Consider the following 49609-nt stretch of genomic DNA (forward strand, 5'->3'; position numbering starts at 1 on the left):
GTCCTGGTCGGGACCATCCCCGCGGGCGCGGGGAGCAGAGCATGTCGGCCATGGCCTGCGGGTCCTGGTCGGGACCATCCCCGCGGGCGCGGGGAGCAGAGCATGTCGGCCATGGCCTGCGGGTCCTGGTCGGGACCATCCCCGCGGGCGCGGGGAGCAGTCCATGCGCTGCACGGTGACCTCGGCGATGAGGGGACCATCCCCGCGGGCGCGGGGAGCAGTGCGCCGTGTCGCTGGAGCAGCTCATGCCCGTGGGACCATCCCCGCGGGCGCGGGGAGCAGAACGGTCGCGCCTCCGGTGCCAGCGATCAGCCGGGACCATCCCCGCGGGCGCGGGGAGCAGCCGGACCCCGAAGCCGTCGGCCGAACCTTGTCGGGACCATCCCCGCGGGCGCGGGGAGCAGCCCGGTGACGTACAGGAACACCAGCCGCCGCAGGGACCATCCCCGCGGGCGCGGGGAGCAGGTGCTGCCGATCATCCGGATTCCGCGTGATGAGGGACCATCCCCGCGGGCGCGGGGAGCAGCACCGATGTGAACGTGTGGGCGCTGCCCTCGGGGGACCATCCCCGCGGGCGCGGGGAGCAGCCGACCGGCTCGCGATCAACGGTGACGGCTCGGGACCATCCCCGCGGGCGCGGGGAGCAGGCTGATCGCCGAGCTGGTGATGGTGAACGAGGGGGACCATCCCCGCGGGCGCGGGGAGCAGGTCTGCTCGGGCGTCGGGGTCTGGGCGGGCAGGGGACCATCCCCGCGGGCGCGGGGAGCAGCCAAGAAGGAGTTCGGCGGAATCGCCAAGGAAGGGACCATCCCCGCGGGCGCGGGGAGCAGACTCGGCGACCTGCGGATTTCCCCGCCTGGAGCACAGGAATCTAGCACTTTCAAGGAAAGCGACAAATTGGATGAATGACACCATACTCCAATCATCCGCGCTAGATCGACTTCGAATAGACGATTCCGAGCGACGTTAAGCCCTCGCTGCGGCACAGCCGATCGGATGCGCCACCGACCTCTGTCTGCAGCAGTTGGTATCCGGCACCGTGCTCCTGGCCCCAGTGCATCGCGGCCCGCCACAGGGCGCGGCCGTAGCCACGGCCGCGGTGCTCGGGCAGTACGCCGAAATACTGGGGCATGAGCTGGCGGGCGCCGACGGCGTCCGGCCGGATCTCCATCGGGCCGATGGCGCCCGCCACGCGGCCCTCGTGGACGGCGAAGAGGACCGGGCCCACGGCTCCGGCGAGCATCTGCCGGTGCAGGAACGCGAACCCGTCGGCGGCCATCTGCGCGGCGAAGGCCGTGAAGCCGGCGCGCACCGGACCGGGGCAGTCGTCGAAGGGCAGCACCGTGCCGGGCTCGGGTTCGGGGCTCGGCATGCTGGTGAAGTCCTTGAGCTGCACGCGCGTCCCAGCCCCGTCACAGCCCGCGTGCTCCGGGCCGAGGAAGGCCACCACGCGGGCCTTGGCCGCGTCGTGGCGGGCGCACAACTGGGCGGCCAGCTCCCCGGCCACCATCGGGGAGTCCGGCTCGACGCCGTAGACGTGGACCTTCACGGTGCCCTTGCCGCGCCGCACCAGCGTGGGGACCAGGGTCTCCCCCGGCCGGTGCGCGATGTCCTCGGCGAGCACGGTCTCATCCTTGACGTCCGACCAGCGCACGTCCTTGTCATACCGCAGGAACCGCCTCTGCTGCTCGGCCGCGCGGAGCACGTCCGCGAACAGGTCCTCGGTCAGCACCGAGGGATGGACGGGGCCCAGCGTCGGCACGTACGGCACCGTCAGTACAGGCCGCAGTCATTCCCAGCGGAAGAGCATGGGTCGCACCTTACTTCTCGGGGGCAGGAGGCGCGGGCCCGGCAGCCTCACCGCTGCCGGGCCCGTCCCCATGTCCGGCCATCACACCGTGGCGGCCACGGGTGCGTCGACCAGGGCCGTGCCCAGCAGGATCGCCAGGTCCGCCGCTGACGGACGCCGGTAGTCAGGCTGGGACATCACGTGACTGAGCACGTGCTGGGCGGCAGGCCACGCCGTCGCCGGCCGGACCGGGATCCCGCGGGCGGCGATCGCGTGCCGCAGTCCTGCGGCGTCCAGGGCGCGCGGGTCGACGTCGGCCTCCTCGTAGGAGAGCGGCCACTCGTCGGCGATCGCCCACCACAGGCTCGCCGCCAGTGTGTACACCTCGTCCGTGGACGTGACGACCACGGGCCGGTGACCGCGGTGGACCTTCCACGCCAACTCGGGGGCGAGGAGGTGGGGCAGGCCTCCGCGGAACAGGTTGGACGGGCCGAGGGTGAGCGGGTGCCACGCCCAGGAGCAGTCCAGGAACCGCACGCCGGCGGGGGTGTGCACCATGTGGTCGGGCTGGATGTCGCCGTGCACCCACCCGGCCGCGTGGAGGGCGGCCACCGCCTCGCACACGGCGACCATGGCGTCCCGGGCGGCGGCCAGGTCGGCGGTGCCGTCGCGGACGCCGGCGAGGAGCTGCCTGGTCGACGGGCCCTCGTGCCAGTCCGTGAGCATCCACGCCCCGCCCGGGCTGCGGCCGTGTGCCCGCACCGCGGAGCCGCCGAGGATGCCGGCGACCGCGGTGGTCTCGCGGAGCACGATGACCGTGCCTTCGACGCCGGCGCCGTACTTCACCGCGGCGGTCCGGAGCGGGCCGGTGGCCTTCCACACTGCGCAGGCGCGCCGGTCGGTGACCGGCTCTAGCACGGTTCCGTCGCCGCATGTCGCGTCTGCTGCGATACGCGCCTCAAGGGGGATCGGTGGTGTCGTCATGTCTCTTCCGTCTCGTGAGGTGCCCTAGGGTGGGGAGTCCCGGCACGCCCATCGGCCGGGACTTCGCGCTTTCCTGGGCGGGAGTGATCATGGGGTACGTCCGACTGCTGCGCCGCCGCCGCGTCTTGGCCCTGTGGGGCGCACAGGCGCTGTCGGTGTTCGGTGACCGCCTGTACGCCATGGCGATCATGTGGCTCGCGTGGGAGAAGTCCGGCGCCGCTGCGATGGGCCTGGTCGCGGTCGCCGAATCGGTGCCGTACATCGTGATGGGCACCGTCGGCCGCCGGCTGATGGACCGCTTCGCGTCGCTGCGGGCCCTCGCCGCGGTAGACGCCTCCCGGATCGTGCTCGTCGCCCTGCTGCCCGTCGCCTGGGGCGTGTTCGGCCTGCCGGGCATGCTCGTCCTGGCCGTCGCCGTCGGCGCCGCGGGGGCGCTGTTCGATCCCAACCTCGGGGCGCTCGTCCCCGACCTGGTCCGCCCCAGCGAAGTGCAGGCGGTGTACGGGCTGATGGACCTCACCGGCCGCGTCGCCCGCATCGCCGGACCCGGCACAGCCGGCGTCCTCCTCGCGGTGATGCCGCAGAGCGCGCTGTTCTGGCTGGACGCCGCGACGTTCGCCGTCTCCGCCGCGGTGCTCGCCCGCCTCGGCCGGGGCGCCCACAGGACGGCCCCGACCGGGAAGCGCCCGGCCGCGCCCGAGACGCTCGGGGTGCGCGTCCTGGTGAAGTCGCACCCGGCGACCGGCGCAGCGATCGGCGTGCACGGCGCGGCGATCTTCGCCCAGGCCGTCGCCCTGGCGCTGCCCGCACTGCTCGCGACGATGGGCGCGGGGGCCGGGGCGTACGGGCTGATCCTGGCGACGACCGGCGCCGGCGCCCTGGTCGGGAACCTCGTCGCCGGGCACGTCCGGCTCCCGGCCCGGCTCCCTGCCGCGTACTGCGCGGTGTGGGCAGCCGCCGGGCTGCTCCTCGCCCTCAACGGCCTCGCCTCGAACCTGCCGGTGCTGCTGGCCGTCGCCGCCGCGTCGGGGTTCGTGGCCCCGTTCTGCGGCGTCACCCTGCAAACGCACCTCGCGGGGTTCCCGGCCGGCCCGCGGCGCCGCCTGATGTCGCTGGACCTCACGGTGATCCGCACCGCCGGGACAGCGTCGATGCTGGTCGTCCCCGCGGTCGCGGCGGGCTCCCCCGCGGCCGGGTTCCTCGCCGGCGGCCTGGGCACCGTGGCCGTCGCCGGCGTCGGCGCGGCAGCCGCGTGGTGGTGGACGCGCGACGAGGGCCTGCGCGTGCCGCAGCCCGAGCGCGAGATGTCGCAGGGCTGACGCCCCCTCATCCGGTTCCTCCCCTCCACAATGCGGAAGGCCGGGCCCGCACCTCCTCCCCCCAAGGGAGGCCGCGGCGGACCCGGCCGCTCACCCCTGCGTCAGCCCGTCAGCCGCTCAGGCGACGAGGCTCCAGTGGGTGACCTCGATGTCGTCCAGCGGGATCCCGAGCCCCTGGTAGATCCGCTGGTGCATCGCGCCGAACCACGCCTCTCGGCGGTCCTCGAAGAACTCCGCGTCGTACCAGGCGACGCCGAGGATCACGGTGCCGCCGCCGTTGGGGTTGTCCTGCTCGGCCTCGAAGTACGTGGACTGCCAGTCCCAGAGCATCAGCTCCTCCGGGCGCTCCCGCAGCCGCTTGTCGGACTCGGCCAGAGCCTCGATGCACCGGCGGGCCGTGACCTCGTCCGGGCAGTAGTAGGTGCACTCGCTGCGGAACAGCGGCTTCTTCCCGGCGCGACGCTCGACGTCGTTGTCCTCGCCGGTCAGCACGCGGACCCGGGTGGGCGCGTTCTGGTCCAGGAACTGTTGGGTGATCGTGGACAAGGTGGTGCTCCTTCCTTCGGTGGGGGGGGTTACCAGCCCGTGCCGCAGATCGGGGCCAGGCTGGGGCTTGATCCGTCGCGCATGTGGCAGCCGCCGGGCGCGACGTAGCGAATGTTCAGGCCGACGCGGGCGCCGGTCCCGGTGTTGGAGTGCGAGCAGTGCAGCAGCCGGGTGTCCATCAGGACCCCGCTCCCGGCCCGTACCGGCACGGTGACCTGGGTCACGGACTCGTCGACCTGGACGCCCAGGGCGCGCCCGCGCCGGGCGCCGCTGGCCGCCTCGGTCTCGTACGGCAGGTATCCGGCGCGCTGGGACTCGGGCACGACGTGCAGGCAGCCGGTTGCCTCGTCGGCGTCGGTCAGCGCGACCCACGCGGCCACTGACCGGTAGGGGTCCAGCTCCAGCCGGTTGTTGATGCCGTCCTGGTGCCACGGCACCTCGAAGTCCCGGCCGGGCCACTTGATGACGAGGAACGTGTTCTCGACTGCGACGTCAGGGCCGATGACCCCTTGGACGGCGGCCACCAGCCGCGGGGCGCTGACGATGGCCTGCGCCCACTCCTCAGTCAGGTGCGGGTTCCGCCCGATCTCGTGGGCCTCGGCCCGGTGCGCGGCGACGAGCTCGGCCGCACGGGCGCGGGCAGCGGCCGGCGTGGTCCACCCGTGGATGTGGCGGTATCCGGCGGCGGACACCAGCCCGGAGGCGTAGGCGGTCGTGGTCACCGGGCCGCCTCCGCCCGCATGGCGCGTCCGCACTTCACCAGGAGCGCCACCTCGCCGGGCACGCACAGGTCGCCCGGGGAGTCCATCGGTACCGCCCAGCGGGAGCGGCCCGGACGGTGCTCGGTGCACTCAGGGCTCGGCACGCCCAGGCATGAGGCGCGGCCCAGGCACAGGGTGTCGGCGACGTTCCACCGCCGGGAAGTGCTGGCAGGCACCAGCGCGTAGTACCGCTGACTGACCGGGTCGACGATGACCGGGCCGCCGCCGAGGACGTCCCGCAGGAAGGAGCTGACGGCGTGCGGGTCGCAGGTCTCGGCGGCGGCGTGCACGAGGTCGGCCGGGATGCGGACGGCGGAGAACAGCGTCCCGCACTCCAGGAGGGTGAACCCGCGCTCTGCCCACTCCTCGCGGGCCTGCTGCGGGTTGAGGGCGGCAGCCTGGAGCCAGTGCCCTACCGCGGTCCGCCGGTCCTGTCCGGTGACGACGCCGCCGGTCACCGTACGACCTCCGGCCCCCGGAACACGGCCTCAGCGGACGCGGCCAGTGCAGCGCGGAGCGTGCTCAGCAGTCCCTCGCCCTCGACGCGCGACAGCACGAGGTCCACGTCGCCCTGGTGCTCGTCGACCGAGAACAGCGACAGCGGGACGCGGATCTCGCCGGTGCCCGGGTCGCTGACCGGGTCGGCTGCTCGCCGCGGCGAGGCGTGCCAGGTGGCAGGGCGAAGCACAGGGACCCCCGAGGTGTAGACGCTACGTACCGGGAGCGTCACCGTATGAGGTCGCCAAGGGGGCAAGGGGGACAGACTGTCCCACGTACACAGGGGGTCCCCCTTGCTGACGGGTCGTCGGGTCGGGGGCAGCACTGTGCCCCCGGACGTCGTCCAGGGGCACGGGTGTTGCTGGTGGTCAGGCGGTGTTGATTCCGACCGCTTCCGCGAGGCGGCCGGCCTCGGGCCGCAGGGCGCGAGGGGCCTTGCGCCACAAGTCGGCCGCGACGACGCGGGCTGACGGGGTGTACGCGACGGTCTCGGCGCCGATGGAGTGGGCCAGCTTCATGACGTGGAGGGCGGCCGTGCGGTCGCCGCGCTGGAGGTGGCCGCGGGCGACCTCCACCCACAGCCGGGCCCGGCGCTCCCGCGACGGCATCACGTCGGGGTCGATGTCGTCCGCCAGACCCAACGCCTTCTGTGCCTTGCGCAGGTCGGTCGCCACTGAGACCTCGTGGAAGTCCACGTTCGCGCGGCCGAACACGGTCGACGGGTGGACGTACGCGGCCGGGAGGGACTTGGCGACCTGGTTCCCCTTGTCCCAGTACCGCCAGGCGTCGCCCTCGTTGCCCTCGCGGGCGTGGGTGACGGCGGCGTGGAGCTGGAGCGCGCCGTAGATGCCGCGCCAGTCCTCCGGGGCGGTCTCCAGGTGGGGGCGGATCAGGTCCGCCGCCTCGATGACCACGCGCAACGCCTCCTCGGCGTAGCTGGTCTCGCGCAGGATGTTGCCCAGGTTCCAGGCGGCTGCCGCTATGGCGGCGGGCTGGTCGGCCTCCTGTGCCGCGGCCATGGCCCGGTCCGCAACGACCCACGCAAGTTCGGACGGCGCGATGTACGCGGTGGCCTGGCCGGTGAGGCGGTAGGTGTCGGACAGGGCGACGAGGGCGGTCCTGCGGTCAGTGCCGTCCAGAGCCCGGACGGCGGCCTCGGCGTCGCGGATGAGGTCGGGCAACAGCGCCCCCACCTCGGTGCGGTTGTGGTCCGACGAGTGCCACAGCCGCCACGTCTGGTCGACCCGACCTTGCAGCGCGCCCGTGTCCAGGGGTGCCAGTCCGCCGGCGGGGGCCGGGGTCAGGGAGCGGTTCATGACCGCGCCCCAGATCCCGGGGAGCCCGGGGTGGTTGAGCCTGCCGAGGGGTACGGGCTGGACGACGTCGGCGCCGCCGCCGGTGATGGCGGACAGGTCCGTGACCTGGAGCGCGGCGGCCAGGCGCATCAGCAGCGTGTGGGACCTCAGCTCACGCTCGCCGGATTCGATCTTCTTCAGCCAGTCCGGGCCGCGTCCGCACAAGCCGGCCAGGACGGGGCGAGACAGGCCGCGGGACTCCCGCAACAGCCGGATGCGCTCGCCCACGCTCAGCTCGTCGGAGATGTCCACGGGCGCCCCCTTTGGTCGGCGTTGGCTCCTCCCGCCAGCGTACGGCCACGGGGCCCACCTCATAAGAGGGACAGTTTGGGGCTGTTGACGGGTCGGCGGGATTGAGGGTGGCGTCAGTGCCGCCCCGTATGGTGGCGGTATGTCCACCCCCCTTCGCCCTGGTCCTTCGTCACGCCTGCGCGCGGTCGACGTGAACGAGCTGATTCGGCGCCTGATGGACGAGCCCGCCGGCGAGCGGCGGACCCTGGAGTACCAGCGGCTGTTGGGGCAGTGGGCCGAGGTGACGCGGGCTCAGGTGGTGAAGGCTGCGTGACCGTTCGGCCTTCGGAACTCAGCCGGGCCCGCGGGTCGGATTTGCGAATGTTGGGGTGATCCGTACGCCCCGCCCGGGGTTCCACGTCGGGCGGGGCGGCGCCGGGCCCGAGAAGCCTGGGATTCGGACAAAGCGGCACCTTACCGGGCGAAGCACGTCCCGGTGAGGGCGAGAAATGCGGGCTCCTGTGCGGCGACCTGCGGTGGAGTGCTGAGCAGCCGGGCAAAGTTCGCCCTGGTGGCGAACAGGGAGCGCACGGTCGGCACTGAGACGCGGGCGGCGGATGGGTGGCACACTCGAAGGCGAGGCCCTGCCGTTACCCCCGTGCGGCGGGGCCTCTCTCCCACAACGGCGCATGATGCCCCCGACTCACTCCACAAGGGGATCCATGCCGCAACACCACGGCCGCACTCCTGCTGCTCGCCGTCAGCCCGGTGAGAGCTGAATCACCGAACTATAACTGGCAGGCTGCGTGCCGGTCTCTTTGTTCCTCACGAAGCACCTGGCGTAGACCTCCTCACCTCCTAGCTCGGTATCTAGCTTGTCACTTGCGATATTCGTAAACGATATCGTGAAGCCTGCGTTTCGAGGGGCAATGTTGTGATGAGTGCCTCGCGTGACGAGATCGTCGTCACTGTCGTCCTCTTCCCAAATGTCGCACCAATCTTCGAACGAGAAACCGTTCGCGCTACTACTGTCGAACGCGGTGAAGGTCACGTCGAGGTCGACCTTCATATCCCATAGGTCGCCGCTATGGTGCTCCCGAACCCCGTAAAGTGTGGCGCCGCTGACTCCCAGCGTTGGGGCGAGGCGGGGGGTATCCCCGGCAGGCCCCATCGTGCTTGCGGATGCAGCGGGCACGCTTCCCGTGAGTGCGAGTGCTGCCACCGCGGATACGATTGCCCGGCGAGCTCGCATGATGACCTCCAGAGGGGTAATCTTCCTCGATCCCAACTTTCAAGACCGGAAGATTTCCCAAATTGGTGAAGGCGTCAATCCGCTATTGACGCCAGAGTTTCCCTGCACCGCACCTGCGACCGGCAGTAGTTGAAGTGTCATCGATGCCAGATGCGGCCGACTGCGTCAGAAAGTTGATGCGTACACCTGATGGTTCGCGCGGCAACATAAGTGTCGCGTTCCGCAATGTTGCGGCCAATCTCAGATTACGCTCAGCCTTGACAGGCAGCAAACAAACATTGCCCGCCCAATACTGGGCGCTGTGCACGCTTGAAGCGAACCCTCACTAACTTTCCCCACTGCGGCCGGCATTGTCGTTCACGCCCGCTACCGATGCAGGTCGCCTCATGAGGTTTTCCGGAGCGATCGGCGGACGTTAGGGCCCCAGATGATGACATAGGTCGTCAAATCGCCCGTGTGCACCGTTGGTTGTCCCAGATCACCGGGCTGTCCGGTCTCAGTGGGCGCAGGCTGTATGACGGTGCAGTCTGCGCACACGGACTGATCACCCGTCCTGCACGATGCCACCGCCCGGCACGGAGTGGGCCAGGCGCACCCGGAGCGCCCGCCCCGACGGCGGAGGCGGGCGCTCTGCGCGGATCAGGCGAAGTCGACCGCTGTGAAGTCAGTCACCGGGACGTACCCGATCCGTTGATAGACGCCGTTGCTGGTGGGGTTGGCCAGGTCCGTGAAGAGCACGACCTCCGCGGCGCCGGCGGCCTGCGCGGCTCGGCTCACCTCGGCTGTCACCGCACCCGCGTATCCGCGGCCGCGCAGGTGATCCGGGGTGTAGACGGGGCCCACTCGCATCTGGCCCGCCACCATCGGTGTCACACCCGCCATTGATACCGGGGTGCCGTCCGGGAGCTCCCAGAACATGAAGCGCCTGCCGCTGCCACCCTTCCCGGCGGAGGGGCCAGCGGGAGCCTCGCCGATAGCGGCGGCGAAGTCGTCGTTCCAGCGGGCGAGCTGCTCCCGGTCCTCTTCGCCGGCGACCCGGCCACTGCCCTCCGGGAACGGCGTGGGTGGGGTGAGAGTGCCGAGGCGGTATAGACGTCGCCGGTCGCGCACCGTCGAGGCTGCACCGGTGCGCCGCCCCCAGGCCTCCGCGAAAGCGGCGGCGGTGTCGTCGACCGCGGTGACGCCGGGGACCGGGCGGCCGAGGCCGGAGAGCCGGGCGGCGAGCAGCTCCGCATGCTCGGGACTGAGCGGGGTCACGTTGAGACGGCGGGGCGGGGTGCGAAAGAGGGCCGCGCGCACCTCGCCCCCGTACTCCAAGAGGCCGAAGAGGGGCGCCTCCCCGCCGGACGGTCCCGGCCCGCGTGCGCGCAGGGCCTCCGTCACCGTCAGCACCAGCGTGTGGAGGGCAGGACGCGAGTACAGGAAGTCCCGGGCCCCGGTGAGGAAGTCGTCGACGTCCTCGGTGAGATGCCAGTCATCCACCCGCACGGACCATCCTCACGCTGACTCCGGGGACCCCAGTGGCTCCGCCGTGGAGGGGGAGAAACGGCGGAGCCGCGTCCAGTGTGTGGTGAGCTGTAACGGGCGTGGGCGTGAATCGGTGAAAATCAACCCCCGTCAGTGGTGCGGGTGGCGGCGGCAGATGCGAGAGAACGCCCGCCCCGGAGTCATGGGGCGGGCGTTCGGCCCTGGGGTCCCGCGCGCTCGCGGGGCCGGGTATCACCTGCGGTCCTGCTCGGCGCGGACGCGGACGATCTCCACCACGGCCCGGATACCGGCCAGGGCGACGACTGTGCCGCCGGTGACAGCACCGAGGATGACCAGGGTCAAGGTCGTGTTGCTGCTCACCCCTCATCACCTCCTGCCTGGTCGTGGTCGCAGTCCGGGCACATCAGGCGCAGGCGGCGGTTCGCCTGGTCGACCGCGTCCCGCAACGAGCCGCCGTCGTTGGGGAACACCTCGTGATAGACCGCGCCGAGCCGTTCCTCCATGCCGCCCATGCGCTCCATCAGGCCCGGCCGCGCCGGCACTCCGGGCCGGGCCTCCTCGCCGAAGTAGTCGTCAATGAACTGGGTCACCCTCCGGAAGAACCGGACGACGGCCGCGGTGCCGCGCCACAGGCCGGTGACGATCGCCCCGAGAGCGACGAGGGCACCGCCCCACACGAGGACGGCGTCCAGGGCCGGGATGCCAGTCGCGTCGGGGATCACCGGTGTGGCCCGAGGCGGGGCGTGTGCCGGGCCTTCCAGCCGACCGCGAAGGTGATGAGCGTCGGGACGAGGGCGAGGACGAACGGCGACAGCCGGTCGGGCAGCGGGTCCAGGAGGCGGGCCTGGTCCTGGACCGCGGCCAGCACGCCGAGGAGGCCGGTCGACGCCAGGTAGGCGCCGGCACTGGCCGCGGTCACCTTCGTCTCGATACGGGCGTGACGGGGCATGGGCAGGGCCTTTCAGGAGTGGAGGAGCTTCCAGGTCAGCGGACCGGGGTAGCCGTCGGGGTCGCTGCGGAGCTCCGCCTCGCTGCGCTGGAAATCCGCGACGTTGAGCCGGGTGTACTCGGTGAACAGCGGCCCCTTCTGGTAGCCGTTGCCGTCGTGGTGCTTGGTCCACCCCTTGGCGATGAGGCAGGCGTCCAACTCCACGACCGCGGGGTGCCGGGCGCCGATGTGGAACGCGGCCGCTCCGGGGAACGGCGGGACCTCGAGGACCGCCGTGCTCGGCGGCAGGCGGAGGATCTGCCGGGGGTGGATCGTGTAGGGCGGGCGCAGGCCGTTGACCGTGGCGAGGTCCTGCCACCGGACGTCGAGCCGGCGGGCGATCGCGGACAGCGTGTCCAGTTCCCGCACGGTGTAGGAGTTCGCCGGCGGCGCCGGGATGACCGCGCCCTCGGGGCGGGGCGCGCCGCGCTTCACCCACGCGTACAGGGCGTCCCCGGGGCACTCCGTGGGATAGCCGTCCTTGTGGCCGCCCACCCACGTGCCGGCGTCGCCGCTGCGGCGCAGCCACTCGATCGCGTCCACCAGCCCGGTCAGCATGGCGTCCGTGGGCACGGTCATGCCCTTGCTGCCCAGGAGCGCGCACACGGCGTAGTCCTGGCCGTTGAGCGTCGCGTTGCCGTTGGCGCCGGGCCGCTTGTGCGTGCCGCGCCCCTCGAACACCGTCCCGTGCTCGCACACCAGGGCCGTGTAGGCGATGTCGACGTAGTTCTCTTTGACGTTGGCCAGGTGCTCCGCGCGAACGGCGCGCACCATGTCGTCGCACAGGCTGTGCGTGCGGCTGGTGTACGGCGCCCCGAGCCAGTGGATCTTCACGCCGCGGGTGCCGGCGAGGTAGTCGGCCGGCGACGTCGCCGGCGCGCCCCATGCTTCACGCTCTACGAACTGCATCACACACGCTCTGGCCAGTGCCAGGTGCCGCCCGTGGGCGGCTGCTCGTCGACCGCCAGGTGGCGGCAGCCGCCGGCGGACAGGGGGTGGAAGAAGGTCCCCGTCGGGTTGTGGACGGCCAGGCCGACGCGGTCCGGGACGGCGTCGTCGACCTCGGTGACGGTCGCGGCCCGGCAGGTGGGCGGGAACGCGCGGGTGCCGTCCTCGCGGATCGGCGTTCCGTGGCTGACGTAGTGGACGACTCGGCCGACTGACGGCCGCTGCGTTTCAGACATGGGTTTACCTCAGGCGGCTTCGTGAATAACGAGTTTGAATTCCGCGATATTCAACAGGCGGGGATTGGCGTCGTTATGCGTGACGCGAACAGCGAGAGGCGTATCCGGCGACACAAAGATTCCGTGCGACTTGGTGAAAAAGTTCTGCCCAATGGACGGGGCACGGTGATCTGTTGCCGTGGTGTCATTCGGCGTCGGCGAGCCGAGGCTGAGCGGATCGCGCACGTACTGATCGCGGAGTTCGCTGTACCCGCCGGTGGCGCTCGCCGCCTCCCACTGGAGGAGGGCGTACAGGTGGCCCCATCCGGATTTGGACGGCCAGATGAGGCCGGACCTGTCGTCCGTGGCGTAGTCGGTGACCACGTAGCCGTCAGGCTGCACGGCCTGGTGCATGCCGAACCGGTCGGACGGCTCGGCGGCCCCGAACGGGAAGCGGACGATGCGGTACGTGGTCCCCGGCGGGATGAGCTGCGGGGTGTCCACCTTGAGAGAGCAGACCTGCACGCCTTGCGTGGACTGCGCGCGCGTGGCCAAGGGTCCTCCAACGCGGAGAGATCTTGGCCCGGCCCACAACCAGCGGCCCCCGCAGTGTAGCCGCCGGCTACTTCTTGCCCTTGGCCGTCGCCGCTGGGGCGACCGCCTCCTCCTCCAGCTCCGGCCCCGTGTAGCCGGACATCCGGCGGGCGGTGGCCTCCGGGACGCCGGCCGCGCGCAGCGCCTCGTAGTCCTCGCGGGTGCGCTGCTCGTCCTCGGCCTGGAGCTGCGCGAGGTGCGCCTCGTTCGCCGCCCGCAGGGCCTCGAACACCTCGTTGTATTCGGCCTCGTCGACCAGGCGGCCGGGCTTGGTGAGGACGGGCTCCTCCCCGGTGGTCGACTGCACGCGGCCGGCTGACCCGTCCTCGTACAGGATCCAGTAGGTGACCCGCTCGGCCTCGGGCTCGTCTGTGGGAATGGGGAACGTCATTGCTCTCTCCCGTTAGTGGCTGATCATCAGGCCGCGAAGAAAAACCTGAATGCGGTTGTAGGTGGCGCCTCCTGAGCCCCGGCCGAGGGTGACGGGGAAATTGACGGTGGCGCTTCCGCCCGGCGGGACATTCGTGGTGTGCAGGAAAACCTTCGTGGTCTGCACGTGGGCATCGTTGATCTGCGTCGTCCCGGTGTTCCGGGTGTAGTACATCTCGTCCGTGTCCTGGCCGTACGCGGCGCCCGCGGTGGCCGGGAGGTTGAAGTCGACGTCCAACTCCCGCTCGACCATGAGGAGCGCGGGCCGGCAGGTGTCGGGGTTCGTGAAGGTCGTCGAGAACGTGTCGACCACGTTGTCGAACCCGGCCGGGACGGCGAGGTCCGCATAGTTCCGCTGCTCGGTGAAGGAGAAGAACGAGACCTGCGCGCGGGGCTCGCCGCGCAAGACGCCGTTGCTGTCACAGGCGACGACGCCGCCGAGGGTGTCGACGCTGCACGGGTACGGCCAGGCTGCGGTGGCGGCCGCCAGGGGGTCGCCGGCGGAGCCGTCGCCGGTGAGGCCGCACGCGGTCTGGACGGTGGGCTCCGGGGCCGGCGGGGCGTACAGGCCGCCGTCCCCGCCCAGGGTCAAGGTGTTGCCCGCGTCCGCCGACAGGTCCGCGGTGATCACCCCGGTCGCGGGGTCGTAGGCGACGCCGTCCTCACCGGAGAAGCAGCCGCGGACATCGGCGCACTCCACATAGACCCCGTCCGGGCCCACGTGCAGCAGGTTCGCCCCACCACCAGGCGGCGCCGGGTCCGCGATGACCACGGCGCCCACCTGGTAGGGGTCGCCGGCGGTGCCGGTGCCGGACACGGTGACGTCGACCGACGAGGAGTCGGCGGCCTCGACGATCGTTCCACCGCCTCCGCCGCCCGTGGGGGCGTAGAGCCCGCCGTCCCCTCCCAGGGTCAAGGAGTTGCCCGCGTCCGCCGACAGGTCCGCGGTGATCACCCCGGTCGCGGGGTCGTAGGCGACGCCGTCCTCACCGGAGAAGCAGCCGCGCACGTCGGCGCACTCCACATAGACCCCGTCCGGGCCCACGTGCAGCAGGTTCGCCCCACCACCAGGCGGCGCGGCGTCCGGGACCACCACGGCGCCGACGAGGTACGGGTCCCCGGCCGCGCCGGTGCCCGACACGGTGACGTCCACGGACGAGGAGTCCGCGGCCTGGACGACCGTCGGGTCCGCGCCGGGTGCGTACAGGCCGCCGTCCCCGCCGAGGGTCAAAGAGTTGCCCGCGTCCGCCGACAGGTCCGCGGTGATCACCCCGGTCGCGGGGTCGTAGGCGACGCCGTCCTCACCGGAGAAGCAGCCGCGCACGTCGGCGCACTCCACATAGACCCCGTCCGGGCCCACGTGCAGCAGGTTCGCCCCACCACCAGGCGGCGCGGCGTCCGGGACCACCACGGCGCCGACGAGGTACGGGTCCCCGGCCGCGCCGGTGCCCGACACGGTGACGTCCACGGACGAGGAGTCCGCGGCCTGGACGACCGTCGGGTCCGCGCCGGGTGCGTACAGGCCGCCGTCCCCGCCCAGGGTCAGGACGTTGCCGGCGTCCCCGGACAGGTCCGCGGTGAACTCCCCCGACAGGGGGTCGTAGGCGACGCCGCCGGTCGCGGTGAGGCACGTACGGACGCCGGCGCACTCGACGAACAGCCCGTCGGGGCCGCTCTGGAGGAGGTTCGTGCCGCCGCCGGGCGGGGCCGCGTCGAGGACCACCGCGGCGCTCATGACGTACGGGTCGGCCATGGTGCCGGTGCCAGACACCGTGGCGTCGACCGAGGGGGTGTCGGCGGCCTGGAGGACGGTCGTGGACGGGCCGGCGGCGACCACGTAGGGGGCTGAGGTGCTGCCGTTACCCGTGACGGTCACGCCCGGGCCGGCGGTGACGGTGCAGGCGCATCGCCTGCTGCTGCAACCGCAGGAAGACATGGGGGGCACTCCCTTTGGGGGGTGTTGCGCCCGGCCCACAACCAGCGGCGATTGGAGTTTACGGCTAGCGGCTGATCATCAGGCCGCGGATGAAGACCTGGATGCGGTTGTAGGTAGCCGATCCGCTGCCCCTGCCAAGGGTCACGGGGAAGTTGACGGCCACGGACGCGCCCGGCGCGACGCTGCTCGTGTGAAGGAACACCTTCGTGGTCTGGGCGTGGGCGTCCGTGATCGCCGAGGTGCCGGAGTTGCGGACGTAGTACACCTCGTCCGTGTCCTGGCCGTACGCGGCACCCGCCCCGGCGGGGAGGTTGAAGTCGACGTCACACTCCCGCTCCACGATGAGCATCGCCGGGCGGCAGGTGTCGGGGTTGGTGAAGTTCGTCGTGAACGTGTCGGCCACGACATCCAACCCGGCGGGCACCGCGAGGTTCGCATAGTCGCGGGACTCGGTGAAGGAGACGAACGTCAGTTGCGCGCGCGGCTCGCACCTGAGATTGCCGTTGGCGTCGCAGGAGACCACGCCGCCGGCGGTCTCGGCCGCGCAGGCGTACGGCCAGGTGAGGGCGTTCACCCGGGCCGGGCTGGCTCCGCTGCCGTTGCCGGTGAGGCCGCAGCCGGTGGTGATGGTGGCCGCGCCAGTCGGCACGTACAGGCCTGCCGGGCCCACCTGGAGGTTGTTGCCGGCGGCCGGTGAGATCAGGGCGGCGATCACGCCGGTGGCGGGGTTGTAGGTGATGCCGTTCCCGGCCGAGATGCAGCCGCGCACGGCGGTGCAGTCGGTGCCGCCATCGGAGCTGATGATGTACGGGTTCGCGACGCTGCCGGAACCGTCGATCGTGACACCGGGGCCGGCGGCGATCGAGCAGTTGCACGCGCCTCCGCCGCAGCCGCAGCGAGCCATAGGGGCCTCCCACATCGGGGGTTGCTCGCCCGGCCCAGAACCAGCAGCACGACGAGTCTAGCGACGGTGTCCGGACACGCCTGGATGTGTCCGGACGCCCTGTCCTTGGCCTGTCCGCGCGGTCACGAGGACACGGCCGTGACCTGCGCGGACATCGTCCGGACACTGTCCTGGACGGGCGTCCGGATCTTGTCCGGACATCAGCCGTGGAGTTCGATGATCACCGCTCCCTTACCGCCGTCCGCTCCGGCCTGTGCGCCCCCGTACGAGAGGGAGCCGCCGGCGCCTCCGCCGTAGCCGCGGGGTGCGGTGCCCACGCCGTCCGATGCGCGGGCGAACCCGCCGTGCCCCATCCTCGACTCGCCGCCGGCGCCGGACAGGCCGTTGGTGCCGGACAGGCGGATGCCGCCTGCGCCTGCGCCGCCGCCGGAGATCAGTTGCCCGGTCCCGCCGAACGGGCCGGCGACACCGCTGACCGCGTCCGCACTGGTGCCCGAACTCTGCGCCGCCGTGCCGCCGTCGCCCCCGGAGGCGATGGCGATGCCGCCGAAGGAGGAGTTCCCGCCCGCGCCGCCCGGGGAGTTGCCCGTGCCCGCCAGGCCGCCCGCCCCGACGACGATGGTCTCCGACGCCCCGAGGGAGCCGACGGCGACCAGGGCCTCCGCGTACCCGCCGCCCGCGCCACCAGGCCTGACGATGCATTGGTTCGCCGCGGCGTTCGCGCCGGCCGAGCCGCCGCCCGCGCCCTGGACCAGCACCCGCACGCGGGCCGCCCACGGGTATGAGGCCTTCGTGAAGGAGTACATTCCGGGCTCGGTGTAGATGAGGACCTGCCGCAACCCCTGCTGGCCGGGGACGAGGCACAACTCCCCGTCCCCGTTGACCACGAAATACTCTTCGCACACGCATACGCTCGCCAAAGCTCACCCCTTGGGAGTGAAGTGAGCCCGGCCCAAAACCAGCAGCACCGAGCAGGGTAGCCCGCCGACACCCAAGGAGCAGCGTGGAAGAGACGAGCGGGCCCCGCGCGCGCTACGTGTGGCGGATCGACGTCCTCGACGGCCCGCCCGGCCCCGGATGGCAGCCATGGGACGAGGGCGAAGACGACATACCGCCGTCATGGGTCGAGGCCGCCGCCGCGGCGTACCTCGCGCACACCGGAGCGCGCGACTACTCCGCCCGGATCCTCGTATGGGCAGGAGAGCAGGGAGCCGACGAGGCCGCGGTCTACCGCGCCAATCGGTAGCCCTAGCCGGTGGCTGGGGTCGCAGTCAGGTGCACGGACAGGCCCGCGTCCGCCGGCAGCTGCTTCGTCCCTCGCCGCTGCCACACGACCACGACCGCGCGCTCCGCGGTGACCTCCTCCAGGGTCACGGTGAGGAGTTGCCCGCCGGGCGCCGCCAGGAGCGCCCCCACCACCGGGGGCGCGTCGAACGGGGCCGGGAACTGCCAGCGTGCCCGGCCGTCGCCCTCGGTCTCCAGGACCGCCGCTGCGGCCCTCGGCGGGGGCAAGGCCGGACCAGACGGCGCGGGTGGGGCGACGGGTCCGGGCGGGGGCTCGCGGTCCGCCGCAGGGACAGGCACGGCCACGCGGGTGCTGAACCTGGTCGTGGACCGTGAGCGCCGGTCCAGCTCACGCACCACCCCGACCAGCGGGCCACCCACGACCACCGCCCGCCGCGCGGGCGTTCCCCTCATCGCCATCAGGCCGCCTCCGCCCCACTCGCCGCTACCTGCACTTGCACGCTCTCCCCGCCAGGCGCGGTCTCGGAGCCGCCGGACTCGGTGACCTTGAGCCCGACAATCTTGAGACGCTGGGCGACGGTCCGGCACGTCGCGGTGCTCGTGACGTCCAGGCACCAGCCGGGCACCAGCGAGCTGACGTCGAGCGCGGTGTCCGGGCTAATCGTGACCTCTTGGGTGTCGACGAACACCGGCACGGTCAGCCCGGATCGCTGGATGGCCTGGGCCGCCGCCGTCGCCGACGCGGTGTCGGTGATGCTGCTCTGGGACACGTACCGCTCGTGCAACCCGTAGTAGTCATCCACGCCGCCGGCCTCGCCGATGACGGTGTCCGTCACCGTGCCGTCCGCCGCGGTCTGCTCCTGACCCGCGACGACGACCCTCGTGACGAGGCCCTTGCCGTCCTCGGAGACCTTGAGCCCGTCGGGGAAGTCCGCGTCCGTGAGGCGCCCGACCCGCTCGCGCCACGTCTCGGGGAGCAGCAGGATCGTGGACCCGATCGCGGTGAAGTCCAGCCCGGCCTCCGCCAGATCCTTGATGTGGTCGAGGGTCTGGCCGACGTTGCGGGTGTACGCGCGGGAGCCGGTGACGCCGGCCGCGGCGACGACCTCCACGTCATGGCCAGGGTCGTCCGGGAAGAAGCCGTCCGCGATGAGCTCCGCGGCGATGGTGTTGAGGTCGGTGTTCTTGAAGCTGAGGTTCTGGTGAACGACCCGGTTGGCCAGCCAAGACAGCACGTCTTCAGCGAAGATCTCGACGCTGTCGACGCCCCAGTCCACGTTGGTGATCGGGCCGTCCCACACGTACCGGTCGTCCCGATAGATCACCAGGCGGTGCCTCCACGAGCGCACGTTGCCCAACGGCCCGCAACAGTCCCCATCCGGATTGATCACCACCCGAGCCGTCGAGGTGTCATCGAGCACCCTGGACCATTCCACCTCGGTCAGCACGGACCCGGTGGCGACGATGCCGCCGCCCCGGTCGACCACTCTCACCTGATGGCTGCCACACCCCACAACGGCCATGGCCGGACCTCCCCACACGGGTAGTCGGCCCGGCCCAAAACCAGCGGCGGCCCCAGGGTAAGCCCCAGGGCCGCCGCCCCGTCCTACCGCTATCCCCAGGCCTCGCCGCGCGCGATCCGCCGTACCGTCTTCTCGCTAACGCCGAACTCCTTGGAAAGGGCGAGGCGATTACCGGGGCGCCACCTGTTGCCCTTGGCGTATCGCTTGCGGATCTCCTCCGCCTGCTCCCGGGTCACTTTCGCTCCCGGCTTCGCGGTACGCCCAGCCTCGCTCATGTCGCGACTGTTGCGCGCCGGACTCCCCAGATAGAGGTGTCGAAGGTTGACGCAGCCCTCTTCTCCGCGGTGGCAGGTATGCAGGACCCACTCGCCGCCCGGGTCGCCGTGCTCCATGATCCACGCTGCCCGCGAGGCTGAGACCTGCTTCCCGTTCAGGTCGGCCTTCGGCCGCACCGTGTACCCACGCAGAATCACGCACTCGTCCGTGACCTTGGCTGATGCCGCCCGGATGTCCGCGAGCAGGGTCCGGGACCGTCGCACTCGCCGTCGGCCGTTGGGGTCGGCTCCGCCGTTCCTTCGCGACCAGACCCCACAGGGTTGGCACCACCTGGCCCAGCCTTTCGGCTGCCGGGGACAAGGGGATCCGTCGCTGAACACGACGACGCACGTAGCATTGCTCATCCGAGCCTCCAACTAGGTTCGGTCAGCCCCGGCCGGGTGTGCCCAGCACCCCCGGGGCAACTTCATTTCGGGGCAATTCTACCCAAAGCAGCAGGTCGGAGCAGGTGTTGAGGATTGCTCAGCGCCCCCGTCCCGACAGGCCGAGCGTCACCATGGCGTTGTCCGCCGGTGGGTTACTGACATCTGTCGAAAGGCAGATCACGTAGGAGGCGCAATCGAAGAGGCGCCAGGTCGGCGGCAGCCCGTCCCGGCCGTAGACGTCCGGCGAGGACTCGCACGTCCCGCCGCACTCCACGGTGGCGCGCCCGACCTGGCCGTCCAGGGTGAGCGCCCCGCCGGCCGGGACGTAGATCACGGAGTACACCGAGTGCGGGGAACACCGGCCGTTGTCTGCCACCTCGTCCGCGGTCAGCCCGACGTCGTTCGGGGACCGCTCGAAGATCTCGATGGTGAGGTTCCGCAGGTCCGCCGACCCGGCCCGCACGGTGATCATGGGGACGTCCGTGGACCAGGCCGGGCGGTCCGTCAGGTCCAGCTCGTAGCACTCCCGCTCGATCGCGACGGGCAGGCAGTAACAGGTCTCGCTCGGCAGGGTCGGCGTCGGCGGCGGTGGGGGCAGGCACCGCGGGTCGGCGCACAGCGCGGTGGGGTCCGGGCACGGCGCGAACCGGCACGGCCCGCCGTTGCAGCCGGGCCCGTCCGGCGGGTGGACGCACCACTCGATGCAGGTCGGGGAGTCATCGCCAGGCGGGGCCACCTCGAGCGTGGGAGTCGTATCCGTCCACAGCCACGGGGTAGCGGCTGTGAACACCCATTCCACGGTGATGATGTCCGCCCCGGACTGGCAGTCACCGGTGGCGCAGCCGGTGCCGGCGCGGGCGACCACGGTCGGGCCCTCGACGAGGGCCACGCGGCGCAGCGTGCGCCGGTGCTCCGCGTTGAACGCCTCCGGGCTCATGTCCTCGCCCGGACAGCAGGAGTAGAGCGTCAGGCAGTCCCCGTCACAGCCGCCGCCGGTGCAGCCTTGCAGCACCTCCGACAGGAATTGCAGGCCGTACTCGACGCCGCAGCAGGTGGAGCCGAGAACGAGGGCGGTGACGGTGATGGTGCGCGGCAGGGCGCGGGCGGGGCCGATGGAGCCGCCGCCGACAATGCCACCGGTCACGGTGCGCCGCACGGGGTGGTCGTCGATCCCGGCGACCTCCAGGATCATGATCCCGGCGAAATCGGCGGACTCCGGGACGTCCGGGTCGTACCAGGGGGCGGCGTCCTCCTCCGGCGTGGAGTAAGGGGCGTCCCCGAAGTGCTCGGCCGTGACGGTCGGGCAGGCGCACGGCCCGGCGGAGGTCAGCGGCGACCCGACGCTGTCCAGGTAGACGCCCAGGCGCGCGTGATTGGCGACTTCCACGCCGCCATAGGCCATGTACCACTCGGCCGTCATCAGCTCACTCCTGCCGCGTACGTGAGGCGGTTCAGGACGCGGTGCGCGGTCGCGTTGGCGTCTCCCACCTCGGTGATGTTGAACGTGTTGTTGAAGACCGCACCGGCCTTGTCCGCCGTGGCCCGGGCCCTGGCCAGCTCCGCTGCGCTGATCTCGGTGGCGGCCTGGCGGCGCCGCTGAGTCTGCGTCAGCGGGATGACGTTGCTCGTGCGGAGGCCGTCCAGGGACGAGCCGACCCGGCCGGGCAACGCCTCGAACTGGCCGCCGACGGCGTCGACCACGGCACGGGCCGCCGACGTCGAAGCCCTCTGCAGCGCGGCGATCTGCCCGACCAGGCCGAGCCGGAGGCCGAGGCCGGTCATCTCGCCGATCTTCCGGAACACCACCGACGGCGACTTGATGCGCAGCGCCGTGCGAATGGCCTTCTGCATGCCCTTGGCGATGTCGAGCATCAGCGCCTCGATCGCCTTGCGCTGTCCCTGGAGGCCAGCGAGGAACCCGGCGCCGGCGTTCTTCCCAGCGTCGAACAGCGCGTCGGCGCCCGTCCGGCCGAGGACATTGGAGGCGTCGACGAGCTGCGCCTGCATCGAGTTGATGCGCTTGAACGTGGCCTTGTCCGCCGTCGACAGGACCTGCGCGAGCTCGGCGCCCTGGTCCGGGCCGAGCCCGATGACCTGCTGCAGCAGGTCCTTGCGGAGCCCCCGCCGGGCGAGCGCGTTGATCTGCGACGTGAAGCTGCGCACCTTCGACAGGGCGCCGTCCAGGCCGGCGACGAGGCTGTCCGCCGTGAGCTTCCCGCCGCCCTGGGTGAGGCTCTGCAGAGAGAACGCCTGGAGTACCGACTGAGTGGTGTCGGTGGCGAACTTGTTGGCGTCGGCGATCTTCTGCACGAGCGCGTCACGCTGCGCGGCCAGGCTCGTCAGCTTCTTGTTGCCGGTCTGCAGCACGGCCACGAGCCGGTCGTCGACCTTGGTGGCCTTGCCCTTGAAGGCGTCCGTGATGGACTTGATCAGCTTGTCCGTCGTGGCCTTGATCTGGTCGGCGGTGCCGGTCAGGCCGACGATGAAGCCCTTCCCGGTGTCCTTGCCGATCGCCGCGAACACCTTCGATGGGCTGGCGATGCCGAGGACCTGCTCCGCCGTGGTGATGGCCGTGCCGACCAGCGCCCGCGTCGCCTCGTCCACGTCGCCGAGCGAGGCACGGAGGCCCGCGACGAGGCCCGCCGCGATCTGGCGGCCGATGTTCTCGAAGTCCTTCGGGGAGCCGCTGCCGCTGAGCGTGGACCCGCTGCTCGCGGCGAGCGTCGCGGCCTGTGCCGGCCCGGCCAGGATGTTCAGCAGCCCGGACTTCGCCGCGAGTTCCCGCGCCCGCTTCGGCTTGGTCAGCGGGATGACGACCTCAGGCCTGTTGCCCTCGCCGAGCATCGCGATCGTCGTCCCCGTGACGATGCCGCCGTTCGCGAGCCCGGGGAGCATGCCCCGGACGGCACTCGGCAGACCCGACCGGATCTTGTCGCGGATCCGGCCGCCGATGTCGCCGATCTTCGCGAGGATCTTCCCGGGGAGCGAGGTGAAGGCGTTCGCGATGTTCGAGACCAGATCACGAGCGCCGCGCAGTGCCGCCGAGCCCGCGTTCCTGAGCTTCTCGACGAGCTTCGAGCCTAGCGTCGACAGGCCGTTGGCCAGTTTGCCCGGCAGCTCCCGGAAGAAGGTCACCACCGACGACCCGAAGGTCCGTGCCTGCGCCAGCGCGGAGGAGCCGGCCGACCGAAAGAACCCGGCGATCCGCCCGGGTAGTGCGGCCAGGAATGACGCGATCTTCCCGGGGAGCTCCGCGAAGAAGGTGACGACGCTGGAGATGAAGCTGCTCACCGCGGAGACGACCGTGGTGAACGCGCTGGTGAAGAAGTTCAGCAGGGTCGAACCGAGCGACGCCAGCGCACTGACGATCTTGCCGGGCAGCTCGGTGAAGATGAAGATCAGCGCGGCGATGCCGGTGAGGATCGCGATGCCCAGGCCGGCCACCGCGTTGATGAAGAAGTTGATCAGCAGGCCCGGCAGCGCGGCGAGCCCGGCGACGATCTTCCCGGGCAGCTCGGTGAAGAACCGCACTACGGCGTTGAAGCCGTTCGAGACGGCCGTGGAGACCGTCGTCCACAGGTTGGAGAAGAACGTCGCGATCTTCTCCGGCAGGCTGGTCAGCGCGTCGAGGATGCCCGAGCCCAGGTCGGTGAAGAACCGGATCGTGCCGGTGATGAACTCTCGCGCCTTCGTCTGGGCGCTCGTCACGGCGCCCACGAGGAGGCTTAGGGCGTCGACCAGCCCTTGCAGCAGAGCGAACGTCGTGTTGGACGACACGAACTGCGCGATGGTCGTGCCGAGCCGGATCAGCGGCGGCAGGATCGGCGCGATCGCGGCCAGCGCCATGATGAAGTTCACCGACAGGTCGGCGATCATGTCGACGAGCTGAGGCAGCATCGGCAGCAGTGGCTCGATGGCCATGACGACGAGGTTGACCAGCTGCGGGATCAGCGGAGTGACCGCCTCCGCCAACGCGATCCAGGCCGGGACCATCTTGTCGGCGATCTGCGGGATCAGTTCCAGGATCGGCGGCAGCAGCCGGGTCAGGGCGTCGCCGAGACTCTTGCCGAGGACGTCCGCAACGGGCCCCAAGGCAGCGCCGAGGGTCGTGAACGCGGCGGCGACCTGCGGCAGTACGGGCAGGAGCGCGGCCACGAGCGCGTCGATGATCGGCGACAGGACCGACGTCAGGATGTCCAGCGCGGGGGCGAGGATCTGCGCTACAACGCTGGCGACCTCGCCGACCAGCGGCAGTAGTGGGGCCAGTGCTGTGACGGCGCGGCCGATGGCCTCGCCGAGTGGCCCCAGGGACGGGCCGAGCGCGCCGAGCCCTTCGGCGAGGGCCTGGCCGACGGTGGCGAGCGCCGGGGCGATCGCGGCCAGCGCGGGCCCGAGCGCGTTGACCAGGTTGACGATGGCGGGGCCGAGGGCGGTGAAGATCGGCGCCAAGGCCGGTGCGATGGCGCCGACCTGCGTCACCACGGCGGCGAGGATCGGGCCGAGCTGGGCGGCGACCGTGGCCAGCGTCGAGAAGATGTTCCCGATCGCCTGCTGACCCTGCGCGGAGTTGACGAACTCGGCAAAGCTGGTGGTGATCTGCTTGAGGTTGTTGAGAAGCCCGCCGCCGGACGCGTTGGCGGCCTGGAAGACGCCGCCGAGGATCTGGCCGACGTTCGAGATGACCGCGCCGAGCTGCTTGAAGACCGTCAGGGCGCCCTCGACCCACGCGACGGCCTGACCGTTGTTCGCGATGCGGGTCAGGAAGTCCCCGAGCTGCTGGCCGAGGCCGCCGATCGCCGTCCCCAGCCGCGCCCCGAACGCGGTGGACACCGACGACGCCACGCTGAGGAGGCCCTGCGCCAGGGGCTGTACCGCGGCAGACAGGCCCTCCACGGCATCGGACGTCCCGGAGAGGACGCCTTGCACGGAGGCGAGGGCCTGCCGCGTCTGCAGGAATCTCAAGCCCTCCGAGGCGGCCTGCCCGAACCCGGTCGCGATGGCCCGAAGCCCGCTCTGCATCGGGAGCAGGTTCTTGACCGCGCCGGAGATGTCGCCGGCGAACTGCTTGAAGAACGCCTCTTGGACGGACTGCTGGACCTTCTTCAGTTCCGGCGCGAACGCTTTGACCGCGAGGACGGCTTTCTGCGCGGACGGCGACAGCTTCTCCAGGGCCTCCTGGAACTTGGCGGCGTCTCCGGCGAACGCCGCCCCGAGGGCGTCCCCGACACCGACAACGGCCAGCCGCAGCGTGCCCAGAGCGGCCTGGAACCCGGCGACGGCGGCAGGGAGCGCGGCGATGATCCCGGCCGCGGGGGCGAGCGCGGCCGTCAGGCCGATCACGCCCTGCGCGGCGCCCGCCGCGGCGATGCCGACGGCACCGAACTGCAGCAGGCTGGTCAGGCCGGAGCCGACGCGCCCGGCGATCCTGCCGAGGCCGGCCATCGCCCGGGAGAACCGGTTGCTGTCGACGTCGGCGTTGACGTCGACCGTGACGTCCGGCGGGTTGTGGGCCCGGATCCGGTCGTCGAAGCCGTCCATGTCCGGCACGACCCGGACGGGGAACTCCTCCCCGGCGAGGACCGCGCGGATCCGCTCGACGAAGCCGGTCAGGTCCGGCGTCACCGGGACGTTGATGGACTCCAAGGAGCGCAGGCCGCGCAGTAGCGCCGCGTCGAACCGGCGAAGGTCTGGCTCCACGCGCACGGTGACCGCAGCGGCGTCCAGGCCGCGCTGGATGTTGCGGCGGATCCGGTCGCCCGTAGTGCGCGTCGCCCGGTCCAGGGCCCGCTGAATCCGCAGACCCAGATCGCGGGCATCGTCAACGGTCTCGCTGTCGTCGAGCGAGATGCTGATCCGGGCGGTCCCGTAGTCGATCTCATCGCCGGGCACCGGGCAACCTCACGGGGTGTGTAGGTTGCCCGGCCCAGAACCAGCGGCATCGGCGGCGCCCCAGGGGCCCGCCGGTGATCCCAGACTAGCCGCTGCGCCCGCCCGCAAGCTGGGCGTCCTGGGCCGCCAGCTGCGCCATCATCTGCTGCGCGTCACGCATGCTCATGCCGCCGCCCGTCGGCCGGCCGCGGTCGCCGTCCCGAGTGCGGCGGCGTCGCTCCCTGGCCGGTGGGGCGTACAGCTCGGCCCTGATCCGGGCCCGCTCGGCGTCGTCCTTGGCCGTCTGGTCCATGGTGGCCTCGGCCGCGGCGAGCATCTGCCGCAGCGTGAACGCGCGGATGTTCACGCCCTGGAGGAGGGCACTCCCATCCCACGCCTCCCACCCCTGCGCGATGCTGTCGCAGAGCCGGTAGACGACGTAGGAGGGCGCTCGTCGGCGCCACCTCCGTACAGCTCCACGACCCACTCCAGCAGCTGGACCAGGATGCGGTCCGGCAGCGGGAACGCGTCGACGACCTGCACCGGACCGTCTTCGACCTCGTCGGCGTACTTCTGGGCGTCGGTCCGGTCCGGGAAGTTCTGCAGGACGACCTCGCCGTCCTTGACGACATTGACCCGGGTGAACAGCTCGGCGGACTGCGGGAGCATCAGCTCCGCGAGGAAGGTCCGCATCGCACGGGCGGCGCCGCGCAGCTGGTTCGCGTCGATGGTCGACAGGTCTTCGAGGTCGATGCCGCTGGCCGCCCGCTGGGCCTCGATGAGCCCCTTGTAGGCGTCCATGAACTGATCGCCCATCACCTCGGGCTGGAACAGCAGTTCCTTGCCGCCGACCTCGGCGACGTGCGGCTCCGTGTGCAGCGCAAACGTCTTCTTCACGGGTGTGCCCTTGTCTCCCGCGCTTCGCCCGGCCCAAAACCAGCGGCGTACGAGGAAGGGTAGCCGGGCGCTCGTCTCCCCCTCAGTTGGTCAGCACCTGGACGCTTTGTTTGTGGCCGTTCACCCACGCCGAAGCGGGGGCTTGCCCTCACGAACCGATGCAAAGTTCCGCGAGTACTGGTAGCTCACGGGCCCTCACCGCCGACTGCTCGCGAAAGCGCCCAGGTCGCGGACTTGCCCGCGGCAATGGCTCTCGGGTTGAAGTCGGCGGTGGCCTGCTCCGCTGACCCACCACCCCGAGCGTGAACACGGAATACGTCTTGACAACGCTCTCAGCGTCGGCCGCCCCGCCGTGAGACAAAAGACGTCCCCAACCGAACGGGCGAGCAGCCCTGGAGAGGACCCGCCATGCCTATTTCCTGGTGGCGCAAGGACGAGGAGGGCCGCGCGCCGGCCCACCAGCCGGAGCCGGAGAAGTCGCTGGAGGAGTGCGCGCGAGAGGAGCTGAAGCGGGTCCGCCGTACCCACCGGATCAGCCTGTTCGCCTTCGGCCTTGCGGTCTACGAGGCGGTGATCGCCACGGCCCAGCAGGTGCAACAGATGCTGTAGCCAGGCAGCGCGTAGGCGACTTCCGCTCACGGCTCCGCCCGGGCAGGGCGACACTGGGAGCGTGAAGCTACCTCGTGTGAAATGCCCGACCTGCGACCGGCCCATCGCGGCCCGGCCCGTCGCGGGCAGCCTTGGACGGGGCCGCCTGTGTCGGCACGACGAGCCTGACATGCGGAGGGAGTACCAGGGCGCCCTGGTCTCCTGCAAGGACTCGTTCGCTGTCGTCGATCTGCCCACAGGCGCGCACCAACTGGAGCTCGTCGACGAGGGTGGCCAAATCATCAACGGGGGAGCGCCACCCCTGTTCTGACCTGGGGTGACGTCGAGCAAGCAGTAAGCACACGGCCGCGACGCCACTCTTGGCCCCGCCGCGAACATGGTCTACATTCACAGCCTCCTCACAAGACCTCTGCGACGAGAAGGCACTATGGACGCTACGAAGGCTCGCGCCGTCGTTGACCGCACCGTCTACCAGGGCGAAGGGGTGCTCGCCTTCGGACCCGTGACCGATGTGAAGCCCTCGGCAATCGAGTTCGCGGACAGCAGCCCGAACTTCTGGATGGCCCCGACACAGCACCGGCTCATACTCGTCAGCGAGGCATCCGGTATGGCGTTCTCCCACCTCTGGCCGGAGATCAAGGTGATCGAGATACGTCGGAAGATGTTCGCAGGCAGCTACCTGCACTTCGACCCGGCCGGGCTGGGGGCCGACTTCGGCCTCGCGATCTACAAGCTCGACAAGGACATGGCGAAGGCATTGCCTGCCCTCTTGGCTAACAAGGCACAGGCGCCGACCCTGCCGGTGGAGTCGACGACGTACAGCGCCGTCACCGCCAAGAATGAGCCGAAGTGGGTACCGATCCTCGGCGAGGACCGAGTTGACTTCGTGTGTGACGCTTGCGGCGGCAGCTGCGGTGGCGTGATGAAGGGCGAGACTTCCGTGCAGTCCAAGTGCATGTCCTGCCTACGAACCGTGATCAAGCCCGACGTTTGATCACTACCGGCCACGCTCGAGGGCCCGCAACATGAAGTCGTTTGGCTTCGTGCCCGGGTGCCGCACGTACGCGGCGAAGACCTCGCGGCCGCCGATCTCGAACCGCAGCACCTTCTTACGGCGCGGGCGGATGATGTGCGGACTCGTACCGTCGAGAACAAAACGCACTGCCGGGTGGTCGCAGATGATGACGCCCTGCAGACCCTTCGGGCCCTCGGTCACCTTCCACGACACGTACGCGCCCATGCGGCCCGGCGCGCCTTCCTCGGCATAGCGGGCGACGCGGGCCGTGCGCTCCCGCAGCTTGCGCTCCACGCGTCCACCACGCAGCCGCAGGAGCCGGCTCAGGCGGCCCTGGTCGATGTAGACCTCAACGCTCACAGCGGCCTCCTCACGGGCGCAGCAGCAGGTACGTGTCGCCCTGCCCGTCCCTGTGGAACTCGCCGGTCGCCACGGCGTCCGGGGAGATCTCCGCGTAGTCGTAGGCCCGCACCTCCACGACGCCGCGCTCCTCCTCGATGCGCTGGAGCAGCGCGATCAGGTCGCTGCTGTTCACGAGGTGTCTCCTCCTGGGCAGGGCGAGCAGCCGGGCAGGGCCACAGTGACGCGCTGCTCAAAGCCGACGCAACCGCCTTCCGGGCCGACGGTCCGGGAGGCGCCGAGGACGAACTTGCGGCCGCGGCGGCGGCCCGGTTCGGTGCCGGGCAGGCAGCACAGCATGGCGTTGTAGACCGTCACCTGGTCGATGTGGAGGATGCGCGCCGCGTCGGCCAGCTCGTCACAGGACGGCGGGCAACCGTTCTCGTGGAGCGTCGGCGCGCACCGCAGCAGCGTGACGACCAGCTCGACGGCGGTCGTCGGCGGGGGCGTGCAGCCGCGCAGGCCACGCACCTCCCGGTCCTCAGCGGGGAACGTCGTCGATGGGTAGATGCGGGCGACGTTGACCGACAGTTGCCCGCCGGTCGTGGCCTCCGAGCACGGGTCGTCGCAGCGGTCCCACGCCGGCGAGCCGGGCACCACGCACGCCCCGCAGTCGGGGCAGCCGGGCTGGCCTTCGATCTCGGCAGCAGTGGTCTCCAGCGCAGCGCACACGCAGGCGAGGACGGACTCGGCCAGGTCGTGCAGGGCGAGCGGGGTCAGGGCCATGTCTGGACTCGCGGCCTCTTGAAGTCAGGTGAGTAGACCCGTGACGGTGAGGCGAGCCGGTACGGGTTCACGACGCTCAACCACAGGTCGACGATGGGCAGGCCGGTGCGGCCGTCGGCGTACAGCAGCGTCGGATCCGGCATCTCCATCTCGAAGCCCTGCCGGACCAGGCGCGTAGCCCGCGGGTTGGCCTTACAGCCACACGACCCGGCCCCGCCGCACCCCCGCATCAGGTGGCAGGTCAGCTCGGACACGGCGGCGATGGCGGCCTCGTCGAGGGGCAGGCCCCACCGGTACGTGACGGTGAACGTCCCCGGCGTGCCGGGCGGCTCGGCCATGTCCTGGCAAGTCGGCCACTGCTCACCGTCGGTCCGTACGAGCCGGCCGGGCGCGTCGACCCGGTACGCCTCGGGGACCAGGACCTCGCCGTCGACGTTGACCTCTGTCACGTCGTAGACAGGCCCGGGCAGGTAGACCTCGGACAGCTCGCCGCAGGAGCAGTCCGACTTGCAGCCGCACGCGATCGACGCGTTCCGCCACATGCCGTCGGCGCCGATGTACGGGATCCAGCCGCCGGTACCGGCGTACCCGGCCTGGAACGAGACCGGACCGGAGTCCAGGCAGGCCCGGCGACACGGCCTCACGGTGACGGGGCACGGGCCCCAGCGCATCCCGGATAGGCGCCACAAGATCTGTGAGGCGACCTTCTGCCACCGCTCGACGACGGCCGGGTCCTGGTCGTCTGGCACCTCACAGCACAGGTCCACGTCCCACGGGTCACACGGACCGATCTGCAGCGGCATCAGCGCCTCTTCTCGTACGCGCAGGCCTGCGGGAAGGCGCGGCGGATGTGGTGGCCGACGGCGCCGTTGGTGAAGGCGTCCGGCATCGTCGACAGGAACGGCGAGTCGGCCGGGAAGCGGGGCATGCGGTGCAGCACCTTCACGTCGTCGATGCGCTCGCCGCCAAGGCCGGCGAGGTTGCCGTACATCGTTCGCTTGTGGAGCACGTCGAGATGGCGGCCCGCGTCCAGCGCCGCCAGCATCGCCGCCTTGTCGACCGGCAGCGGGACGTGCAGCTCGTACGACAGCGGGTCCGCGTGACCGAGGCTCACGAGGAGATCCCGCGTCTCCCGCAGCCCCCACAGGTAGCTCCCGTTGCCCCGGCTCGCGTAGTACGCCTCCACGTCGCGGACGGGCCCGCGGTGCAGGACGGGCATCTCCTCGATGGGACGCATCACGAAGAAGTCGTCATTGCACAGCAGGAACGGGTCGCTGATCTCCGGGTGCTCGGACGCCAGCCGCACCGCGCTTGTGGTGTTGGCGTACTTGGTCCGCCCGGCCTGCTCGGTCGGGACGTGCCGGACACCGGCCACCCACGCAGGCAGGTAGCCGATGATCCACACGCGCCCGTGCGGGAGGTGCGCCGCCCAGCTCCTCAGTGCGTACCTGAGCTGCTGGTTGACGGCGCCCTCACGCACGGGCACGACCAGGTCGAGCGGCTCCATCAGGACGCCAGGCAGAGGCCGCCCGTGACCGGGGTGTACTCGCAGACCGGCTCCGGCGGAGCGACCGACGTCAGGAACGTCCGGCGGTGACAGGTCGCCCCAACCGGGGTGAGGAGCGGGCCCGCCGTACCGGCCGCGTCGATCGGCATGACGTCGTACGGGCCGGTGCCCCAGCCGCCTCCGGCACGCGTCGCGCCCTGCAGCTGGAGCGTGACGGCCTCCGCACCGATCTCCAGGTCGCCGAGGATGCCGTTCGTCACCCACGGCAGCAGGAAGTAGATCCAGGCGCCGTCTCCCGTGCCGTCGGCGGCGCACACGTCGTCGCCGAGGACTTCGGCCCAGAACTCCAAGGCAAAGCCACTGTCGCACTTGATGGAGCAGTCGTCGTAGCCGATCGGCTTGCCGTCGAAGCCGAACACGACCGGGTTGCCGGTGGTGATCTCCAGGAACTCCGGGCTGACGCTGAAGAAGTTGATCTCGACGTCGTAGTTCTGCAGCGACGGGCAGCCCTTACGGAACCCACACTGGCGGCCATTCGCCGCCTTGTAGGTGATGTCCTCGCCCTCCTCGATGGAGGGGTTGAGCGCGATCGAAGCCAGGCAGTCGAAGACGAATCCGTTGTCGTCGCCACAGACGGGACGGCCACAACTATCGAGCCTGGTTACCCTCACAACATCGAGGTTTGCGATCAGCGGGCAGGTCATGGGGCCCTCCCAACAGGTGTTGGTAGCCCGGCCCAGAACCAGCAGCTCTGCCGACCAGCATAACCAGTCGGCAGAGCCGCACACCTGGTCTCTTACCGTCCGTCAGGTCAGGTTGGGCCCGCCTCGACGGCCGTGCAGTGCACGGTCACCCCAGGCGCGGCCTGCGGGACCTGGAGGATGGCGATGCCGAGGAGCGTGACCGCCGGGGAGCGGCGGACGGAGAACGTCACCGCGGCCGCCGACAGGGCGGTGATCCGGCACTCGGTCAGGTCGGCCACGGCCGTCTGCGTCGCGTGCGAGACCACAGGCGCGGCGGCGAACGGCGGCACGAAGTTGAACGTGACCGTGCCCGCCGCGTCGCTCACGCCCGTAGCCGCGAACACCCGCCGTCCCGTGGGCTGGTAGTCGCCTGCGGTGCTCAACCCGCCCGCTCCCACCAGAGCGTGGTACGCCTACCCGTCACAGCTACACCTCGCGGGTGGAGGTCACAAGGAAGTCCTGACCGGCGATGCCGGTGAACACGAACGCGTCCTGCAGCTGCTCGCCGGTGTCGCCGCCGTTGTCGACGCTCCATGTCAGCGTCGTGCCCTGGGGGACCGCGACGGCCGTCCCGCCACCGATGCTCACCGTCGGGGCCCCGGCGTAGACGAGGAGGGTCACCGAGCGGGCGCCGGCGGCGATCGTGACGGTTCCCGCGCCGGTCTGCCGCTGGATCGTGGAGTCGATCAGCGGGTTCGGCGGGGCAGGGTCCGGCTCGCACGCGCCGATCGTGCCCGTCGGGACGTAGGGGGTGGTGCCGTCGAGCGTGGTGTCGACGGTGCCGACCACCCCGCCCGCAGTGGTGTAGCGGCGGAGGAACTGGCCGACGTCGTCGCACAGCACCTCGTACTCGGCATCGCTGGTCGCGGCTGCGACGGATCCGCTGGTTCCGGACATGAGGACTCCTCGGGGTTAGGCGATCCGCCGGTAGCGGAGGGTGGTGAGGCCGTCGGCGTTGGAGGCGATGGTCGCGTTGGCGGCCGTGCCGCTGGTCAGGGTCCGGGACCCTTGCAGGCGGATCACGGTCGGCTGCGTGACGGTGTATTCGACCTGGATCGGGGCGGTGGCGTTCCCGCGGCTGTTGCCGTTGGCCGCGGAGTCCGGCGGGCTGAGCTGCAGCACCATGACCGTGCTGTCCGGCAACACGACACCGGCGGTGACGTCGAACAGGCGGGCCCTGATGAACGCCTCGGACGGCGACCCCACCAGGAGGCCGCACCGGACCGAGGCGTCGAGCTGGTAGGTGCCAGCGCTGGGCAGCGTCACCGACAGCGCGGTGTCGTTCCACGATGCCGACGGAGTAGGCACCAGGTTGAGGATGGTGGCCAGGGTCGCCGAGCCGTGCTCGACGTAGCGCAGGCTCGCGCCGGTTCCGCTCATGCGGGGGTGTCTCCTTCTGGGCCGATCCAGTGGGCCATCAGCCGGGTGCGGCCGTCGGCGTTGCTGACGACCTGGGCGACGCCGAGCTGCCCGATCCGGTAGGCGTGCAGGGCGATCTGGTCTCCTGCGGTGAAGGCGCGCAGGAACGCTCCGGTGCCGGTGCCCTGAGCGCCCGCGGTCGCGCCGGTGGCCTGGCCGCGGGACAGGCCCACGACCATCACCTCCTGGCCGACGATGACGCTGCCGTTCTCGAACAAGGCGGCGACCACAAATTCGCTGGCGACGGCGTTGGCGGGCAGTTGCACGCCCCCGCGTACGACGAAATTGACCTCCCAGATACCCGAGCGCGGGATCACCATCGGGGCGACCTCGGTGATCTCCTCGTAGACCCGGTCGGCGCCGTCGAGGTCGTGGGTCCCTACGCCGGCCCACGGGCCCTGTGCCCATGAGCTGTCGACGTTGACCGTCCAGGTCTGCGGGCAGTCACCGGCCGCGGGCGCCTCCACAGTGAGGCCCGGGCCCACCTCGAGCGCCGTCGCGGGGACGAGGAGGCCGGAGGCGGACCGGACGAGGGCGTTGCACGGGTCGTCGCTGACGGCCGTCGTGAGGCGGCCGGAGCAGCCGCAGGACCCGGCCATCAGTCGCGCACCTTGTGGGCATACAGGCCGCTGCGCCCGTTGGCGTCGGACACGATGCCCGCCTGCGTGGGCTGGGTGCCGAGCTGGAGCACCGTCTTTGCCTCCATCCGGAGCGTGGTCGGCCCGGCCACGGCCAAGTACGTCTTGATCGTTGAGGTGTCGTTGTCGCCGGTGGTCTGGCCTGCTCCGGCCGTGTTCTGCCGAACCTGCGTCACGAACAGCTCCGTCGCGGGCACGATCGCCCCGGCGGTGACGTTCCAGATCCGCGCCACGATGAACGTCCCCGCGATCCCCGTGAAGGACAGAACGCCACGGGCGACCATGGTCACGTCCCACACCCCGGCCGCCGGGAGCAGCAGCGCCGACGCGGTCACCGGCCCGTACGTGTTGTCCGCGAGCGGGAGCAGGTCGGTCGACGACACGACGTCGGTGACGAACTGGGCGGCCAGCCGTGCCCCGACCCGCCACTGCTCCGGGCAGTCCCCCGAGGCCGGCGCCTGCACGTCGATACTGACGGACCGCTGCGGCCCAGTCGGCGTCAGCGGCGTACTCGGCACGCCGCTCACGACGGTGCGCGGCACCAGGAGCCCGGACGCGGTCCGGCGCAGCCCGTTGCACGCGGCCGGGTCCACGGACGGGACGAGGCTGCCGCCTCCCCCTCCCCCGCAGCAGCCGCCCGCCATCAGTCGGCCACCTTCGTCCAGGCGATCACGGAGCCGCCGGTCGCCCCGGCCGCCATCGTGTTCGGGGTGCCGGTGGCGCCCTGGTAGCTGGACTGGACCCGGACGTCGTCCCCGGCCGCGAGCGTGAACAGCTTCGTTGTCGAGCAGGAGCCGTTCCGGCCCGAGGCCATCGACGCCCCGCCGGACAACGTCCAGTTCAGTTGGACCAGGTGCCGCGTCGTGGTGAGGATTGCCGCACCGTTCACCGTGAGCCTGGTCTGTACGAGCCGGTTGAAGGCGTTCTGCGCGGTGACCGTCATGCCGCCGGACACGTCCGCCGTGACCCGGTAGACGCCCGCCTCCGGGACGATGAACGACATGCCGGGGATGTCCGCCCAGGTGTTGATGGCGAGCGTCGTGAGGTCGAGCGGGGCGCTCGGGGCGACCTCGCCGAACAGCGGGGTCAGCCGCGCCCCGACCGTCCACGCGGCGGGGCAGTCGTCGGCCGCGGGGGCTGCCACGTCCACGTCGACCGACCGGCCGGTGCCGACGGCCGCGCCCGGGGCGACGCCGGCCACCTCCGTCCGGGGGACGAGGAGGCCGGTCGTCGTCATGAGCGCCTGATTGCAGGGGTCGGTGTCGAGCCGTGGCGCGATCCGGTAGGTGCTGCCGCACTTGCCTGGCACCGCTCAGTCCTCCGGGGTCTCGACGAAGCTGACCAGCGGGGCCGCGTCCAGCGCGGCCTGGTACTCATCGGCGGTCAGCTCCGTGTAGCCGTGGTCGAGCAGGACCTGGTCGTCGTCCAGGTTCCCGACCCGGGTCAGCCCGCCCTCGGGGTTGCGGTAGTAGCGCTCTACCGGCGGCGGCTGGGTGTCCGTCACGTCGTCTCCTTCGGTGAGGCGGCCGGTCAGCCGGCGGCGCTGGCCTTGTAGGTGTAGTTCGTGACGACGTCCGCACCCGCCAGGGCCGTCACCGACAGCACCGCGAGCGAGGAATCGTCGGTGTCGGCAACGGACCAGGTGAGCGACAGCCCGGCCGGGACGGTGACCGTGCCGGAGGACGTGGTCACCTGGGCGGTACCAGCGAGCACGGTCACCGTCGCGGACTGCACGCCCGGGGCCGTCGCCTTGACGTCGAACGTGCCAGCCGCGGTGAGCCGGTTCAGACCGGTGTTCACCGCTGCGTCCGCGCCGGACGCCCCCGCGCAGGAGCCGACGGCGCCGACCGGCGTGTACGGCGTGACACCGTCCAGGTCCGTGTCGAGGACGCTGACAGGGGTGCCGTCGCCGGCGTACCGGATGTGCCGCAGGAACGGCCCGGCTGTGTCGCACAGCAGCAGCGGCTCCCCGGTCAGGGTCTCGCTCGCCTCGCAGTCGACCGGCGCGACCGGGGTGTACGGGGCCGCCAGGTCGCCGTCCTCGTACGTGCCCAGCAGCTCCGGGGCCACGCCGCTGCACGGGTCGACCGCCCACAGCTCCGTGTACGAGGTGTCCGCGACGCCGTCGCCGTTGGTGTCGTCGCAACCGCACCGCTCCACGACCTGCCGCGTGCACGCGTCCGTCGCGGTCGTCGTCCCGGAGCAGATGCCCACTTCGCCCTGGACCGTGTACGCGGTGCTGCCGTCCAGCTCCGTGTCCGTGGCGGTCAGCAGCAGCCCGGTGCAGTCGTAGGCGTACGCCCGAAGGAACGGGATCGCGGTGAGCTCGACCCCTTCCGTCTCCACCGTGAGGGGGCGGATGACCAGGTCGCGGTTGAGGGCGCCGCCGGTGCTGAGGTCGGTGAACCGCACGGTGACGGCGCCGCTCGACGGAGCCGTGAACGCGAGAGGCGGCTGAGCGACCACGGCCCCGGCCGAGCCGCTGCCGTTGGACAGGTTGACGGTGCTGGTCGCGAGGACGGTCGCCCCGTCAAGGATGTCCGCCCGGTAGATCGCGTCGTTGGTGGCCGGCGGGGAGCCGCCCCCACCCCACCCGGCTTCGAACAGCAGCTCGCTGGCGGTGCCGCTGATGAGGCCGGTCACGGAGCGCTGCGCCACGCCGGTCACCGGGACGTTGGAGCGGGAGAACTGCAGCGTGTCGCCGATGACCACGACGTTCCCCGCCAGGGCGAACGAGTCGGCCGGTACCGGGATTGGCTCCGCTGGTGCGCTCACCAGGTCACAGAGCTGCCCCAATTGCACGGTGGAGCACGCCTCAGCGCTCGAACAAGGCGCCACATGCCAGCCGTCCGGCACGGCGTCCTGGCGCACCCCGTCCTCGTCCAGGTAGTAGACCGAGTCATCGCAGCAGACCATCCGCGTCCAGGAGCGGGTCTCGGGGATGACCTCGTACGTGACCTTGAGGTGCACCATCAGGCCGGAGCCGCCACCGACGGTCTCCTCCACGTCGAGGTAGAGGAAGTTCCGTCCGGCCTGCGCGCCCGGGATGGTGGCGGGGCCGAACGTGTACGTCGTCCCGTTGTGCGTGGCCGTCGCCGGCAGGGCCTGCCAGGCACCGTTGTTCAGTCGGAACGCGCGGCCGATCTGGTCGGCGTTGAACACCGTGGCCTGGATCTGGATGGTCGCCGGGTCGGCGTTGTCCGGCAGGTCGAAGAACGCGCGGGGGAACCAGTGCGCGTTGAGGAGCGACGGCCCCTCGTTCGGCTGGGCAGGGCTGGACTGCGCGGAGGCGCCGTTCGGGTGCGGGCTCACCCACCACGCCGGACGGGCGGTGTCGGAGTCCACGACCGACCACGCGCCCGAATACTGGTACTCGTACATGTCGTACCAGGGCGGATTGGCCGCCGTCAGGTCCGTGGTCCACTTCCACACCGGGTCCACCGAGTTGTCGTTCAGGTGGCCCTCGTTGGAGATGAACTCGACTTCCTGCGTCGGGTCCTGCTGGATGCAGACCTGGGCCGGCTGGCAGCAGGACTCCGGCTCGGGCGGCGCGGGCGGCTCGCACACCCCGGCGGTCCCGGCCACCGTGTAGGGGGTGATGCCGTCCAGGAGGGTGTCCGTGACGGTGGCGGCGCCGTCACAGGAGCGGCAGATCTGCCGCAAGAACGAGCCTCCGGGCACCACCGACACGGCACCGGCCCAGTAGGTGAAGAACACGCCGCACGCGGCGACGCGGCTGTTCGGTGCCGGTGCGGTGGTGAACGAGGTGACCGCGCCGGCGGTACGGAACCGGGCGCTGCCCGCAATCTGCGGGTCCGTCACGTACGAGCACGGGTCGGTCGGTGCGGCGTCCGAGGTGCGGGTCAGGACTCCGGTGGTCTCGTCGTAGGAGTAGCCGTCCGGCAGGCTCACGACTTCCAGGCCCGGCTGGAGCTGTGCGTGGCTGATCGTCGGGGCCGCCGCGAAATAGCGGACGTATACCGAGAACTCCACGATCGAGGGCCGGGAGAACGTCCACCGCGTCGCCGCTGTAACGGCGTGGGGGAAGGAGTGCAGCCCCCACCACGAGCCGTCAGCGTTGCTGAGGTTGGCCGCCATCGCCGTGGTGTTCGTGGCGCCGGTGGACGTCCAGCCGACGCCGTTGGACAGGGTGCCGGATGCGGCGGTCCCGGTGATCGTGACCGGCGCGGCGGTGGGCACATCGCACAGCACCAGCGTTTCGCAGTCGCGGCACTCGCTGCTACCGCAGCTCGTGGTGGGGGGCACGCATTGGGCGGCGTCGCCACTCACCGTGTACGGGGCGCCGTCCAGGTCGGTGTCCGTGACGGACAGGACCGTGCCGGTGGAGCACGCGGTCCGGATGGTGCGGAGGAACTGGGTGCCGCAGCCCGCGGTGGGGGCGAGGGTGGCGGTGACCGCGAACTGGTCGGCGATCCACGTCTTCTCGGTGCCGTTCTCGTCGTGGGTCTCCAGGTCCAGCGAAACGGCCAGGTCCCCGGACAGCAGCTTCTCGTACGAGACGGTGGCGGTGGCCGTGAGGTCGCGGCAGGACGGGAAGTTCCCGGACGCGCCGACGTTGGACAGCGTCAAGTTCGCGAGCGTGGTCGCCGGAGTGGTGCTGGCGTCCACGATCCGCCACCGGCCGCAGGTGAGCACGCCAAGGACGGGGCCCTGGTTGCAGGCGCGGCCCGTGACGGTGATCGTGACGTCGCCGGCTGGGCCGCATGGCGGGCACTCCACCGCATCGGCGCCGATGCTGGCGGCGATGTACCGGTGCGTGCCCGAGATGCCCGTGCCCTCGCCGCCGGGCGGCGGGGCGAAGGTGACGGCGCCGCCGTCCCAGAACGGCTGTCCGGGTGCCAGGTTGACCCGCTTCACGTTGCCGTCCGGCGGGTTCGGCTGGAACAGCGGCGTCGGGTCGGTGTCGGTGAAGGTGAGGAGCGGCCCGAGGTCGACCGGCGTCGAGTCGCACAGGACGAACGTCTGGGAGGTCGTGCACGGCTCGAAGCACAGGCCGACCGTGCCCGTCGGGGTGTAGGCGGCGCCGGCGAGGGTGTAGTCGCTGTGGCCGACGATGGCGCCGGTCTCGTCCCGTCGGAAGTCCCGCACGAACTGGGTGGCGACACCCGCGCCGTCGACGTCGCACAGCGGCACGAGGTCCTGGTCCGGCTGCTCCACACCGGCCGGGCACACGGTGACCGTGCCGGTCGGGGTGTAGGTGGCGCCGGTGACGGCGTCGACCAGGCGGACGGAGTCGATCGCCCCATCTGCGTCGTAGCTGTATTCGATCAGGACCAGGCCGAGGACGTCGCCCGTGCCCGGGTCCACGTCACAGAACGTGCCGGACAGCTGGATGGACTGGGAGGAGCCGCAGGCGACGGTGCCGGCCGGGGCCGCGCCCGCGCTGTAGGCGCCGGTCAGGAGGTTGATCCAGCCCTCGGAGGACACGGCGCCGTCGCAGTCCCGGATGACCGTGACCGCGATCGGCGTCCCGTCCGCGAGGCACAGGCCGACCGTGGCCGTGGGTGTGGTCGGCGAGGCGCACTCGGCCTGGGCGGGCAGGCAGACACCTACGGTGCCGGTCGGGGCGTAGGCGGTGGTGCCGTCCAGGAGGGTGTCTGCCGTGGTGGTGGTGCCCGCGGGGTCGGTGGTGAAGTGCCGCAGGAACGGCGTCGAGGTGCCGTCAGCCTGCACGTCGCACAGGAGCTGTGTCTGCCGGTCGACGCCAGCCGCGCACGGCACCGGCACGGGGTTGATGACCGGGTCTCCGGTCTCGACGTCCAGGTACGTGACGGCCGCGCTGCTGCACGCCGCGCACTTGAGGACCGCGGCGGCGCGGATCTCGCCCGCCCCGGCGTCGTAGCAGATCTGGCCGAGGACGACCGGGGTGTCCGCCGTGGCGTCCGGGCAGTCGACCGGCCCGACCGGGGTGTACGGGGCGGCGAAGTCGCCGTCCAGGAAGGAGCCCAGGAGCTGCGGGGCGCCGCCGTCACACGGGTCGAGCGCCCACACCTCCACATAGGTGACCTCGCCGGTGCCGTCGCCGTCGGCGTCGTCACAGCGGGCCCTCGTGCTGATCTGCCGGGCGCACTCGGGGCTCGGGTCACCGCACCGCCCGAGTACGCCGGTCGGGGTGTAAGGGGCGCCGGTGGCCGGGTCGACGATGCGCGTACCGACCCGGTCCCCGCTGATGGTGTCGTAGACCGGCTCGACGAGCGCCAGGCCCGCCACGGTGCCGTCCGGCAGCACGTCGCAGAGCAGCACCGTCTCCACGTCGACGCGTGGTACGGCCGCCGCGCCGCTGACGATCACGGGCCCCTGCCCGCAGCATCCGCTCATTACAGGGTCACTCCTGACGTGAAGGTGATCGAGACGGTGCCGGTACCCGCCGTGATGGTGAGCGGCCCGGTAAGAGCGGCGTCGGGCTCACGCGCGACGCTCCAGGTCGCCGACTCGGTGACGTGGAGCGTGCTCGTGCCGTCCGCGGTGGTGATCGTGGCGCTGTCGCCATGCGCCACGGCGGTGACGGACTGGAGCGCCGCGTACCCTGCCGCGTCCCAGGTGGCGCCCGGGGTCAGTTCGATCCGCCGCGCCTGGACGCCCTGCGCCGGGTCCGCGCCGCCAGCGGCCTCGTCGCAGTCGACTGGGGCGACCGGGGTGTAGGGGGCGGTGAGGTCCTGCGTGTAGGTGCCGAGGCTGGTGAGGGTGCCGTCGCAGTCGACACCCAACAGCTCCAGATACTCGGTATCCGCGACGCCGTCGCCGTCGGTGTCGTCGCACCGGCAGCGCTCGAGGACGTTCTGCACGTCGCACGGCGTTACCGACCCGGCTGTCGTGCCGTCAGCGGCGCACTGTCCCGCCTCGCCTTCCACGACGTAGGGCGTGGTGCCGTCCAGGCCGAGGTCCTGGGTCGAGGTGAGGCCGCCGTCGCAGTCGAAGGTGAAGCGCCGCAGGAACGGTGTGCGCGTGACGGTCAGTACCGCCGTCCGCACCTCGAACGGCATGAGGAACAGGTCGCGGTCGTTGATCGGGCCGCCGGTCGTCTGGTCGGTGAACCGGATCGTGACCGCGCCCGTTGCGGGGGCGATGAACGCCAACGGAGGCATGTCCTCGGACAGCACGCCGCCGGGGAACACGTTCGACCCGTTGGAGACGTTCCGAGTCCTCGTGGCGAGCACCGTTGCGCCGTCGAGGACGTCCAGCCGGTAGATCGCGGCGTTGCCGACCGGGTCGGAGCCTCCCGCGCCGATCCATGCGGAAGCGAACCGGAACTCGTACAGCGTGGCCGGGAGCAGCCCGCTTACCGTCAGCTCCGCTACGCCGTTGGCCGGCTGGTTGGCCTGGGCGAACCAGAGAGTCGTGCCGTTGTTGGCGGCCACCACGTTCCCGGTCAGCGTGAAGTCGCCGGCCGGGGTCGGGATCGGGGCCTGAGGGTCGTAGGTCAGATCACAGAGCTGGACGACCTCGGTGTCCCCGCACGGCTCGACGACCGTGCCGCCGCTGCCGGTCGGGGTGCACTGTCCGGCCTCGCCGGTGAGCGTGTAGGGCTGCCCGTCGAGGGTGGTGTCCGTGACGGCGGTGACCGTGCCGGTCTCGCAGTCGACGGTGACGGTGCGGAGGAACTGCGTGTCGCATCCGGTCTGGTCGTACGCCGTGGTGGCGGTGAACGCGGAGAGCTGCCAGGCGGTGCGGCGCGGCGGCGGGCAGGTGGCGCCGCTGTCGTCGTAGGCGTCGAACGCGACCAGGACGACGATGTTCCCGGCGGCGAGATCGGCGGCGGGGACGTCGGCCTCGGCGGTGAGCGTTCCGGACCACCCGGCGGGCGTGTCGAGTGGGGCGAGCGCCAGGGCTACCCGACCCGCTTCTCCGGGGCCGTTGTAGAGGCCGAGGAAGCCACTGTTCCGGCACCCGTTATCGGGGCCGAGCTGGGTGACGTCGACCTGCACCGTCACGTGCGCGGTGCCCGCGTCACAGACCGGCCGCGGCGCCTGGATGACCGCCGCGGCGGTGCGTACGGTTCCGCCAGTGCCCGGCTGCGGACCCGCCGCGTCCGGGAAGACGAGCGTGCCGCCGTCCCAAAGGGTTTGAGCCCCGGGCATGGCCACGCCCGTGGTGTACGGGTAGTACGGCCCGCCGGGGGTGTCGGTGACGGTCGGCGCAGGGTCGCCGTCGGTGGGCAGGTCACACAGCAGGAGCGAGCTGGAGTTCCGGCACGGTTCGGCGGCCGGGGAGCAGACGCCGACGGTGCCCGCCACGGTGTACGGCGTGGTCCCGTCGAGGGCGAAGTCCGCGACGGTGGGCGTAGCGATACCGGGGGTGTAGGTGAGGCGGCGCAGGAACGGCGTGCTCGTGCCGTCGTCGGCGACGTCGCACAGGGTCAGGGTGCTGTCGGTGTCGCAGCACTCCTCCTCGTCGCCGCCGGCCGCCGCGCACTGGCCGACGTCGCCGGTGACGGTGTACGGGTCGCCGTCCAGGGTGGTGTCGCTGGTGGCGACGACCGCGCCGGTCTCGCAGTCCGTGACGATCGTGCGGAGGAACTGGATGCTCTCGTTGCTCGCGCAGTCCGTGAGCTGGACCGTGGCGGAGAACTGGTCGGCGGTCCACTGCTTGGCGGTGCCGTGGAAGGTCTCCAGGGGGAGGCCGACGAACAGGTTGCCGCTGGTGAGGTCGGCGGCCGTGACCGGAGCGGACACGGTGAGCGTCTTCGTCCAGCCGGGCGGCGCGTAGGTGAGGGCGTCGTCGAAGTCCAGGAGCGTCGTCCCCCGGAAAAGCCGCAGCGCACCATCCCACGCTTGCCCGGTACCGGGCCCGTTCTGCGTGACGCGGACGGAGACGGTGAGGGTGCCGCCGGACGTCTCGCACCCGGCCGGGGCGACGGCGGTGATCCGGCCCGTGGCCTGCGCGTGTTCCTGGTTCGGGCCCGTCCCAGCCGGATAGACCAGCGAGCCACCAGACCACAGCGCGGTGTACGGGCCGGGGAGGTTGGTGAACTGGGTCTGTCCGACGTCGGCGGACGTGGCGTCCGTGATCGCCGCGGTGACTGGCCCGCTCCCACCGGCGGGCTGGTCGCACAGGAGGACCGTGGTGCCGTTGGTGCAGTCCTCGCCGTCGTCGCCGGGCGGGCAGACGCCGACAAGCCCGACCGGCGCGTACGGCGTGACCCCGTCCAGGCCGGTGTCCAGGACGGTGGGGGTATCCGCGCCGGGCAGGTAGACCAAGTGCCGCAGGAACGGCACCGGCTCGGCCCCGTCGACGAGGTCACAGAGCGGGATGACCGCGACGTCCGGCGAGGGCTCCGGCTGCTCCTCGGGGCACACGTCCAGGTGGGTGCCGCCGGGCAGGGCGACGGGGCCCCAGGTGATCGGGTCGACGTAGTTGACCGACAGCCGGTCACCGGTCTCGGTGTCGTACCGGACTTCGGCGAGGATGCGCTGGATGATCCCGCCGCTGGCGTTGTCGACAACGCACATCGGCAGCAACTCGACGTCCACGCCGGGCTCTTCGACCGACGCCGGGCAGACGCCGACCGTCCCTGTCGGGGTGTAGGTCGTGGCCCCGTCCAGGGCGGTGTCCGCGCTCGACGTCAGGGCGCCGTCACAGTCGTAGGTGAGGGTCCGCAGGAACGGCGTCACGGTCCCGCCTGCGGCCGTGTCGCACAAGGTCAGGGCCTCGGTGCGGGCGCAGATCTGGGGGACGATCGTGCCGCCGCCTGTGGCCGCGCACTGCCCGACCTCGCCGGTGACGGTGTACGGGGCGCCGGCGAGGTCCGTGTCTGTGACCGCGGTGACGGCGCCGGTCGTGCAGTCCGTGGTGACCGTGCGGAGGAACTGCGTCCCGCAGCCGTCGACGTCGTACGCGTACGCCGCGGTGAAGTTCCGCGCTTCCCACTGCTTGCCGTCCGGGGGCGGGCAGGTGGCGGTCTGGAAGGTCTCGACGTCCAGCCAGATCGCCACGTCCCCGGCCGCCAGGGCGGCGGCGGGCACGTCCGCCTCCACGGTGAGGGTCTGCGGCACCCCGACCGGGGTGTTGATCAGGCCGGTACCGGCCGCGAGGACCGAGCCGTCCGTGTGGAACAGGCGGAACCGCCCGGCACCGGAGCAGCCGACGCCGGGGCCGAGGTTCTCGACGTCGACGGACAGGCTCAGGTGCGCGGTGCCTGCGTTGCAGGCCGGGGCGTCCGCCTGGAGGGTTGCCGCCACGTACCGGTGGACCTGGGTGATCGTGCCGGGGTTCGTGGACACGTCGGCGGCGAACGTGATGGTGCCGCCGGACCACAGCGCCGCGCCTCCGCCCGGGCGGGCGATGAAGTCCCCGTTCGGGATGTCGGCGATGAACTGCTGTGCCGTGTCCGTGGCGGCCGGCTCGCCGTCGGGGTCGACGTCGTCCGGCAGGTCGCACAGGAGGAGGGTGCTGGCATTGCTGCACGTGCCGCTGCCGCCGTCGTCTGCGCAGCCGCACGGGCACGTGACGATCACGGCCGTGTCCGGGACGGTCTGTCCCGTCTCGATGTCGACGAGGGTCGTGGTGCCGTCGCGGCCCTGGACGACCTGCGCCCGCGCGCTTTCCCCGGCGGTAGCCAGCGTGAGGCGGGCGTCGAGGGCGCCCCACGCCACGGTGGGGATGTTGTTGTCGTACTCCAGGGTCAGCGTGTGGGAACCCGCCGGGAGCGCGACGGTGAACGTCCGGACCGGCGCCCACGCGTACCAGTAGGTGATGGGGTCGTTGATGTCGGGCGAACCCGGCACGGCCGAGTAGTCCGTGAGGAGGGCGCCATCCAGCCAGATGCGGTGCGGGGCATCGTCGGCGCGGGCCGAGACGCTGATCTCCGTCACGATGGCCGAGGTCGTGAACGTCTTGCGGAGGTAGTGCCAGCCGGCGACCGATCCTGACAGGCCGGTGATCAGCCCGGGGCGCTGCTGGCCGGTGATCGGGCCGAAGCCGGCGTTGTACGGGGTCGGTCCCGCGGGCCCCCAGGTGAGGGCGTTCGGGTCGGCGACCGGCGGGGTGCCGGCCTGCGATGCCTGCTCCCATGTCCCGTCAACGGTGGTGCCGATGTCGAGGGTGCCGGAGGTCACGGCGGGCGCGTAGCAGACCTCTCCGAGGGTGAGCGGCACGCACTGCTCGTCGGGGCCGGCCGGACTGCAGACGCCGACCGTGCCCGTCACGGTGTACGGGGCGCCGTCGAGGCCGTAGTCCGTGTGGCCGGTGACCGCGCCCGATGCGGGGTCGCGCCGGAAGTCCCGCACGAACGGCACCGAGGAGCCGTCGGGCTGGACATCGCACAGGACCGTCAGGTCCTGGTCGGCGGCGTTCGCGGCGGCGCCGCCCGGGCAGACCGTCAGGTCGCCTTGCAGGGTGTAGGTGTTGCCGGTGGCGGGGTCGACCAGGCGCACCGAGGCGAGGGAGCCGTCCGGGTTGTACTCGTACTCGACGAGGACCAGGCCGAGGACGTCGCCGGTGCCCGGGTCGACGTCGCACAGCAGCCCGGCGAGCTCGAACGCGCGGGAGTCCCCGCAGGCCTGCGCGCCGACGGGCGGGGCGCCCGCGCTGTACGTGCCGGTGGTGAGGTTGAGCCAGCCGTCCTGGGTGGTGGCGCCGTCGCAGTCCCGGGTGATGAGGACGGCGATCGGGGTGCCGTCGGCGAGGCACAGGCCGAGGGTCGCCGCCGGGGTCGTGGGGCTCGCGCAGTCGCTGGTGCCCGGGTCAGCGGTTCCGGCGCAGACCCCTGCGGTGCCGATGACGACGTGCGGGGTCTGCCCGTCGAGGGCGACGTCCTCGTACGTCGCCGTCCCGTTGAGGAAGCTGTACCGGCGCAGGAACGGGCCGGTGTCGTCGCATAGCGTCACCGTCTCCGACTCGGGGCACCCGTAGGTGCAGTCGATCGGCGCGGTCGGCACGTACGGCACCGACGGGTCGTCCTGGTAGGTGAGGACGAGCTCGGCGGAGCCGTCTTCGTGGATGCACCACAGCTCGCTGTACGTGGCGTCGGCCTGGCCGTCGCCGTCGGTGTCGTCGCACCGCTGGCGGCACACGGTGTCGATGCACTCGCCGGCGCAGGGCACGGGCGAGATCGGCACGTAGGGCGTGGACGGGTCGCCCTGGTACGTGAGCAGCAGTTCGGCTGTGCCGTCGGCGCGGACGCACCACAGCTCGCTGTACTCGGTGTCGGCCTGGCCGTCGCCGTCGGTGTCGTCGCACAGGTCGCGCGGCACGATGTCGGCGCACCCGGACTCGCACGGACCGGCATCAGCGGGCGGCGGCCCAGCGGTGAACAGGCCGGTGGCGGCGTCGATCCAGCCGACGGCCTCAGGATCGGGCGCGGCCTCGCCGCACTCGACGCAGCCGGACCGGACGACGAGGAGAACCGTCGAGCCGTCCGCACGGCACAGCGCCGCCGAGGCGATCGACGGCGCGCAGCAGGTGGTGACCTCTACCGGGGTGACGTCCCCGCCAGGGGCACAGGGGACCGGCTCAACGGGCATGGGTTACGCCTCCGGGTGTGCCTGGCGCTGGTGGAGGTCCCGCCCGCGCTTCGTGGAGAAGTCGCGCGGGCAGCCGCCACACGCGAACCTGCCGTCCGAGTTGGGCCCTTCGTCCGTGCCTGCGTCGCTTCGATCGCTGTCGTCGGCCGGGGCGTCCTCCAGCGGCGCGAAGTCCGGCGGCGGCAGCGGCACCGCGTCCGGCGGGTACGCCGAGTCCGGGACAGGCGGCAGCGGTTCCCCGGGGATCCCCTCCCTCTCCGGGACCGCTGCCGCCTGCGGCTCATCAGGTGACACGTACGGCCGTCCGTCGACGACAGCGCCGATCAGCAGCTCCTCCGCGATGTCGGGGAAGAGGCGGGCCGGGACGGCGAACGTGTGCGGGCCGACGGTGCCGACCTTCGGGCGCTGCGCCACGGCCCAGCGGGCGAAGCCGACACGGCGGTCCCTGGTCGGCTGAATGTGGATGAGGTTCCTGCTGCTCACGGGCAAGTCACCACCGAGATGGCGCACACGACGCAGGTCGTGGCGACGACATAGGTCCGCTCGACCAGAACGCGCCGGTCGTTGTTGCGGATGTTGACGGACTGGCCGGGCTGGTCGGGCACGGTCACGGTCGGGCCCCGGCGGACAACGACCGGACCGGTGATGTACAGCCAGGCGGTGCCCGGGTCGGCCGGGATGTTGCCGGGGCCGGTGTTCATCGCCGAGTACCCGGCGCCGATGATCGTGCAGTTTCCGGCAAGGGTCCGCAGGGAGCCGCTGGCGGGGTCCTCGCGGACGAGGTTGCAGCAGCCCAGCAGGGCGGCCGCGCCGGCCGGGACGTGGAGGGTGCCGACGCCGCCGTACGACTCGGCGAGGCAGCCCTCAAGGGCGGCGACGCCCTGCGCGATGTTCACCGGACCCTCGGCCGGGGTGAGGTCGACGGCTGTCGTCGCGAGGTGCTGCGTCCAGAACCCGGCCTCTACGGCCTGCTGCTCGCCGAGCTCCAGCGACGCCTCGGCGTGGGCGCGGGCCTCGGCGTAGGTCCAGCCCATCGTGGAGCACTCCGACCCGGCGTACACCGTGATGGGCTCGGCGTGCTCCAGCTCGGGGCGGCAGAACGTCTTCTGTGCCGGGGCGCCCGGGGACTCGTCATCGTTGATGCACGGGTCTTGCCACACCTGGACGGGGCAGCAGCCCAGCGCGAGCCACTCGACACCCAGCAGCTCGTGGACGTCGTCGACGTCGCGGACGTCCGTGCACGTGTTGAGGATGCCGTGCGGGAGCGCGGTGCCGGGGATGGCCTCGACGTACCTTCGCAGACCTGCGGCCACTGCTCGCCTCCGTGTTCATAGGGGTGTGCCGGGCCCGCGCCTCGGACGGGCCCGGCACGACTGGGGCGGGCAGGGATCAGACTGCGGGGCAGGTCAGGAGCTGCTGGCCGCCGGTGGTGCCCGAGGGGCAGACCGGGACGGTGACGTACCGCGTGTCGACGGAGCGGTCGATGAGCGCGATGCACTCCTCCGCGAACAGCGCGGTGTAGTCGTTCGTGGAGAACTTCGTGCTGTCGTGGATGACGCCGAGGTTGACCTCTTCACCGCGGCCCAGCTGGAGCTGGCCGGCCGGGTAGATCAGGAACGAGACCTCGTCCGGCCAGGCCGTGGCGGGGGTGGCGCCGCCGATGTCGGTCGGCACGGCCGGGGTCAGGTTGCGGGCCCACTGGATGCGGACGCCGAGCGGGCTGAACACGTCCTGCACGTCGGCGTTGGAGACCTCGTCGATGCTGACGCCGTTACGGCGGGCGATGTCGGCGAGGAACAGGTTCCGCGACCACCACGGGAAGACGACTTCCAGCGAGATCGAGTCACAGAAGCTGTGGCGCTCGATCATGTCGGCGGCCTGCAGCGCAACCGCGGCGAAGATCGCCGACACGGCGCCGAAGGTGGCGGGGATGGCGACCGGCGTGGCGAGGGCGATGGCCTGCGTCCACAGCTCGGAGCGGATGCGGATCTCGTGGGCCACCATCGTGTTGCGGAGGTACCAGGAGACCAGCTCCGGGAAGTGGCGCTGCGTCAGGATGCCCGCCTCCAGGCAGACACCGACCGCGTCACAGCGGACCTCGACCGGGTCCGGGCACGGCACCTTGAAGCAGGGCTTGGTGGCGCCGGAGATGTCGTCGGCCTCGGTGTGGACCCAGGTCAGCGCGCCCACGTCCAGCGACGGGGTCTTGTAGTAGCGCAGGCCACCCCGGGCGAGCTGCACCTCGGGCAGGTCCCACAGCATGTCCGGGCAGGACACGTCGGTGATCTCGTACAGCGTCTCCGACGGGGCGCACCAGCCGCCGGACGCGACAAGGTTGCTCTGCGGCAGGCGCCGCTGGTCGGCCGCGCGCATCGCAACCTCGGTGCCCTCCGGGGCCGACGAGGAGTCGGTGACGATCAGCTCCTGCGGGTACGGGTGCCGGTAGGAGATGACCTGCCCGACGCCGCCGCCCGCCGTCTTGAGGGCGTTCGCGCGGGAGATGATCCCGGCGGTGATCTGGCCGAACTCCAGAGCCGAGCCCGGGGTGTAGCCGGGGACGTCGACCGCCGCGGTGATGGACGTGGTCGGGGCCGGGGGCTCCGGCAGGACACGGGGCTGACGCTGCCGGACGTGCGACAGGTTCAGGGAGCGGCGCGCCATCGACGCGGTCTGCGCCTGCGGGACCGGCTCCGGCTCCACGGGCGCCGGAGGCTCCACGGCGGCGGCGGTGGCCGGCTCGACCACCGGCTCCGGCTCAACCTCGGTCTCCGCGCCGCCCTCGTCGCCGCGGACCTGCGCGGCCAGGGCCTCGATCTCCGCGGCGGCCTCTTCGGCGGCCGTGACCCGGGCGGCCTGCTCGGTGCGGATGGCTTCGACACCGGCCGCCAGCTCGCGCATGCGGACCAGGCCATCGGGGGTGACGTTGTCGGCGGCGGACAGCTGCGCGAAAGCGCCGCGGGCCCCATCGAGGGCCGCTGCCAGCGCATCGTCGTCGAGGGAAGTGATGTCCTCGGGAAGCTCGAACTCCGGCATGGGACGGATCTCCAGTGATCGATCACGATCCGTCCGGCCCATAACCAGCGACGCTGTCCGCCTAGCATAGCCAGACCGTCATGCGAACGATGCGGGAAGCCGAGCTAGGCCAGTGGCCCCGCGGGACTCACCCGGTCGGCCACTCAGTGTGCGCAGCTCGACACGGAGAGCGACTCTTTCTTTGGGCTCGCGGCTGTTGATGACCGCTCCTCTCTGCCAGTAGCGGCGGCTGCCGCCCGCTGCGGGCCCCTTCCTGGAGGTGACGTGTTGTCTCGAATAGCCATACCTCGGGCGTTTTGGGCGGGGGCCGTGAGCGTGGCCCTGGCGTCCAGTGCTCTGACAGGTGCCGCGTACGCCGATGGTGGCGAGGCTGCCGCCGTGAAGCCTGACGCTCAAGCCGGCCTCGCTGATCCGTGCTTTCTCTTCCCGTACTTCCCCGGTTACTGCCCCAGCCGCCCGGGCTATGGTCACCCGGGCCGCCCCGGCATTCCCGGACCTCCCGGCCCGCCTGGACCTCCCGGCCCGCAGGGGCCTGCTGGACCTGCTGGACCCGCCGGGCCGCAGGGA

At 71.4% G+C, this 49609-nt stretch carries 50 protein-coding genes and 1 CRISPR repeat array; of the genes, 6 read left to right on the forward strand and 44 right to left on the reverse strand.

Going from position 1 to position 49609, the window contains the following annotated elements; translation table 11 throughout:
* Positions 1 to 9: 9 nt before the first annotated feature.
* Positions 10 to 830: a CRISPR direct-repeat array (repeat unit 29 nt; unit sequence GGGACCATCCCCGCGGGCGCGGGGAGCAG).
* A 101-nt stretch (positions 831 to 931) separates the two neighbouring features.
* Positions 932 to 1762 (reverse strand): GNAT family N-acetyltransferase, encoded by an 831-nt coding sequence (locus tag PV341_RS07665; protein ID WP_500357107.1) that lies wholly within the window; start codon positions 1760 to 1762, stop codon positions 932 to 934.
* 129 nt (positions 1763 to 1891) lie between these two features.
* Positions 1892 to 2707, reverse strand: a complete 816-nt coding sequence (locus PV341_RS07670; protein ID WP_500357108.1) for a protein kinase family protein — start codon at positions 2705 to 2707, stop codon at positions 1892 to 1894.
* A gap of 155 nt (positions 2708 to 2862) precedes the next feature.
* On the opposite strand from PV341_RS07670, the gene PV341_RS07675 reads away from it, so the two are divergent.
* Complete coding sequence (locus PV341_RS07675) at positions 2863 to 4092, forward strand: MFS transporter (protein ID WP_500357110.1); 1230 nt, start codon at positions 2863 to 2865, stop codon at positions 4090 to 4092.
* 117 nt (positions 4093 to 4209) lie between these two features.
* Here PV341_RS07675 and PV341_RS07680 read toward each other — a convergent pair whose 3' ends face one another.
* From PV341_RS07680 to PV341_RS07700, 5 genes are all read right to left on the reverse strand, one after another.
* A complete protein-coding gene (locus PV341_RS07680; protein ID WP_500329688.1) occupies positions 4210 to 4638 on the reverse strand; it encodes a hypothetical protein in 429 nt (142 codons plus the stop codon).
* A 29-nt stretch (positions 4639 to 4667) separates the two neighbouring features.
* The gene (locus PV341_RS07685) at positions 4668 to 5360 is read right to left on the reverse strand and encodes a phytanoyl-CoA dioxygenase family protein (protein ID WP_500357112.1); all 693 of its coding nucleotides are present in this window, start codon (positions 5358 to 5360) and stop codon (positions 4668 to 4670) included.
* The gene (locus tag PV341_RS07690) at positions 5357 to 5857 is read right to left on the reverse strand and encodes a hypothetical protein (protein WP_500357114.1); all 501 of its coding nucleotides are present in this window, start codon (positions 5855 to 5857) and stop codon (positions 5357 to 5359) included. Before PV341_RS07690 ends, PV341_RS07685 begins: the two co-directional genes overlap by 4 nt.
* Entirely contained in the window at positions 5854 to 6087 is a 234-nt protein-coding gene (locus tag PV341_RS07695; protein ID WP_500357116.1) for a hypothetical protein, read from the reverse strand. Before PV341_RS07695 ends, PV341_RS07690 begins: the two co-directional genes overlap by 4 nt.
* A 178-nt stretch (positions 6088 to 6265) precedes the next feature.
* A complete protein-coding gene (locus tag PV341_RS07700; RefSeq protein ID WP_500357118.1) occupies positions 6266 to 7504 on the reverse strand; it encodes a helix-turn-helix domain-containing protein in 1239 nt (412 codons plus the stop codon).
* Between the two features lie 139 nt (positions 7505 to 7643).
* On the opposite strand from PV341_RS07700, the gene PV341_RS07705 reads away from it, so the two are divergent.
* Entirely contained in the window at positions 7644 to 7817 is a 174-nt protein-coding gene (locus tag PV341_RS07705; RefSeq protein ID WP_500357120.1) for a hypothetical protein, read from the forward strand.
* Positions 7818 to 8243: 426 nt separating this feature from the next.
* On the opposite strand, the gene PV341_RS07710 is transcribed toward PV341_RS07705, so the two are convergent.
* The 12 genes from PV341_RS07710 to PV341_RS07765 all read right to left on the reverse strand — a co-directional run bounded on the left by PV341_RS07710 (position 8244) and on the right by PV341_RS07765 (position 17142).
* Positions 8244 to 8705: a hypothetical protein gene (locus PV341_RS07710; RefSeq protein ID WP_500357122.1), complete on the reverse strand. Its 462-nt coding sequence runs from the start codon at positions 8703 to 8705 to the stop codon at positions 8244 to 8246.
* A 669-nt stretch (positions 8706 to 9374) separates the two neighbouring features.
* Entirely contained in the window at positions 9375 to 10223 is an 849-nt protein-coding gene (locus tag PV341_RS07715; protein WP_500357123.1) for a GNAT family N-acetyltransferase, read from the reverse strand.
* 231 nt (positions 10224 to 10454) lie between these two features.
* Positions 10455 to 10583 carry a hypothetical protein gene (locus PV341_RS07720; RefSeq protein ID WP_500357125.1) on the reverse strand — a complete coding sequence of 43 codons (129 nt, stop codon included), beginning with the start codon at positions 10581 to 10583 and terminating at the stop codon, positions 10455 to 10457.
* A complete protein-coding gene (locus tag PV341_RS07725; protein WP_500357126.1) occupies positions 10580 to 10945 on the reverse strand; it encodes a hypothetical protein in 366 nt (121 codons plus the stop codon). Before PV341_RS07725 ends, PV341_RS07720 begins: the two co-directional genes overlap by 4 nt.
* Complete coding sequence (locus PV341_RS07730; RefSeq protein WP_500357127.1) at positions 10942 to 11172, reverse strand: holin; 231 nt, start codon at positions 11170 to 11172, stop codon at positions 10942 to 10944. Before PV341_RS07730 ends, PV341_RS07725 begins: the two co-directional genes overlap by 4 nt.
* 12 nt (positions 11173 to 11184) lie before the next feature.
* Complete coding sequence (locus tag PV341_RS07735) at positions 11185 to 12120, reverse strand: peptidoglycan-binding protein (RefSeq protein ID WP_500357129.1); 936 nt, start codon at positions 12118 to 12120, stop codon at positions 11185 to 11187.
* Positions 12120 to 12395 carry a hypothetical protein gene (locus PV341_RS07740; RefSeq protein WP_500357131.1) on the reverse strand — a complete coding sequence of 92 codons (276 nt, stop codon included), beginning with the start codon at positions 12393 to 12395 and terminating at the stop codon, positions 12120 to 12122. Before PV341_RS07740 ends, PV341_RS07735 begins: the two co-directional genes overlap by 1 nt.
* Before the next feature lie 9 nt (positions 12396 to 12404).
* The gene (locus tag PV341_RS07745; RefSeq protein WP_500357132.1) at positions 12405 to 12929 is read right to left on the reverse strand and encodes a hypothetical protein; all 525 of its coding nucleotides are present in this window, start codon (positions 12927 to 12929) and stop codon (positions 12405 to 12407) included.
* 67 nt (positions 12930 to 12996) lie between these two features.
* A complete protein-coding gene (locus PV341_RS07750) occupies positions 12997 to 13359 on the reverse strand; it encodes a hypothetical protein (protein WP_500357134.1) in 363 nt (120 codons plus the stop codon).
* 12 nt (positions 13360 to 13371) lie between these two features.
* The gene (locus PV341_RS07755; RefSeq protein ID WP_500357136.1) at positions 13372 to 15273 is read right to left on the reverse strand and encodes a hypothetical protein; all 1902 of its coding nucleotides are present in this window, start codon (positions 15271 to 15273) and stop codon (positions 13372 to 13374) included.
* 124 nt (positions 15274 to 15397) lie between these two features.
* Positions 15398 to 16237, reverse strand: coding sequence for a hypothetical protein (locus PV341_RS07760; RefSeq protein WP_500357138.1), 840 nt, complete (start codon positions 16235 to 16237; stop codon positions 15398 to 15400).
* Positions 16238 to 16437: 200 nt separating this feature from the next.
* Complete coding sequence (locus PV341_RS07765; protein WP_500357139.1) at positions 16438 to 17142, reverse strand: glycine-rich domain-containing protein; 705 nt, start codon at positions 17140 to 17142, stop codon at positions 16438 to 16440.
* Positions 17143 to 17240: 98 nt separating this feature from the next.
* Here PV341_RS07765 and PV341_RS07770 point away from each other — a divergent pair, with 98 nt between their 5' ends.
* Positions 17241 to 17483, forward strand: coding sequence for a hypothetical protein (locus PV341_RS07770; protein WP_500357140.1), 243 nt, complete (start codon positions 17241 to 17243; stop codon positions 17481 to 17483).
* A 2-nt stretch (positions 17484 to 17485) separates the two neighbouring features.
* Here PV341_RS07770 and PV341_RS07775 read toward each other — a convergent pair whose 3' ends face one another.
* The 7 genes from PV341_RS07775 to PV341_RS07805 all read right to left on the reverse strand — a co-directional run bounded on the left by PV341_RS07775 (position 17486) and on the right by PV341_RS07805 (position 26471).
* On the reverse strand, positions 17486 to 17749 hold the full coding sequence (locus tag PV341_RS07775; protein WP_500357142.1) for a hypothetical protein: 264 nt from the start codon (positions 17747 to 17749) through the stop codon (positions 17486 to 17488).
* Positions 17750 to 17940: 191 nt separating this feature from the next.
* Positions 17941 to 18807: a hypothetical protein gene (locus PV341_RS07780; protein WP_500357144.1), complete on the reverse strand. Its 867-nt coding sequence runs from the start codon at positions 18805 to 18807 to the stop codon at positions 17941 to 17943.
* 287 nt (positions 18808 to 19094) lie between these two features.
* On the reverse strand, positions 19095 to 19397 hold the full coding sequence (locus PV341_RS07785; RefSeq protein ID WP_500357145.1) for a hypothetical protein: 303 nt from the start codon (positions 19395 to 19397) through the stop codon (positions 19095 to 19097).
* A gap of 406 nt (positions 19398 to 19803) precedes the next feature.
* The gene (locus PV341_RS07790; protein ID WP_500357147.1) at positions 19804 to 21126 is read right to left on the reverse strand and encodes a hypothetical protein; all 1323 of its coding nucleotides are present in this window, start codon (positions 21124 to 21126) and stop codon (positions 19804 to 19806) included.
* Positions 21126 to 25595: a hypothetical protein gene (locus PV341_RS07795; protein ID WP_500357148.1), complete on the reverse strand. Its 4470-nt coding sequence runs from the start codon at positions 25593 to 25595 to the stop codon at positions 21126 to 21128. The genes PV341_RS07790 and PV341_RS07795 overlap by 1 nt, the downstream gene beginning before the upstream one ends.
* An 85-nt stretch (positions 25596 to 25680) precedes the next feature.
* Positions 25681 to 25941, reverse strand: coding sequence for a hypothetical protein (locus tag PV341_RS07800; protein ID WP_500357149.1), 261 nt, complete (start codon positions 25939 to 25941; stop codon positions 25681 to 25683).
* Positions 25938 to 26471, reverse strand: a complete 534-nt coding sequence (locus PV341_RS07805) for a hypothetical protein (protein ID WP_500357151.1) — start codon at positions 26469 to 26471, stop codon at positions 25938 to 25940. The genes PV341_RS07800 and PV341_RS07805 overlap by 4 nt, the downstream gene beginning before the upstream one ends.
* A gap of 408 nt (positions 26472 to 26879) precedes the next feature.
* Between PV341_RS07805 and PV341_RS07810 the strand changes: the two genes are divergently transcribed.
* The 3 genes from PV341_RS07810 to PV341_RS07820 all read left to right on the forward strand — a co-directional run bounded on the left by PV341_RS07810 (position 26880) and on the right by PV341_RS07820 (position 28074).
* Positions 26880 to 27080, forward strand: coding sequence for a hypothetical protein (locus PV341_RS07810; RefSeq protein WP_500357152.1), 201 nt, complete (start codon positions 26880 to 26882; stop codon positions 27078 to 27080).
* Between the two features lie 169 nt (positions 27081 to 27249).
* Positions 27250 to 27390: a hypothetical protein gene (locus PV341_RS07815; RefSeq protein WP_500357154.1), complete on the forward strand. Its 141-nt coding sequence runs from the start codon at positions 27250 to 27252 to the stop codon at positions 27388 to 27390.
* A gap of 117 nt (positions 27391 to 27507) precedes the next feature.
* Positions 27508 to 28074, forward strand: a complete 567-nt coding sequence (locus tag PV341_RS07820; RefSeq protein ID WP_500357156.1) for a hypothetical protein — start codon at positions 27508 to 27510, stop codon at positions 28072 to 28074.
* A 3-nt stretch (positions 28075 to 28077) separates the two neighbouring features.
* Here PV341_RS07820 and PV341_RS07825 read toward each other — a convergent pair whose 3' ends face one another.
* From PV341_RS07825 to PV341_RS07910, 18 genes are all read right to left on the reverse strand, one after another.
* Positions 28078 to 28455, reverse strand: coding sequence for a hypothetical protein (locus tag PV341_RS07825; protein WP_500357158.1), 378 nt, complete (start codon positions 28453 to 28455; stop codon positions 28078 to 28080).
* Between the two features lie 10 nt (positions 28456 to 28465).
* Positions 28466 to 28630 carry a hypothetical protein gene (locus PV341_RS07830; RefSeq protein ID WP_500357160.1) on the reverse strand — a complete coding sequence of 55 codons (165 nt, stop codon included), beginning with the start codon at positions 28628 to 28630 and terminating at the stop codon, positions 28466 to 28468.
* A complete protein-coding gene (locus PV341_RS07835; RefSeq protein ID WP_500357162.1) occupies positions 28627 to 29220 on the reverse strand; it encodes a hypothetical protein in 594 nt (197 codons plus the stop codon). Before PV341_RS07835 ends, PV341_RS07830 begins: the two co-directional genes overlap by 4 nt.
* A complete protein-coding gene (locus PV341_RS07840) occupies positions 29211 to 30023 on the reverse strand; it encodes a hypothetical protein (protein ID WP_500357164.1) in 813 nt (270 codons plus the stop codon). Before PV341_RS07840 ends, PV341_RS07835 begins: the two co-directional genes overlap by 10 nt.
* The gene (locus tag PV341_RS07845) at positions 30023 to 30727 is read right to left on the reverse strand and encodes a hypothetical protein (RefSeq protein WP_500357166.1); all 705 of its coding nucleotides are present in this window, start codon (positions 30725 to 30727) and stop codon (positions 30023 to 30025) included. Before PV341_RS07845 ends, PV341_RS07840 begins: the two co-directional genes overlap by 1 nt.
* Positions 30727 to 31398 (reverse strand): hypothetical protein, encoded by a 672-nt coding sequence (locus PV341_RS07850; protein WP_500357168.1) that lies wholly within the window; start codon positions 31396 to 31398, stop codon positions 30727 to 30729. The genes PV341_RS07845 and PV341_RS07850 overlap by 1 nt, the downstream gene beginning before the upstream one ends.
* A 140-nt stretch (positions 31399 to 31538) precedes the next feature.
* On the reverse strand, positions 31539 to 31853 hold the full coding sequence (locus PV341_RS07855; protein WP_500357169.1) for a hypothetical protein: 315 nt from the start codon (positions 31851 to 31853) through the stop codon (positions 31539 to 31541).
* Positions 31854 to 31896: 43 nt separating this feature from the next.
* Complete coding sequence (locus PV341_RS07860) at positions 31897 to 32367, reverse strand: hypothetical protein (protein ID WP_500324225.1); 471 nt, start codon at positions 32365 to 32367, stop codon at positions 31897 to 31899.
* 15 nt (positions 32368 to 32382) lie between these two features.
* Positions 32383 to 32850 (reverse strand): hypothetical protein, encoded by a 468-nt coding sequence (locus PV341_RS07865; RefSeq protein WP_500357171.1) that lies wholly within the window; start codon positions 32848 to 32850, stop codon positions 32383 to 32385.
* On the reverse strand, positions 32847 to 33488 hold the full coding sequence (locus tag PV341_RS07870; RefSeq protein ID WP_500357172.1) for a hypothetical protein: 642 nt from the start codon (positions 33486 to 33488) through the stop codon (positions 32847 to 32849). Before PV341_RS07870 ends, PV341_RS07865 begins: the two co-directional genes overlap by 4 nt.
* Positions 33488 to 34171, reverse strand: coding sequence for a hypothetical protein (locus PV341_RS07875; protein WP_500357173.1), 684 nt, complete (start codon positions 34169 to 34171; stop codon positions 33488 to 33490). Before PV341_RS07875 ends, PV341_RS07870 begins: the two co-directional genes overlap by 1 nt.
* Entirely contained in the window at positions 34171 to 34836 is a 666-nt protein-coding gene (locus PV341_RS07880) for a hypothetical protein (protein WP_500357175.1), read from the reverse strand. Before PV341_RS07880 ends, PV341_RS07875 begins: the two co-directional genes overlap by 1 nt.
* 3 nt (positions 34837 to 34839) lie before the next feature.
* Positions 34840 to 35031 carry a hypothetical protein gene (locus PV341_RS07885; RefSeq protein WP_500324220.1) on the reverse strand — a complete coding sequence of 64 codons (192 nt, stop codon included), beginning with the start codon at positions 35029 to 35031 and terminating at the stop codon, positions 34840 to 34842.
* Between the two features lie 26 nt (positions 35032 to 35057).
* Positions 35058 to 39839 (reverse strand): hypothetical protein, encoded by a 4782-nt coding sequence (locus PV341_RS07890; RefSeq protein ID WP_500357176.1) that lies wholly within the window; start codon positions 39837 to 39839, stop codon positions 35058 to 35060.
* A 26-nt stretch (positions 39840 to 39865) separates the two neighbouring features.
* On the reverse strand, positions 39866 to 46009 hold the full coding sequence (locus PV341_RS07895) for an RHS repeat domain-containing protein (protein ID WP_500357178.1): 6144 nt from the start codon (positions 46007 to 46009) through the stop codon (positions 39866 to 39868).
* A 3-nt stretch (positions 46010 to 46012) separates the two neighbouring features.
* A complete protein-coding gene (locus tag PV341_RS07900) occupies positions 46013 to 46492 on the reverse strand; it encodes a hypothetical protein (RefSeq protein ID WP_500324218.1) in 480 nt (159 codons plus the stop codon).
* Positions 46489 to 47322 carry a cupin gene (locus tag PV341_RS07905; protein WP_500324217.1) on the reverse strand — a complete coding sequence of 278 codons (834 nt, stop codon included), beginning with the start codon at positions 47320 to 47322 and terminating at the stop codon, positions 46489 to 46491. The genes PV341_RS07900 and PV341_RS07905 overlap by 4 nt, the downstream gene beginning before the upstream one ends.
* Before the next feature lie 76 nt (positions 47323 to 47398).
* Positions 47399 to 49042 (reverse strand): major capsid protein, encoded by a 1644-nt coding sequence (locus PV341_RS07910; RefSeq protein ID WP_500324216.1) that lies wholly within the window; start codon positions 49040 to 49042, stop codon positions 47399 to 47401.
* Positions 49043 to 49609: the final 567 nt, after the last annotated feature.

The organism is Streptomyces sp. PA03-1a (assembly GCF_033792805.1).
In the GTDB taxonomy this organism is placed as follows: domain Bacteria; phylum Actinomycetota; class Actinomycetes; order Streptomycetales; family Streptomycetaceae; genus Actinacidiphila.

Coding starts and splice junctions, on each gene's coding strand:
- PV341_RS07675 (WP_500357110.1), top strand. CDS start 2,863: ATGGGGTACGTCCGACTGCTGCGCCGCCGCCGCGTCTTGGCCCTGTGG.
- PV341_RS07705 (WP_500357120.1), top strand. CDS start 7,644: ATGTCCACCCCCCTTCGCCCTGGTCCTTCGTCACGCCTGCGCGCGGTC.
- PV341_RS07730 (WP_500357127.1), bottom strand. CDS start 11,172: ATGCCCCGTCACGCCCGTATCGAGACGAAGGTGACCGCGGCCAGTGCC.
- PV341_RS07735 (WP_500357129.1), bottom strand. CDS start 12,120: ATGCAGTTCGTAGAGCGTGAAGCATGGGGCGCGCCGGCGACGTCGCCG.
- PV341_RS07740 (WP_500357131.1), bottom strand. CDS start 12,395: ATGTCTGAAACGCAGCGGCCGTCAGTCGGCCGAGTCGTCCACTACGTC.
- PV341_RS07750 (WP_500357134.1), bottom strand. CDS start 13,359: ATGACGTTCCCCATTCCCACAGACGAGCCCGAGGCCGAGCGGGTCACC.
- PV341_RS07760 (WP_500357138.1), bottom strand. CDS start 16,237: ATGGCTCGCTGCGGCTGCGGCGGAGGCGCGTGCAACTGCTCGATCGCC.
- PV341_RS07785 (WP_500357145.1), bottom strand. CDS start 19,397: ATGGAGCACGGCGACCCGGGCGGCGAGTGGGTCCTGCATACCTGCCAC.
- PV341_RS07790 (WP_500357147.1), bottom strand. CDS start 21,126: ATGACGGCCGAGTGGTACATGGCCTATGGCGGCGTGGAAGTCGCCAAT.
- PV341_RS07810 (WP_500357152.1), top strand. CDS start 26,880: ATGCCTATTTCCTGGTGGCGCAAGGACGAGGAGGGCCGCGCGCCGGCC.
- PV341_RS07815 (WP_500357154.1), top strand. CDS start 27,250: ATGCGGAGGGAGTACCAGGGCGCCCTGGTCTCCTGCAAGGACTCGTTC.
- PV341_RS07820 (WP_500357156.1), top strand. CDS start 27,508: ATGGACGCTACGAAGGCTCGCGCCGTCGTTGACCGCACCGTCTACCAG.
- PV341_RS07835 (WP_500357162.1), bottom strand. CDS start 29,220: ATGGCCCTGACCCCGCTCGCCCTGCACGACCTGGCCGAGTCCGTCCTC.
- PV341_RS07840 (WP_500357164.1), bottom strand. CDS start 30,023: ATGCCGCTGCAGATCGGTCCGTGTGACCCGTGGGACGTGGACCTGTGC.
- PV341_RS07845 (WP_500357166.1), bottom strand. CDS start 30,727: ATGGAGCCGCTCGACCTGGTCGTGCCCGTGCGTGAGGGCGCCGTCAAC.
- PV341_RS07860 (WP_500324225.1), bottom strand. CDS start 32,367: ATGTCCGGAACCAGCGGATCCGTCGCAGCCGCGACCAGCGATGCCGAG.
- PV341_RS07865 (WP_500357171.1), bottom strand. CDS start 32,850: ATGAGCGGAACCGGCGCGAGCCTGCGCTACGTCGAGCACGGCTCGGCG.
- PV341_RS07870 (WP_500357172.1), bottom strand. CDS start 33,488: ATGGCCGGGTCCTGCGGCTGCTCCGGCCGCCTCACGACGGCCGTCAGC.
- PV341_RS07875 (WP_500357173.1), bottom strand. CDS start 34,171: ATGGCGGGCGGCTGCTGCGGGGGAGGGGGAGGCGGCAGCCTCGTCCCG.
- PV341_RS07895 (WP_500357178.1), bottom strand. CDS start 46,009: ATGCCCGTTGAGCCGGTCCCCTGTGCCCCTGGCGGGGACGTCACCCCG.
- PV341_RS07910 (WP_500324216.1), bottom strand. CDS start 49,042: ATGCCGGAGTTCGAGCTTCCCGAGGACATCACTTCCCTCGACGACGAT.